This is a genomic window from Flavobacterium sp. ACN2, from assembly GCF_002303885.1.
GTDB lineage: Bacteria > Bacteroidota > Bacteroidia > Flavobacteriales > Flavobacteriaceae > Flavobacterium.
This window is the reverse complement of the sequence record NZ_MRCM01000023.1, coordinates 1-57,671: the sequence shown is the minus strand read 5'-3', so window position 1 is coordinate 57,671 and position 57,671 is coordinate 1. Positions and strand designations below refer to the sequence as shown.

The 57,671-nt window shown below is 34.5% G+C and carries 47 protein-coding genes (1 of these 47 running past the window's edge); 13 read left to right on the top strand and 34 right to left on the bottom strand.

Annotation, left to right across the window (positions count from 1 at the left end):
• A protein-coding gene (locus tag BSF41_RS22025) for a DUF6377 domain-containing protein (RefSeq protein ID WP_095931635.1) crosses the window boundary here: on the bottom strand, positions 1-1,049 show its 5' portion. Its footprint begins 550 nt before the window's first position; 1,049 of the gene's 1,599 nt are visible here — the first part of the coding sequence; the start codon lies at positions 1,047-1,049; its stop codon lies beyond the left edge, outside the window.
• Between the two features lie 482 nt (positions 1,050-1,531).
• On the opposite strand from BSF41_RS22025, the gene BSF41_RS22020 reads away from it, so the two are divergent.
• From BSF41_RS22020 to BSF41_RS21995, 6 genes are all read left to right on the top strand, one after another.
• Positions 1,532-2,053 (top strand): DUF5004 domain-containing protein, encoded by a 522-nt coding sequence (locus BSF41_RS22020; protein ID WP_095931634.1) that lies wholly within the window; start codon positions 1,532-1,534, stop codon positions 2,051-2,053.
• A gap of 8 nt (positions 2,054-2,061) precedes the next feature.
• Positions 2,062-3,144 (top strand): hypothetical protein, encoded by a 1,083-nt coding sequence (locus BSF41_RS22015; RefSeq protein ID WP_095931633.1) that lies wholly within the window; start codon positions 2,062-2,064, stop codon positions 3,142-3,144.
• A 28-nt stretch (positions 3,145-3,172) separates the two neighbouring features.
• On the top strand, positions 3,173-6,187 hold the full coding sequence (locus BSF41_RS22010) for a TonB-dependent receptor (protein WP_253251874.1): 3,015 nt from the start codon (positions 3,173-3,175) through the stop codon (positions 6,185-6,187).
• Positions 6,188-6,215: 28 nt separating this feature from the next.
• Positions 6,216-7,727: a RagB/SusD family nutrient uptake outer membrane protein gene (locus BSF41_RS22005; RefSeq protein ID WP_095931631.1), complete on the top strand. Its 1,512-nt coding sequence runs from the start codon at positions 6,216-6,218 to the stop codon at positions 7,725-7,727.
• A gap of 264 nt (positions 7,728-7,991) precedes the next feature.
• Positions 7,992-9,236: a glycoside hydrolase family 71/99-like protein gene (locus BSF41_RS22000; RefSeq protein ID WP_095931630.1), complete on the top strand. Its 1,245-nt coding sequence runs from the start codon at positions 7,992-7,994 to the stop codon at positions 9,234-9,236.
• A 25-nt stretch (positions 9,237-9,261) separates the two neighbouring features.
• The gene (locus tag BSF41_RS21995) at positions 9,262-11,280 is read left to right on the top strand and encodes a glycoside hydrolase family 97 protein (protein ID WP_095931629.1); all 2,019 of its coding nucleotides are present in this window, start codon (positions 9,262-9,264) and stop codon (positions 11,278-11,280) included.
• A gap of 533 nt (positions 11,281-11,813) precedes the next feature.
• Here the strand turns inward: BSF41_RS21995 and BSF41_RS21990 are convergent.
• Positions 11,814-12,725 (bottom strand): hypothetical protein, encoded by a 912-nt coding sequence (locus BSF41_RS21990; RefSeq protein ID WP_095931665.1) that lies wholly within the window; start codon positions 12,723-12,725, stop codon positions 11,814-11,816.
• A gap of 174 nt (positions 12,726-12,899) precedes the next feature.
• On the opposite strand from BSF41_RS21990, the gene BSF41_RS21985 reads away from it, so the two are divergent.
• The 3 genes from BSF41_RS21985 to BSF41_RS21975 all read left to right on the top strand — a co-directional run bounded on the left by BSF41_RS21985 (position 12,900) and on the right by BSF41_RS21975 (position 16,541).
• Positions 12,900-13,376, top strand: coding sequence for a MarR family winged helix-turn-helix transcriptional regulator (locus tag BSF41_RS21985; protein ID WP_095931628.1), 477 nt, complete (start codon positions 12,900-12,902; stop codon positions 13,374-13,376).
• A gap of 60 nt (positions 13,377-13,436) precedes the next feature.
• Positions 13,437-14,858 (top strand): MATE family efflux transporter, encoded by a 1,422-nt coding sequence (locus BSF41_RS21980; RefSeq protein ID WP_095931627.1) that lies wholly within the window; start codon positions 13,437-13,439, stop codon positions 14,856-14,858.
• A gap of 516 nt (positions 14,859-15,374) precedes the next feature.
• Complete coding sequence (locus BSF41_RS21975; RefSeq protein WP_095931626.1) at positions 15,375-16,541, top strand: hypothetical protein; 1,167 nt, start codon at positions 15,375-15,377, stop codon at positions 16,539-16,541.
• A 237-nt stretch (positions 16,542-16,778) separates the two neighbouring features.
• On the opposite strand, the gene BSF41_RS21970 is transcribed toward BSF41_RS21975, so the two are convergent.
• Both BSF41_RS21970 and BSF41_RS21965 read right to left on the bottom strand, forming a co-directional pair.
• Positions 16,779-17,213, bottom strand: coding sequence for a DUF6526 family protein (locus BSF41_RS21970; protein ID WP_095931625.1), 435 nt, complete (start codon positions 17,211-17,213; stop codon positions 16,779-16,781).
• 300 nt (positions 17,214-17,513) lie between these two features.
• Positions 17,514-17,999 (bottom strand): DNA-deoxyinosine glycosylase, encoded by a 486-nt coding sequence (locus tag BSF41_RS21965; RefSeq protein WP_095931624.1) that lies wholly within the window; start codon positions 17,997-17,999, stop codon positions 17,514-17,516.
• Between the two features lie 161 nt (positions 18,000-18,160).
• Between BSF41_RS21965 and BSF41_RS21960 the strand changes: the two genes are divergently transcribed.
• Entirely contained in the window at positions 18,161-19,186 is a 1,026-nt protein-coding gene (locus tag BSF41_RS21960; RefSeq protein ID WP_095931623.1) for an AraC family transcriptional regulator, read from the top strand.
• A gap of 471 nt (positions 19,187-19,657) precedes the next feature.
• Positions 19,658-20,611, top strand: a complete 954-nt coding sequence (locus BSF41_RS21955; RefSeq protein WP_095931622.1) for a bifunctional helix-turn-helix transcriptional regulator/GNAT family N-acetyltransferase — start codon at positions 19,658-19,660, stop codon at positions 20,609-20,611.
• A gap of 78 nt (positions 20,612-20,689) precedes the next feature.
• Here the strand turns inward: BSF41_RS21955 and BSF41_RS21950 are convergent, their stop codons facing one another.
• From BSF41_RS21950 to BSF41_RS21915, 8 genes are all read right to left on the bottom strand, one after another.
• Complete coding sequence (locus BSF41_RS21950) at positions 20,690-21,889, bottom strand: FAD-binding oxidoreductase (protein WP_095931621.1); 1,200 nt, start codon at positions 21,887-21,889, stop codon at positions 20,690-20,692.
• Positions 21,886-22,401, bottom strand: coding sequence for a low affinity iron permease family protein (locus tag BSF41_RS21945; protein ID WP_095931620.1), 516 nt, complete (start codon positions 22,399-22,401; stop codon positions 21,886-21,888). Before BSF41_RS21945 ends, BSF41_RS21950 begins: the two co-directional genes overlap by 4 nt.
• A gap of 2 nt (positions 22,402-22,403) precedes the next feature.
• Positions 22,404-25,223, bottom strand: a complete 2,820-nt coding sequence (locus BSF41_RS21940) for an AsmA family protein (protein WP_095931619.1) — start codon at positions 25,221-25,223, stop codon at positions 22,404-22,406.
• A 191-nt stretch (positions 25,224-25,414) separates the two neighbouring features.
• Positions 25,415-26,251 carry an MlaD family protein gene (locus BSF41_RS21935; RefSeq protein ID WP_095931618.1) on the bottom strand — a complete coding sequence of 279 codons (837 nt, stop codon included), beginning with the start codon at positions 26,249-26,251 and terminating at the stop codon, positions 25,415-25,417.
• Between the two features lie 23 nt (positions 26,252-26,274).
• Positions 26,275-27,051, bottom strand: a complete 777-nt coding sequence (locus tag BSF41_RS21930; RefSeq protein ID WP_371611641.1) for an ABC transporter ATP-binding protein — start codon at positions 27,049-27,051, stop codon at positions 26,275-26,277.
• A 4-nt stretch (positions 27,052-27,055) separates the two neighbouring features.
• Entirely contained in the window at positions 27,056-27,814 is a 759-nt protein-coding gene (locus tag BSF41_RS21925) for an ABC transporter permease (RefSeq protein WP_095931616.1), read from the bottom strand.
• A 265-nt stretch (positions 27,815-28,079) separates the two neighbouring features.
• The gene (locus BSF41_RS21920; protein WP_095931615.1) at positions 28,080-30,350 is read right to left on the bottom strand and encodes a glycosyltransferase; all 2,271 of its coding nucleotides are present in this window, start codon (positions 30,348-30,350) and stop codon (positions 28,080-28,082) included.
• The gene (locus BSF41_RS21915) at positions 30,331-31,386 is read right to left on the bottom strand and encodes a pesticidal protein Cry7Aa (RefSeq protein ID WP_371611640.1); all 1,056 of its coding nucleotides are present in this window, start codon (positions 31,384-31,386) and stop codon (positions 30,331-30,333) included. Before BSF41_RS21915 ends, BSF41_RS21920 begins: the two co-directional genes overlap by 20 nt.
• Positions 31,387-31,659: 273 nt before the next feature.
• Between BSF41_RS21915 and BSF41_RS21910 the strand changes: the two genes are divergently transcribed.
• The gene (locus tag BSF41_RS21910) at positions 31,660-31,821 is read left to right on the top strand and encodes a DUF1328 family protein (RefSeq protein WP_008467744.1); all 162 of its coding nucleotides are present in this window, start codon (positions 31,660-31,662) and stop codon (positions 31,819-31,821) included.
• 83 nt (positions 31,822-31,904) lie between these two features.
• Here the strand turns inward: BSF41_RS21910 and BSF41_RS21905 are convergent, their stop codons facing one another.
• The 12 genes from BSF41_RS21905 to BSF41_RS21850 all read right to left on the bottom strand — a co-directional run bounded on the left by BSF41_RS21905 (position 31,905) and on the right by BSF41_RS21850 (position 45,279).
• Positions 31,905-32,372: a DUF1440 domain-containing protein gene (locus BSF41_RS21905; RefSeq protein WP_095931613.1), complete on the bottom strand. Its 468-nt coding sequence runs from the start codon at positions 32,370-32,372 to the stop codon at positions 31,905-31,907.
• A 26-nt stretch (positions 32,373-32,398) separates the two neighbouring features.
• A complete protein-coding gene (locus BSF41_RS21900) occupies positions 32,399-32,908 on the bottom strand; it encodes a DinB family protein (protein ID WP_095931612.1) in 510 nt (169 codons plus the stop codon).
• A 181-nt stretch (positions 32,909-33,089) separates the two neighbouring features.
• On the bottom strand, positions 33,090-33,299 hold the full coding sequence (locus tag BSF41_RS21895; protein ID WP_095931611.1) for a hypothetical protein: 210 nt from the start codon (positions 33,297-33,299) through the stop codon (positions 33,090-33,092).
• A gap of 13 nt (positions 33,300-33,312) precedes the next feature.
• On the bottom strand, positions 33,313-33,693 hold the full coding sequence (locus tag BSF41_RS21890; protein WP_095931610.1) for a DoxX family protein: 381 nt from the start codon (positions 33,691-33,693) through the stop codon (positions 33,313-33,315).
• 515 nt (positions 33,694-34,208) lie between these two features.
• A complete protein-coding gene (locus tag BSF41_RS21885) occupies positions 34,209-34,940 on the bottom strand; it encodes a GNAT family N-acetyltransferase (RefSeq protein ID WP_095931609.1) in 732 nt (243 codons plus the stop codon).
• Positions 34,941-35,014: 74 nt separating this feature from the next.
• A complete protein-coding gene (locus tag BSF41_RS21880) occupies positions 35,015-35,620 on the bottom strand; it encodes a Crp/Fnr family transcriptional regulator (RefSeq protein WP_095931664.1) in 606 nt (201 codons plus the stop codon).
• Between the two features lie 211 nt (positions 35,621-35,831).
• Positions 35,832-36,293 (bottom strand): hypothetical protein, encoded by a 462-nt coding sequence (locus tag BSF41_RS21875; protein WP_095931608.1) that lies wholly within the window; start codon positions 36,291-36,293, stop codon positions 35,832-35,834.
• 396 nt (positions 36,294-36,689) lie between these two features.
• On the bottom strand, positions 36,690-38,039 hold the full coding sequence (locus BSF41_RS21870) for a hypothetical protein (RefSeq protein ID WP_095931607.1): 1,350 nt from the start codon (positions 38,037-38,039) through the stop codon (positions 36,690-36,692).
• A 252-nt stretch (positions 38,040-38,291) separates the two neighbouring features.
• The gene (locus BSF41_RS21865; protein ID WP_095931606.1) at positions 38,292-39,710 is read right to left on the bottom strand and encodes a TolC family protein; all 1,419 of its coding nucleotides are present in this window, start codon (positions 39,708-39,710) and stop codon (positions 38,292-38,294) included.
• 332 nt (positions 39,711-40,042) lie between these two features.
• Positions 40,043-43,207: an efflux RND transporter permease subunit gene (locus tag BSF41_RS21860; protein WP_095931605.1), complete on the bottom strand. Its 3,165-nt coding sequence runs from the start codon at positions 43,205-43,207 to the stop codon at positions 40,043-40,045.
• A gap of 12 nt (positions 43,208-43,219) precedes the next feature.
• Positions 43,220-44,437: an efflux RND transporter periplasmic adaptor subunit gene (locus BSF41_RS21855; RefSeq protein ID WP_095931604.1), complete on the bottom strand. Its 1,218-nt coding sequence runs from the start codon at positions 44,435-44,437 to the stop codon at positions 43,220-43,222.
• Between the two features lie 248 nt (positions 44,438-44,685).
• Complete coding sequence (locus BSF41_RS21850; RefSeq protein ID WP_068842436.1) at positions 44,686-45,279, bottom strand: TetR/AcrR family transcriptional regulator; 594 nt, start codon at positions 45,277-45,279, stop codon at positions 44,686-44,688.
• Positions 45,280-45,951: 672 nt separating this feature from the next.
• Between BSF41_RS21850 and BSF41_RS21845 the strand changes: the two genes are divergently transcribed.
• Complete coding sequence (locus BSF41_RS21845) at positions 45,952-46,386, top strand: cupin domain-containing protein (protein ID WP_095931603.1); 435 nt, start codon at positions 45,952-45,954, stop codon at positions 46,384-46,386.
• A gap of 83 nt (positions 46,387-46,469) precedes the next feature.
• Here the strand turns inward: BSF41_RS21845 and BSF41_RS21840 are convergent, their stop codons facing one another.
• The 10 genes from BSF41_RS21840 to BSF41_RS21795 form a co-directional block, all read right to left on the bottom strand.
• A complete protein-coding gene (locus BSF41_RS21840; protein WP_095931602.1) occupies positions 46,470-46,814 on the bottom strand; it encodes a dimethylsulfonioproprionate lyase family protein in 345 nt (114 codons plus the stop codon).
• Positions 46,815-46,834: 20 nt separating this feature from the next.
• Complete coding sequence (locus BSF41_RS21835) at positions 46,835-47,257, bottom strand: DoxX family protein (RefSeq protein WP_095931601.1); 423 nt, start codon at positions 47,255-47,257, stop codon at positions 46,835-46,837.
• A gap of 310 nt (positions 47,258-47,567) precedes the next feature.
• A complete protein-coding gene (locus tag BSF41_RS21830; RefSeq protein WP_095931600.1) occupies positions 47,568-48,362 on the bottom strand; it encodes an AraC family transcriptional regulator in 795 nt (264 codons plus the stop codon).
• 73 nt (positions 48,363-48,435) lie between these two features.
• Entirely contained in the window at positions 48,436-48,771 is a 336-nt protein-coding gene (locus tag BSF41_RS21825) for a hypothetical protein (protein ID WP_141248179.1), read from the bottom strand.
• A gap of 267 nt (positions 48,772-49,038) precedes the next feature.
• A complete protein-coding gene (locus tag BSF41_RS21820) occupies positions 49,039-49,479 on the bottom strand; it encodes a hypothetical protein (RefSeq protein ID WP_095931598.1) in 441 nt (146 codons plus the stop codon).
• A 199-nt stretch (positions 49,480-49,678) separates the two neighbouring features.
• Positions 49,679-52,783, bottom strand: coding sequence for an efflux RND transporter permease subunit (locus BSF41_RS21815; RefSeq protein WP_095931597.1), 3,105 nt, complete (start codon positions 52,781-52,783; stop codon positions 49,679-49,681).
• Between the two features lie 33 nt (positions 52,784-52,816).
• The gene (locus BSF41_RS21810) at positions 52,817-53,905 is read right to left on the bottom strand and encodes an efflux RND transporter periplasmic adaptor subunit (protein WP_095931596.1); all 1,089 of its coding nucleotides are present in this window, start codon (positions 53,903-53,905) and stop codon (positions 52,817-52,819) included.
• Positions 53,906-53,930: 25 nt separating this feature from the next.
• Positions 53,931-55,217 (bottom strand): TolC family protein, encoded by a 1,287-nt coding sequence (locus BSF41_RS21805; protein ID WP_141248178.1) that lies wholly within the window; start codon positions 55,215-55,217, stop codon positions 53,931-53,933.
• 97 nt (positions 55,218-55,314) lie between these two features.
• Complete coding sequence (locus tag BSF41_RS21800) at positions 55,315-56,673, bottom strand: HAMP domain-containing sensor histidine kinase (protein WP_095931594.1); 1,359 nt, start codon at positions 56,671-56,673, stop codon at positions 55,315-55,317.
• Entirely contained in the window at positions 56,670-57,347 is a 678-nt protein-coding gene (locus tag BSF41_RS21795) for a response regulator transcription factor (RefSeq protein WP_095931593.1), read from the bottom strand. The genes BSF41_RS21800 and BSF41_RS21795 overlap by 4 nt, the downstream gene beginning before the upstream one ends.
• Between the last annotated feature and the right edge of the window lie 324 nt (positions 57,348-57,671).

Sequence of the window (57,671 nt, the reverse complement as noted above, 5' to 3'; positions counted from 1 at the left end):
AAAATGATGCCTAGGAAAACGAAAATAATAACCGTAAGGATCGTCAAGAGAATAATAATCTTCTCCAGTTTATCATTTTTATCCTTTACATTATTCAGCTGTGCTTTTTCTATAATTGGGAGAATCGACGAAATCTCAATCTTTCGATGTCTTGCATTATAAAATGTTGCATCATCCATGGCGATGTTGATGTATTCGTTTGCTTTATCCAAATAGCCCATTTTAAAAAGTTCATTGGCCAAATTTCGAAGCGCAACGGTTTCTTTCGTAGCATTTTTTACATCGGCAATTGCGGCAAGAGCTAAATATTGAATCGCTTTTTTGGTATAACCCCGTTCCGAAAAGATATATCCAAGACTCGAAGTGGCGATTCCGTAATAATCAGGAGGCAGATTGTAGTTGTTGATCCAGTAGCTGAAAGCAAATTCGGCCCCGCGCCAGTCTTGCTGTTTCAATCGTTTTAAACTTTCTGCAGCCCAATATTCGTTGGTATTGGTTCCAATTAATTCTAAAGCTTTCTTTAAAAAATGATTTCCTTGCTGAACATAATGAATATTAAAGCGCTGATCACGGTTATAATCGGCTAAATCATAATAAGCACGAGCTTTAATGTTATAATATTCAAATTTGTTTCGTTGATCCAGTTTAGTGTCATCAATAACATTTAGCGTGTCAATCGCTTCTTTAAAAAGCCCAGAAGATAAAAGCACAAAACCTTCCTTGATTCGGCTTTTAGATAAATACTTCGGATCTTTTAGGATTTTGGCTTTGATTTTAGATTGCTCTAAATAGTAGTAAGCAGAGTCATATTTAAAAGATTTGTATTCATCAAACAAAGACATATAACAATTGTACAATTCTTCATTATTCTGACTAAGCGTAAATTTAGATACATTTTTCTTTAAAGCTTCTATTTTTCGATATTTCTGTTTCAGGTAAATCTCTTTTTTCAAGAGTACCTGATCTAATTCTTCTAAATAAGGATTCGTCTCTTTCGCAGTAAGAGAAAAACCTGCAAGGAAGAAAAGCAGCATCAATATTCTTTGCATGATTTGGTTTTGGTTTAGGGAAAAGTGGATTGATAGATATAGTGAATTAATTCGATTTAAAATTAAGAATAAGTTTGAGATTAAGCTAAACCTGTTTTTCAAGAATCTTGTAAAATGTTTAATAACATAGCTTTAAAAGGTGATTTTCGGAGTGAAAATGAGCTGCAAATGTTAAAAACAGGTAATTTATTTGCAATTATACAATAAAAACTGGTTATATATGTACATAGTGAAAAAAATATGCTTATTATTTTACATATTGTCATTTTTACCATATAAAAACGGCTTATTTTTATCTCAACAGCGTCTTGATTTTTTACTCTTGTAAAAATATATAAAATATTGATTATTAGTAATTTAATGTTTTTTGTGTTTGAATTTTATCTTGATTTTTTTCAGATTTTTTTTTTAGGATTTATTTAACGTCTAGTTTCGCTGTATCCTTTTGAAGGGGATAACAAACTAACGAAAACCAAAAATTTATGAAATGTAAAAGTCTTTATTGGCTAGCTTTTATGATGTGTTTATTTGCTATCGGATGCGATAACACAGATGACGGAAGCTACGTAGAACCGATTACCCTTTATGAAAAAGTAAATGGAAATTGGGGATTAACAAATCTGAAAATGGTTGATGAAGTTGCGAAAGCAAATAAGATCGAACCAAACGAAGAAAACTTGAGCACTTATTTCAACTACGAAGATTTTAAAATCAAATTTAACGTAGATGGAAATAACAATCCTACAAGTTACGAAGTAACTGGAGATGTTCCTCCATTATTTGCTCCTAAGGGGTATTGGGCACTTAGCTCAGCGTTTCAATCTACTACTGGTGTTGGAACAAAAATCTATCTGTACAGCGACGCACAGAAAACGCAAAAAACAGATGAACTTAGATTGATTTCAGTTCCAGGTAAAAGCAAAGAAATGCAGATTCAATTGGCGCATTCTTCTGGTGGTGTAGATTTCGTGTCTTATGTGTTTAAATTAAATGCTATTAATTAAAAAGTAATATGAAAAAGTTTATATATACAATTTTACTTGCCTTGTTGATGGCTCCTAATTTTATTCAGGCACAAGAAGCTGCTGGAGCCGTAGGTCCAATATCATCATTTCCTGTTGTTTACAAATATGATGAAAAAGTTACATGGTACTTTGATATGTCGGCATCAACATTTGCTGAAACAGAAGATTTATATATCTGGATCTGGTCTCCATCTGAACCAGATGCTGGACACTGGGAAAACTCATCAGATTTTGCAAAACTGAAATATGAAGGAAATAGAATCTGGAGTTTTACGCTAACTCCAACACTTTATTTTTCTAAAACTCCAGAAGAAATAGCGAAGAGTGATGGATTCTGGTTTCGTTTGAAAAACAAAAATGGATCTAAACAAAGTGATGTTGCCAATGTGGCTTATATTGATTTTTCATCTTTCTATACTTCAGGTGAATTATTTAGATCATATCCATCAAAACCATTAATTGATAAACCAGTAAGTATTGTTTTTAATGCAAATCTTAATCCGGCATTTGCTGGAACTCCAAGTGTACATATGCATGGTGGTTTGAATGACTGGACTATTCAGCAAATGTACGAAGCTGCAAAACCAGAAATTGCCGAAAAAACAAAATTAAAAGATTTAGGTAACGGTTTTTATAAAATGGATTTTGTTCCTAAGCAGTATTTCAATGCTCCAGATGATTTTGTAATGGAAAAGATAAATTTTCTGATGGTAGCAGAGAATTGGACAGCAAATTCTGGAGATCAGGTTATTTACGCAGGAGAATTTGTTCCGCCGCCACCGCCAAGTTTTGCTTTCTTTCCATCGCAAATCAGTCAAAAAGATTTTCTTGGAATGTCAAGAAAAAATAACGAGGCAGGTGTAAACAAATTAATCTACACGATTACAGCTGGTACAAAAACAATTTCGGGTGAGTTTACTGGAGGAACTGCAGAAATTAAAGGTTTTGTCAATCTGGTTTCAGAACTTAATGGAGTTCCGAGCTTAAGCGAAATTCATGTTTTGGTAAAAGACAATAAAGACAAAACGATTTCGGATACGACCATTCCGCTAAAAACTTTAGATAAATAATCACTATTAAATTAAAACACCAATTCTAATGAATAGTAAAAATACAAAAAGCGTCCTGCATCAAATGTGGACTGCTAAGGCAGCGGTATTGATGATTTTTATGCTTTTTCTTACTGCAAATTCTTTCGCGCAGACGAAAAAGATATCAGGAACTGTTTATGACAATACAGGGAATGTATTGCCAGGAGCTTCTATCATTGAAGTAGGAACTAAAAACGGAACTACAACAGATTTTGATGGTAAATTTAGCCTGAATGTAGCCGTAGGAAGTGCAATCGAAGTTTCGTTTATCGGCTCGACAACACAAAAAGTTCAGATTACAGCCAATACTTCTAATTACGAAGTGCGCCTGCAAAATGACGGATATGCATTGGCAGAAGTACAAGTAGTTTCTGTAGGTTACGGAAAAGTGAAAAAATCTGATTTGACTGGAGCAATTTCTACAGTTGGAGCAGATGAATTGCTAAAAGGAACTATTGGTTCTACAGAGCAGGTTTTGCAAGGAAAAGTGGCAGGATTAAGCATTATTCGTCCTTCTGGAGATCCAGCTGCAGCTTCTACAATTCGTCTTCGTGGAGGAACTTCTTTAACAGCAAGTAACAGTCCGTTAATTGTGGTAGATGGTATTGCGGGAGTTGATATTAACGTAGTTCAACCTTCAGATATCAAATCGGTTGATGTTCTTAAAGATGCTTCGGCAACAGCAATTTACGGTTCTCGTGGAGCAAACGGAGTAATCATGATTACTACAAAATCTGGAACAAAAGGTGTTTCTGTTGTTTATAACGGACAAACGGGTATCGGTTATGTCAATAATAACTTAGATCTTCTTTCGGCAGATCAGTGGAGAGGATATGTACGCCAGAATCAAATTGCAGATGGAGTAGATTATGGTGGAAGTACAAACTGGCAAAAAGCAATCGAGCAGACTTCGATTTCTCAATCGCACACGTTAAGCATTAATTCTGGTAAAGCAGACAGCGGTTTTAGAACTTCACTTTCGTACTTAAATAATGAAGGAGTTATTAAAAAATCTGGATTAGAAAGATTAAGCGGTAATGTTAGCGCTTACCAATTTCTTGGAGACAATAAAGAGGTGAAATTTGATATGGGATTATTTGCAAACATTGACAAATGGCACCCAATAGATTACAGAATTTTCGAAAGAGCTTATAACTTAAATCCAACGATTCCTGTTTACGACTCAGAAGGAAATTTCAGTGCAGTAGTAGGAAATATTTATCAGAATCCGGTTGAGATTTTAACAAACAGAACTTTTGATAATGAAAGACACAGACTTTTAGGGTACTTTAAAACAGATGTGAAATTCTTGAATGACTTTACTGCTACAGCAAATATTTCGCTAGAGCACAATGCAGTAAAAGCGGGTACTTACAAACCATCTTATGCGGTTATGGAAGGACAGACAGAAGGCGGTTTTGCACAAAGAACTTATGCAGAATATACAAATGCGCAAGGAGAACTTTATGTAAATTACAGCAAAGTTATAGACAAACATAACATTGGCGCTTTGGCTGGATATTCTTATCTAGAAAATATCTATCAAGGTTTTGGAGCACAAAGAGGTGGTTTTGTTACAGATGCATTTAGTTACAATAATTTAGGTGCAGGTTACAACTATCGTTTAACCGACGTGTATTCATACAAAGGAAAATCGAACCTAGTGTCTTTTTATGCTCGTGCTAATTACGGTTACGATGGTAAATATTTATTGACAGCGACCGTAAGACGTGATGGATCAAGCCGTTTTGGAGAAAACAATAAGTGGGGAACTTTCCCATCTGCTTCTGCAGCTTGGAGAATTTCTAACGAAGAATTTATGGAATCTTCAAAAGGTTGGTTAGACAACTTAAAATTGAGAGTTGGTTATGGAGTTACAGGAAATCAAGATGGAATTGGAGAGTATAAATCACTTTCTATTTTAGGAGTTGGAAGCGACAGTTATTACGATCCAGTTACTAAAACTTGGAGTTTGGCTTATTCTCCAAAACAAAACCCAAATCCTGATTTGAAATGGGAATCTACAGAGCAAATTAACGTTGGTTTTGATTTCGGACTTTTCAATAGAATTACAGGATCTTTTGAATATTATTCTAAAAAAACAAAAGATTTATTATACACTTACGAAGTGCCTCAGCCACCTTATTTAGTAGGAACAATGTTGGCTAACGTGGGCGAAATGTCAAACAAAGGGGTAGAGTTAACTTTGAATGCAGATATCATTAAAGGGGATAAATTCAACTGGAATGCTAATTTGACACTTGGACATAACGTTCAGAAAATTGAAAAACTTTCTAACCCAACGTATAAAACAGACGTGATCTACAGCGGATCTCTTCATGGTTTGGCAGGTATGTCTGGACAGTATTCTCAAATTATTGCAGAAGGATATCCAGTTGGAACTTTCTGGGGATTCAAAAATGCTGGTTTAGATGCCGATGGGAAAATTCAATACTACAATGCTGCTAATGAAGTAGTCGCTGAAAGTGCTTTGGTTGATGCTGATAAAAGAGATCTAGGAAATATTCAGCCAGATTTAACTTTAGGTATCGGAATGAATTTTACTTACGGAAACTTTGATCTTGGATTTTCTGGATACGGAATGTTTGGACAAAAAGCATTAAATGCGACAAACATGATGTTAAACGATCCGAACAGATTGCCAGCTTTTAATGTGCCAGATTCTTTCTTGAGTAGCGGTATTACTTCGTCTCCAAAATATTCTGATTACTGGATCGAAGATGCTTCTTTCTTCAGACTTCAGACATTGACTTTTGGTTATACTTTACCATTGAAATACAAAAAATCTAAATTTAGAATGTATGTAATGGGCGAAAACTTATTTGTAATCACAGGCTACAAAGGTGTAGATCCAGAGATTGGTTTAAATGCTCAGGACGGAATTAATCAGACTGGAGTAATGGATCAAACTGGTTTGGCAGCTCCTGGAATTGACAGATACAATAATTATCCTCGACCAACTACAATTTCTGTTGGATTAAATTTTACGCTGAATAACTAAGCGAATTGATAACCATAAAATATTAACAATGAAAATCAAAATAACAGCAGCAATACTTTTAAGCATGCTTTTTACGGTATCCTGTACTGATTTGGACGAACAGTTGTATGATCAGGTAGAAGATGGAAATTTCGGTAATACAACCAAAGAGATTGATGCGCTGGTAGGTGGAGCTTATTCTTCGTTAAGAGGGTTCTCTGATGCAATCTCAAATAATTTTCCAACTTGTGAGTATGTTTTCTTTTTGAATGAAGTAGTTTCAGATGAAGCAACAATTCCGACAAGAGGAACAAACTGGTACGATGGCGGACAATATCAAGACGCGCAAAAGCATACTTGGAAATCGGACAATAGAATGATTCTTTCGGCTTGGCGTTACAATTATACTGGAATTGCTAAGATTAATGCAATCATTTATCAAATCGATAAATCATCTCTTAGTGATAAATCAAAAGAGCCAATTTATGCAGAATTAAAAGCGCTTAGAGCCTATTACTACTACAATCTTTTAGATTTATTCGGAAATGTGCCAATTGTAACCGATTTTGAAGATACAGCTCTTCCAACCAATTCAACACGAAAAGAGGTTTATGATTTTGTTGAAAAAGAATTGACAGACGCTATTCCGCATTTAAATCCAAATGCGGTGTATTCTAAAATGACTAGAAATGTTGCGTATTCTATTTTGGCTAGATTATATCTTAATTCAGAAGCGTTTATCGGTCAGCCACGTTGGCAAGATTGTATCAATATGTGCCAAAAGGTTACTGGATACAGTTTAACACCAGATTTCTTTTCGAATTTCGTGACAGAAAATCAGACTTCGACAGAAATTATTTTCGCTATTCCTTACGATTCAAAAGCTGGAACAGTTGGAAACTACATGAACTCAATGTCTTGTCATTATAATCAAAAATTAGCTATTTCTGCCATTCCAAACAACTATCCTTGGAGTGCAAACGGAATGTGCGCACAGCCTGGAGTTTATTCTGCATTTGCAGACACAGACAAGAGAAAAAAATGTATGCTAGAAGGCGATCAGATCAATCTTGCAACAGGAACTGTAATTATGATGGATAATGGAGAGCCGCTTACTTATACAGAGAACCTAACAAGTCTGGAAGATGCAAAAGAAAATGAAGGAGTTCGTTTACATAAATACGAAATGAAAGCAGGAGAGCAATGGGAGCGTGATCACGATTTTGTATTAATTCGTTATGCAGAAATCTTAATGATGCAAGCAGAATGTTACGTTCGTTTAGGTTCGCCAGATTTAGCACGACCATTTGTACAGCAAGTAGCATCTCGTGCAGGTGAAGAATTGCCAGCAACCATTGACCTTGCATTTATAAATCAAGAATTGTTGAAAGAATTTACATTCGAAGGAAGAAGAAGAACAGACAATATTCGTTTTGGAACATTCTTCGAACCATGGTGGTCAAAAGGTACAACAGAGAAATACAGAGCAATTTTTCCAATTCCAAGTACTGTTTTAACCACAAACAAAAACCTTAAACAAAATCCTGGGTATCCAAATTAGGTTACTAGAATGTCAGTCTTCCATGTTGGTTAGTCGTGGAAGGCTGACATGTTTTTAAACATTGCATTAAATAGATCTACAGTGCTTAAAATATATTTAACACATAGAAACATAGATTTTTATGTGTAAAAAGAAGGAAGAAAGAAACTAGTTTCTCACACATAGCTATGTGTTTTTCTGTGAGTGAAGCGCCTTTTTCTAAGTTTCGAAAGCTATGTTTCTATGTGTTTAAATTATTAAGTATAAATAAAATAGTATCTCAATATGAAAAGATATATCACATCGTTGGTTTTTGGTTTGATGAGCATTGCGATGGTTGCCAGTTGCAGCAGCGATGACAAAGGCTCAGACAAACCTGTAGAACCAGAGAAAACAGACCCTGTTGCGATTGAGAAAACCAACAGCACTAAAATTTATATGCATTACATGCCGTGGTTTGAAACCAACGAAAGTAGTGCCGATAAAAAATGGGGATATCATTGGACAATGGCCAATAAAAATCCGAACAACGTAGGAGCAAACGGAAAAAGAGAAATTGCATCGTACTATTATCCGCTGATTGGACCGTATCACTCAGGCGATAAAAATGTGATCGAAAATCATTTATTGTTGATGAAATATTCAGGAATTGATGGAATTCTTATTGATTGGTACGGCACTTACGATGTTAACGATTATGGAATGATCAAAGAGAATACAGATCAATTAATCGAAATGCTTGATAAAGTAGGTTTAGAATATGCTATTGTATACGAAGACCGATTTTTGACCAATGTGGTTAATGCAGGAAAAGCAATTTCGGTAACCGGTGCAGCAAAAACAGATTTGGCTTATGTAGAAAAGAATTATTTTTCGGATGCCAATTATATCAAGATCAATGGTAAACCGCTGTTAATGAATTTTGGACCAATTGTGCTACAGACCCCCGCTGAATGGACAAACGTCTTTAATACTTTAACAGCAAAACCCACTTTCTTGACACTTTGGGACCACTCTTCAATGGCAGGAGAAAATGCTTCTGGCGAATATGCGTGGGTATACAAAGACAATAGTTACTTAACTAATTTTTACACCAATACCAAACCAAAATTGGGTGTAGCAATGGGTAGCGCTTATCCTGGTTTTAAAGATTTTTACGCTCAAGGCGGAGGCGGAGCAGCGATTGGATGGACGATTGAACATAACAATGGAGCAACATTGGATGAAACTCTTGCCTTAGCTAAAAATGCCAATGTAAATTATCTGCAGCTGATTACATGGAATGATTTCGGAGAAGGAACCATGATTGAACCAACAGTTGAATTTGGATATTCTTTCATTGAAAAAATCAAAGCTTTTGCTGGAGTAAAAAATACAGAAAGCGTATTTCCAGAGATCAGCAAATTGTATGATTTACGCGTACAGAAAAAAGGAAATGTCGAAGCCCAGAAAAAACTCGATCAGGTGTTTAATTATTTTGTTTCTATGCAGCCTGCAAAAGCAAAACAAACATTAAGCGAAATAAAATAGAGCTGTAATTAATACAATTTAAATAATGAAAAACAGAAAATATAGATACTGTCTAATAGCTTTTGCCACAATGCTCGTTATGGCTTGCAGTATTAAAAAAACGTATAAAATCAGTTCTCCTGAAAAGATCTCTGAATTAACTTTTGAATTAACGCCTTCTGGACAGCCTCAATATAGTTTTTCTTCTAACGGAAAATCGGTTATTGAGCCTTCTCTTATGGGATTTGAATTTCAGGGTTTAGCTAAAATGACAGATGGATTTGAAGTTGTTTCGACCGAAGAAAAATCGGCAGATGAAACTTGGGAACAGCCTTGGGGCGAATTCAAAAAAGTTAGAGATCATCATAACGAACTGATTGTTCACTTAAAAGAAGCAAAAGGCGAGGAGCGTTTGGTCGATATTATTTTTAGAGTTTTTGATGATGGAGTAGGATTTCGTTATGAATTTCCAAAACAGCCTCATTTAGGAAAAGTGAAAATCTCTAACGAAGTAACACAATTTACTTTTAAAGATAATAATGAAGTTTGGTGGATTCCAGTTCACCGCGAAAACAGTTATTACGAAAGCGAATACCGTAAAACGTTAATGAGTAAAACTGATACCATCAATACTCCAGCAACTTTTGAAACCAAAGACAAATTATATGTCGCTATTCACGAAGCGAACCTAACAGATTTTGCTTCAATGACGCTTTTAAAAACCACAGACAAGCAATATAAAAGTGATTTGGTGCCGTGGGCAGATGGTGTAAAAGTATACGCAGAAACACCTTTTAAAACACCTTGGAGAACTATTGTGGTTGGGGAAAATCCTGGACAAGTAGCAACTTCGACCATTATGCTAAATCTAAATGAGCCTTCAAAAATTGAAGATTTATCTTGGATCACACCTTCAAAATACATTGGAATCTGGTGGGGAATGCACTTAGAAAAATATACTTGGGGACAAGGCCCAAAACACGGTGCAACAACCAAAAACACAAAAGAATATATTGATTTTGCTGCGAAAAATGGTTTTGACGGAGTTTTGGTTGAAGGATGGAATGAAGGTTGGGATGGTGATTGGACTGCAGATGGTTCTGCATTTAGTTTTGTAAAAGCGTATCCAGACTTTAATTTGGAAGAAATTACCAAATACGCGGCTGTAAAAAATGTTCGTTTAATTGGACATCACGAAACGGCTGGTGCTACTAAAAACTATGAGAACCAGTTAGAAGAGGCTTTCAAACTGTATCAAAAAATGGGAGTGAATTCGGTAAAAACGGGTTATGTAAATAAATATTTGGATAAAAAAGAATGGCATGACAGCCAGTACGGAGCACGTCATTACAGAAAAGTAATCGAAACGGCGGCTAAATATCATATCATGATCGATAACCACGAACCAATGAAAGGAACGGGGTTACAGCGTACGTATCCAAACTTTATGTCACAAGAAGGCGGACGCGGGCAAGAATATAATGCATGGTCTGTAGATGGAGGAAATACGCCAGAGCATTTAACAACTTTGCCTTTTACCAGAATGCTTTCTGGACCGTTTGATTACACACCAGGGAATTTCAATTTTGATTATAAAACACCTTCTGGAGCAAAAGTGCAAACCACTTTGGCCAATCAATTGGCCTTGTACGTGATTATTTTCAGTCCGTTGCAAATGGCATCTGATTTACCTGAAAACTATGAAGGAAAACCAGAATTTCAATTCGTAAAAGATGTGCCATGCACTTGGTCGGATACTAAAGTTTTAGATTCTAAAATTGGAGAATACACTACAATTGCCCGTAAAGATTGGGACGAGAAAAACTGGTATTTGGGTTCGATTACAAATAGAAATGCAAGAGACTTAAAAGTAACGCTTTCGTTTTTAGACAAAAACAAAGAATACGAAGCAGAAATTTATGCAGATGGAGAAGGGGCAAATTATAAAACCAATCCATATCCAGTTACAATCTCTAAACAAAAAGTAAACAACAAAACTGTTTTAAATATCAAATTGGCAGCTGGAGGAGGAACAGCAGTAAAATTCACTCCAATCGAAAAATAGTTTTTTAAGATTCTAAGTTTCTAAGATGCTGAGATTCTAAGTTTATAAAGTTTTATTTTGAGTTAAGTTAAGTAAGTTTAAGTTTGGTAATAAACCCGATAGCTGGAGAGTTATCGGGTTTATTTTTTTGTTTCTAGTTTCTAGTTTCAAGTTTCAGGTTTGATAAGCTTTGAGTATAATTTTTAACGCAGAGAGCGCAAAGATTTTCGCAAAGTTCGCAGAGTTTTTTTGAGGTGGGTTTTTGAGAATGCAAAGTTCGCAAAGCTTTTTGATGAAATTTTAATCTCGCAAAGACGCAAAGTCGCAAAGAATATAAAAAACTTTGCGACTTTGCGTCTTTGCGAGAATATTTCGTTCAGCTAAAAAAAACTTTGCGCTCTTTGCGGTAAAATTATGTTCATAGCTTTTTTCCACAAAGCTTTGAAATAAAAACTTTGCGAACTTTGCGTAATCCTTAGCGCTCTTTGCGGTTAAAAAAACTTAGAACCTTAGCACCTTAGCACCTTAGAATCTTAGCATCTGAGAGAGAACCTTTATCTAGTAACTTTAACATGCTTACCGAAAGTGTAAACCGCTGTAAGCGTTGGCCCGTTATATCCCCATTTTAAGAAACCATTTAATCGGTCTTGAACCGTATCTATTCTAAAGTTCAAGCCAGTATAACCTGCAGTAAGACTAAAGTTATCTACAACATTATATAAAACCGATAAATTGTAGCTTATGATTCGGCCATCGGTTTCATCAATTTTTACGGCAAGATAATTTACGTTGGCATATAAACCCCAGCGTTTTCCAAGAACAAATTCACCCCAAATTCCAACATCTGGCAGTGGCGCAGTAAAATCAAAAGTATCACGATATTCGACACTTTGCGTATTAGCTTCTAATTTTAATCCTAAATCTGCGAAAAGAACATGCGCCCCAATCAATAGACCAGCTTGATATTTAGGTTTAGATAAAATAGCATACCCATAAGCAATTCTAGCAATCTGTACATTAAAAGTACCTTGAACCCTTCCGTCCAATGGGTAAGTATGATCTCCGAAATTAATATCTCTTTGCAGTGTTTTTGTTGCAGTTCTGTCTAATACAAAATATTCAAAACCTAATCGAGATCTTTTGGATATGCGCCAATCAAATGTTCCTAAAAAGGATACAGTCGATTTAGAAAATCCTAAATCATTTTCAAGATCAATCTCAGTTCCTATATTTCCGTTGTTGCCTTCAACTTTAACTTGAGTATTATTTACAGGAAAAAAAGCGCCAGCAGTAACTTTAAAACGTCTATTGTGCCAGGGCAGATCATCTAAAGAACTATCTTGAAAATCGTCTTTTTCAGTTTTAAAAGTTGTTAAGCTATCCTCTTTACTGGCTTCAGCAACAGTTTGAGCGTTTAACGGAATCCAAAGGAGCATCATTACCAAAAAAATAAATAATTGTTTCATCAGATTAATTTTTAAGTTTTTATTAGGCAATATTTAACATTTAAAGTTAGTAAAAATAATCGTTCATTTTTCTTTTTTTAGCCGAATTATTTTAGTGAATGAATTGTATATCAGTAAAATAAGGATTTGTTTTAAAAATAGTTGACATGTCAATCTTTTTTGTAATTTTGCATCATGGAAAAAAAACATGCCGATAAAGAAAGTTTTTCAAATTTTTGGAAAGAAGAAATATCAGATAGTTTCTTCTTTCAGATTCATCGTATCAAACGCGCAATTTTCAGGCGTACCAATGCGTTAATGAATGAAGCTGGAATTACCTTACAGCTAGAACAGTTGCCATTGTTGATGATTTTGCATCATAAAAGTCTTTCGCAGAGAGAATTGTCAGATAAAACAATGCGAGACAAATCATCTATTTTAAGAAGTATATCAGCACTTGAAAAAAAGAATCTTGTTGAGGTTGTAAAAGATAAAATAGACAAACGTAAAAATATTGTAAGTCTTACTGATGAAGGAATTTCGTTAGCAAAAAGCATTCGCTCGCTGATGAAAAGGGCAGAAGAAGAAGTAATGTCTGTTTTTTCTCCAAAAGAAAGAATTGAAGCGTTGAATGCGGTACGATCTTATGCAGACAAGCTAGAAACTCTTTAATTTTTTTTGAACTTTAAAAGTTGATATGTCAACTGATTTTTGAATAATTATTTTGAATAAATGAAAAAAAATGAATTATTAGAAGGGCCAATCCTTTCTTCATTATTAAAATTAGCCGTTCCGATTATGATTGCTAATTTATTGCAAGCAGCATATCAGTTGGTAGATGCTTTTTGGGTTGGGCGTCTGGGCGGTGATGCCGTTGCGGCGGTCTCGATAAGCACGCCTGTAATATTTTTAACCATTGCTTTAGGAACTGGATTGGCTATTGCTGGTTCTATTTTAATTGCGCAATATTTTGGAGCAGGAAATCAGAAAATGGTCAACCACGTCGCAGCACAGACTTTATCGATGGTGATTATTGTATCTGTTTTCTTGTCTATTATAGGCTATATTTTGAGTCCGTATTTTTTATATCTGTTGAAGGTAGAGCCTGCAGTTTACGTAGATGCTTTAGGTTTTATGCGAGTGGCTTTTGTGGGGCTTGTTTTTAGTTTCGGATTTATGATTTTCCAATCGATTATGCGTGGAGTTGGGCGTGTAACACTTCCTGTTTATATTGTTTTAGGAACTGTTATATTGAACTTTGCCTTAGATCCGCTGTTTATTTACGGATGGAAATTTATTCCAGCTTTAGGCGTAAAAGGGGCGGCTTTGGCAACTTTATTTACACAGCTTTTGGCTATTATAATTGGATTTGCAATTTTGTTTAGAGGAAAACACGGAATCCATCTCCGCATTGCCGATTTTAAACCTGATTATAAACATATCAAAAGAGCGTTTGAAATTGGTTTTCCGTCTTCAATTGAGCAGTCAATGCGTGCTTTAGGAATGATGGCAATCACATTTTTGATTGTTCGTTTTGGTACATTGACAGTTGCTTCTTATGGTGCGGGTTCCAACTTGATTCAGCTCATTCTAATTCCAGCTTTGGGTTTGTCAATGGCGATTGCAACTCTTGTTGGGCAAAATATTGGAGCTGGAAATGTTGATCGTGCAGCTGAAATTTCAAAATTAGGAGCTTATCTGGGTTTCGGATTATTGACTGGTCTCGGAATCATTGCTTTTATTTTTGCGCCGTATTTAATCGCCTTTTTTGTTCCGAATGATCAAGCCGTTATTGAAGGTGGAACAAAGTTATTGAGAATTACTTGTCTCTCTTGGGGATTTTTAGGCATACAGCTTTGTTTAACTGGTGTTTTTCGAGCTGTTGGAAACACAAAATTGCCTATGATTCTAACTTTGGTTTCGCAATGGGTAATCCAGTTTCCGCTGGCTTTTATTTTGTCTCATAATACTTCTTTAGGTAAAATTGGAATCTGGTGGGCTTTCCCGATTGCTTCTGTTGTAACGGCTTTAATTACTGTTGTCATATATGCAAAAGGCGATTGGAAGAAAGAAAGACTTACGGGCAAAACCAATAAACTGATTGATAAAGTGGAAAGCGAAATAGTGAAGGAAGGGTTTGATATTTCGAAATAAAAGGGACTAAGGTTCTGAGATACTAAGTTTCTAAGGTTTTTTTTAGCGAAATCAAATTCAGTGATACTGTAGAGATGCACTGCAGTGCATCTAACCAAAGATTGGCAGATTACGGATATGCTGTGTTTTAGACGCACTGCATTGCGTCTCTACGGAAAACCTTTGTCTCTTTGCAACTTTGTCCCTTTGCAACTTGTCCCTTTGTAACCAAAAATTGGCTGAAATTCATTGCCGATTGGGCTAATTAAATGGCTAAATGTTTCGGAAAGTTGTTTTGAAACCGTGATTGCGTGAGGGATGGGAATAAGCTGCCGAAGCAGCATGGACAGCCCGACAGCATTATAAAAAAAGGGCGAATAGGCGTTGCTATTATTTGCCCTTTTTTTATAATGGTGGCACGCCCAGATTATTTTACTTTTTAATTTTGTAAATATATTTTTATGAAAGGCAAGATAAATTTTAAGTATATTAGAACCTTAGTATCTTAGCATCTCAGAACCTTAGCACCTTTTAAAAATGACCAAAAATCTAAAACGTTATTTCATAAAATCAGTTATTATATTAGCCTTAATTCATTTTGCTTACTTTTTATACGGTTATTTTACTTTTAAAGGACTAAAGAATATTAACATCTACACCGAATTTTACCGATTCAAGTTTTACGATGACATTTCAATTTCGCACTTTTTTGTAAGTGGTTTGTTTTTGCTTTTCTTTTTGTTTTTTCTGATTCGAAATCATTCTGGAGAAGGCTATAGAGGAGGGAATCTGTTTAAAATCGCGGGTTGTTTGCTTTTTATTTCATTTCTGACTTTTTCGTTTTTTATTAGCTATAGTTTCGGAATGAATGCTAAACTGAAATCAGAATTGTCTGAAAAGGATTTTAATAATGACAAAAAACTGATCAATGTCTTAAATCCGTTTTTATACGCATACACTTCCTATAGTTCTGAGAAACTATTTAATTATGAGAATATTTTATACCCAAAACCGTATCCCGTAATTAAGGAAGATGATACAATTGTACCTGGTGAATTTCCGATTATAGAAACCAATTATTATAGCATTGACACCATAAAAGCTTTAACGAGTACTTTTGATAAAACGAAAAGTAAGGCGGATAGTATTTTTGATATTATCGGTTTTGATAAAGAAGAATTGCACAAAAGAGTGATCTCAAAAAGAATTGTGGGAGATAGCACAGAAATTATTTTTAAGAGTGTTTCCGTGCATCCAGAACATGATGAGGATATTTGTATTTTCTTAGAAAATAAGTCTCTATTTAATCCTGTAAAAGGAGATTCTGTAGATAAGCAAAAATATAAAGTAGCTGTAGATCGCTATAAATTGCTATACAATGCTAAGAAAGATTCATTAACGTATACTTTTCAAAGATTAGATACGCTTTTAAGAAAATACAATATAGAAACAAATTTGATTCCGAAGTTGCTGACTCAAGATGTATACCACTACAGAGATAATAAAGATGAACCGCTTAATGGAATTAGAAATAATTTTGATAGAAAAGCTTTAGCAGAAAAATTTAAAACTTTAAATAAGTTGTTTTACGAGCCAAATTATTTGCATCCCAATATCGCTGCAATCTATTTTGCTGTAATTGTTGCAGTTGGCGTATTGCTGTTTCTGTTTTATCTTATTTTCAATAAAAAGAGAGTTCAATAACAATTTCAAAAATCAATGTCAATAGCAAAATTCAATGGCAAAAATCAATGTCAATGTCAAAATTCAATAATTAATTTTAAAAATTAAAAATTGATATTGTTATTGAACTTTGCTATTGTTATTGCTATTGATTTTTGACATTGTTATTGCTATTGAACTTTGCTATTGCTATTGAACTTTGCTATTGCTATTGATTTTTGACATTGTAATTGCCATTGAATTTTGCCATTGATATTGCTAAACTCTATGATAATCTGCTTTCCAGTGCACAATTGCTTTTTTGATTGCATCGCCTGTTAAGCTGTTTTTTAAAGTATCTTCAACAAGCGGAACCAATTCGTTATCTGGCGCAAAGCGTAAAGCAAAAATCTGATCGTCTGTAAGTTTGTATTCAAATTCTTCAAATCTTTTGCCTGTTAGAGTAAAATAGCGGTAGCGCATTTCTAAACGTACAATTCTGTTTTGCAGTGTTAAAGCATAATGCTGGCGCAGCATATAAGCGAGTGCAAAAAGAAATACAAAAGCCACGCTGATAAATGCCCATATTAAATGATCTTCTGTCGTAAAGGCCAAATAAATACTGGCAATCAAGAACAAAATTAAAATGGGATAATATATAAAATGATGCGGAGTATAAAACCGTATATGATTATAATATGTCTGGATTTTCATGTTTTTATCTTTTAATGGTAGCCTATAAAAACAAAACTACTCTATATTTCTATAGAGTAGCTTTTTCCCAAAAATAAACTAACATAACCAATGTTCTCTTTATAGACTAAACTTTTTACAGTTTGCTTTGTCAATTTTAATAAGAAGAAAGCCTTTCCATTTCGTTCATTAAATCTTCACTATGGCTTATTTTTCTTTGATGTAAAATTAGATCGAGAGTAGATGATTTTTGTTATACTTTAAACAGAAAAAGTTACATGATTTCAATATTTGCATTTTAATTGTATAAAATGCAGGTCTTTATAATAAGGATTTAATGATGTTCCATTCGTATAATTTATCTTGAAAAGTCTTGCCAGCATTGGCTGGACTAGTTGATGGAAGTGTGAATGTTTTGTATTCTTTTGTTAAGTGAACATATTTTTTAAAAAACGCAGCTGCTTTTTGTCCGTTAAAAAGAATACTTTCTATTTGAGGATGTGTTGCCAAAAAATCTTCAAAGTCATTTGCTATTTCATTTTTGATGGCACTGTCCAAACTCCCAATTCGATTACAAAATTGTAAGACATCCCAAAGCGCAATATTGTTTTTGATTAATAAGTTTTTTCGCATTTCGTAATCAGTAGAAAACTCTTCTCCTAGAATCTGAAACATAAACTTCCAAAAGTTATTCTGATTATGACCATAATACTGATTTAGTTCTAAAGATTTTGTTCCAGGCATCGTGCCTAAAATGAGAATTTTAGAAGTTGGAGAACTAATAGGGGCAAAGGAAAAACTTTTCATGCTGGAATAAATAGATATGTTAAAATAAACATTTATAAGGAATTATAAAACAAAACCGAAAAATTATATAACATTTTTGGCGTGTCTTTAAACGAACTTTGAATTTCAGATTTCTAGAAAATAATCTGTTTGGCAAATTATAATTTTAAATCCGGCAAACCATGAAAATAGTTACTATAAATACAGAAAAAACTCAAAATATATTTGATGAACTTCAGACTAGTTTTGGCGGAAAAGTGAATTTTGATTTAGACGAATATGCACTTAAAGTAGAAAATAGTTTTGCAGAAGGTTCTATTATTGGAGCTTCCTTTAATGATAATATCTCCTACGTTCAGTTTGATATGACATTTTCTGCAGATGTGAGATTGGATTTTTTAAATGTAAAATCATCGCCTATTTATTTTGCTTATTGTTCTAAAGGAAACCTTTCGCACAGTTTTGGATTAAATGGTGAGGAACGAAAATTAAAAACTTTTCAAACCGCAATTGTAACCTCTAAACAAAACCAGGATAATGTTCTCTTTTTTGAAAAAGGTAAAAAGACAAAGCTCACATTAATTATTGTTGGTACTCAGATTGATACTGCAAGTCAAACTCATTCTTTGAATCAGCAGGTAAAAGATACTTTTTTTGAAAATAACCAAGTAACAGATTTCTTTTATATTGGTTCGTATAATTTGCAGATTGCAGAAAAAATAGAGCAGCTTAATTCCATCACACAAAAAGGAATTGTGAGAAATTTGCTAAAAGAAGGCATCATGAGAATTATTTTGGCAATGGAAATCCAACAACATTCAGATGATTTGCACGCTTTTGCAAATGAATCAAACGGATTGACATTAAGAGAAATGGAAGAAATTAAAGAGCTTTCAGAATTTATAAAAACAAGTCCAGAAGAGGCATTTTCTATTAAGGCCTTAAGTAAAAGATCTGGTTTGTCTCCAAATAAACTTCAAGAGGGTTTCAAAATGATTCATAATCGTACAGTAAACGATTACATCACACACATGCGTGTTCTAAAAGCCGAAATTCTAATTAGAACATCTGATTTAAATATTTCAGAAATTGTATACTGCATTGGTTTCACCAGCAGAAGCTATTTCTCTAAAATATTCAAACAAAAATTCAACTGCAGCCCAAAAGAATATAAGTTTAATTTGAATTCTTTAGCTATAACGGCCTAGCGGCCGTAGGTGCTAAGGTTCTGAGATGCTAAGATTCTAAGTTTTTTTTTGAGAAAACTTATGTTTTATATTCTTAACAACTTAGCCTCTCAAAAAAAATACTGTCGTTAGCTTAAAAGCATAATATATTTAAGTTGCTAAGATTCTAAGCTATTTTTAAGGAAAACTTAGAACCTCAGAATCTTAGCAACTTAGCCTCTCAAAAAAATACTGTCGTTAGCTAAAAAGCATAATATATTTTAAGCTGCTAAGATTCTAAGGTTATTATCGGAAAAAGTTAGAAACTCAGAATCTTAGCAACTTAACCTTTCAAAAAAATACTGTCGCTAGCTCTAAAGCACAATATATACACGCTAAGGTTCTAAGATTCTATAGTTTTCAAAAAAAAACTTAGAATCTTAGAACCTTAGTTTTTAGTATCTAAAAAAAAACATACATTTGAATAACTAGTTATATAATTAATTATTTGTTATGGAATTTTTTGATAAAGTTGGAAAAGCGGCATTAGGAAGCCGTTTGCGTTTAATGACTGCTGTTGTTACAGATGATGCTGCGAAAATATATGAATTGTATGGGGTTGAATTTGTACCGAAATGGTTTCCTGTATTTTATACCTTGGCAGAAGAACGCGAAATTACCATTACTGAAATTGCTAATGAAATTGGACATTCTCAGCCTTCTGTCAGCAAAATTATTCAGGAAATGATTGGTGCTGGGTTGATTGAAGAAAGCGCAAAAACAGAGGATAAGCGCAAGAATAATGTCGCACTTACTGAAAAAGGAATTTTGATTTCGAAGAAAATCAAACAGCAACTAGAAGATATTGATGTTGCAATTGAAGGAATAATTGCAGAAAGCAAACACAATCTGTGGGCTGCTTTGGAAGAATGGGAGTTTTTACTGGAGCAAAAATCTTTAATTAAGAGAGTTAGCGAACAAAAGAAAAAGAGAGAAAGCAAAGACGTAAAAATTGTAGAGTATAAATCAGAATATCAGGAAGCCTTTAGAGCATTAAATGTAGAGTGGATTTCAACTTATTTCGAAATGGAAGAAGCTGATTATAAAGCGCTCGATAATCCTGAAGACTATATTCTAAAAAAAGGAGGAAAAATTCTTGTGGCGCTATATGAAAATGAACCTGTTGGTGTATGCGCTTTAATTAAAATGAATAATTCTGAATATGATTTTGAGATGGCAAAGATGGCGGTTTCTCCAAAAGCACAAGGAAAAAGCATTGGCTGGCTTTTAGGTATAGCTATCGCAGAAAAAGCGAAAGAACTGGGAGCAAAAAAAATATATTTAGAAAGCAACACCATCTTAAAACCCGCAATAAATCTCTATTATAAATTGGGTTTCGAAAAAGTATTTGGTCTGGAAACGCCTTATAAACGTTGTAATATTCAGATGGAGTTAGTGCTTAGTTAAGTTGCTAAGGTTCTAAGATGCTAAAACTCTAAGAAAAAAACTTAGCAACTTAGTATCTTAGAACCTTAGCATCTTTTTTTATCTTCCAAATCGATAATAATCTAAATCTGTATTCTTTTTGTTATTAAGTGAATCCAAGATCGAATTCATTCCAATGACGCTAAAAGTGATTCCGTTACCTCCGAAACCCAGAATGTAATGTTCGTTTTTTCTCGGATTAGGTTTTCCGAAATAGGGAAGACCGTCTTTGGTTTCTCCAAAAGTGCCTGCCCAGGAATAATCAATTTTAAAATTTAAATCAGGAAATCTTTTAAAGAATTGTTTTAAAAGATAGGTTTCTTTTTTAGGAAGCAATTTATCTCGTTTCGCTGCGTCTTTAAAATCCTCATCACCGCCGCCCATTATGATGCGATTATCATCTGTTGTTCTAATGTAATGATAAGGAGAGGCTGTATCCCAAAAAATCGTGTTTTTAAAATTCTCTGGAAGATCGGACTGACTTTCAGAGGTGATAACATAAGTGCTTTTTAAATCAACCACTTTTTCTTTTAGCGTTTCTGTGCTTTCGTAACCTGTGCAATGTATAATATGATCTGCAGTGATAGAAAATTTAGTGTCAGTGGTTGCAATAATTTTGCCTTTTTGATGCTGAATAGAAGCAATATTAGTTCGGTCAAAAATTTGCATTCCTTTTTCATGGCAATGAAATAGAAGATCGGTTGCCAATTTAAACGGATCCATAACAGCAGCAGTTTTAGATTCTACGCCAGCAATTGCATTCAATCCCATTTTTTGCAATTCGGATCTGCTTAACCAGCTGATTTCGAAACCATGCTGTTTTCTAGCTTTAAATTCATTTTTTAAATAAGGAACATCTTTTTTTAGAGTTGTAAAATAGACGCTTTTTTTAAACTCAAAACCACAATCGCATCCCACAGTATCAATGATATTTCGAAGGTCGAAAATGGCTTTTTTTCCATTTTGATAGCTGTCTATGGCACATCTAGCGCCGCGAAGTTTTATGAGCTGATGCAACGGAACATCAATTTCGTATTGTAATAAGGCTGTACTGCCAGAAGTGCTTCCGCCGCAGACGTCCCTGCGGTCTACAAGAACAATTTTTTTTCCTTCGTTTAATAATTTATAAGCTGTTAAAGCTCCTGTTATGCCTCCACCAATAATCAAAATGTCGGTGTGGATATCAGAATCTATGGAAGGATAACTTTGTTTTATGGCATTTTTTAATGGCCAATACGTTTCAGTAGAGCTCAATTTCATTTTTTGGTTATTTTTTTAGAGGTGTTTTTGGTAGTCTTTTTAATAGTATCTGGTTTACTTTTTTTTTCTTTTTTGCGACTATGAACTTCTTCTGCTTCGGCAATAGAATGCGATGTTCTAATCGTTTTATCTTTTTTTGCCAACTGGCTTAAATGATGGTAATATTTCTGAATAATCTTCATCTCTTCCTCGGTCATATTTTCGACATCAACAAGGCTATTACTCGATAAATCATTGGATGCCACTAGCTCGTTTAATTTTAACTGAATGGCAAGAGAATCTTTATTTTGTGCTTTTTGAATCAAAAAAACCATTAGAAAAGTGATAATCGTTGTACCGGTATTAATTACCAATTGCCAAGTTTCAGAATAGTCGAAAATTGGCCCTGAAATAGCCCAACCAATAACAAGAAAAAGAGCTCCAATAAAAGCTGGTGTGCTTCCAGCGGCTTTAGAAACTTTTGAAGCAAACTTCTCGAATGAACTGTTTTTATGCTGAGATTTTGAATTCATTTCTATTTTGTTTTGGATTTGCTAACTTTTTCTTTTCGAATTACCTTATTGTTTTTTTCATCGTAAACAGCCGGATTAATTTCTTGTCCTGTTTTGCTGAATATTTTAATTTTTGGAGCGTCGTGTGTTCCAGTAATTACAATTGGAAAACCTATAATTCCGAAAAGCGGAAGTCCTAAACGCATTCTTAAATCCAGAAGTCCATCAAAGCTTGTAGTTCCTTTAATAGTTGGCCTAAAACTAGCTACGCTAAAGGTAAATGGCTCAATATTTATAAGATTCTTATCTATAGTCGATTTGATTTCAATTCCTTTCATGTCAGGATTGTTCAAACCATTTTGTCCTGTTTTAGAACTAATTCCGTCAAAAAGTTTCAGACCCTTAATTTGAACATCACGTAAATTAATGGTTCCTCCGCCGTGCATAGATTCATAAATAGGTCCCATATTTCCGTTTAAATCTCCTTTTATTTTATAGTCAACAGAGATTATTCCGTGTGCTTTTTCAGCGGCGGTAACCATATCATGAAACATCGGGATTTCTTTGTAAGCTCGCTGAACATCAAAGTCTTTTGCTGTAAAATGAGCATCAAAATGTGCAGAGGTCGGAGACTCGTCTTTATACAATGCATTAATCCCTAAAACACAGTCAATGATATTAAAGGTAACATTTTCTAAGTAAAATCCTTCTTTTTTTACACCTATTTTTCCATTCAGTTTGTTAAATATCAATTTATTGTATTCTATTTTGTCTGCATTTGCATTTAAAGTGACATTTAGGTTTTCTGGAATAATGACCACGCCGCTCATTTTCGGATGATCTTCTTTAGCATATTCGACTTCTAGGTTTCGGTCTTTATTTTCGCCTTCTTCAAGCGCCATAAATTCATCTACATTAATCAGTTTTGATTTTAAGTTGAAATTGCCGCTCAAAGTCCCTTTTGATTCTAAGAAATAATTGATGGTATTGAGCAGATAACCGTTAATATCAAAATCTGATTTTCCGTACGAAGCATTGAATTTTTCAAACCACATTTTTTCATTCTGAAAACGAAAATTCCCTTGTTTGATATAGAAAGCTTTTGGAAACAATTCTGAAGTTGCTTTTATGTTTTTTAGCAGCAATGTTCCTCTATTATCCAGTTTATCGTACTGACCCGTTGTAGCGTAGCTTTGTTTTCCTTTTAAGGAAAGATCTGCTTTGGCGTAGCCTGTTAAATCCAAACCTTTTTGGGAGAAAACCTGATAGATTCTGCCTACATTCAGTTCGCCTTTAATTTTGGCATTATAAGCCAAATCGCTAAAATCGGATAAAGTGGCATTGACATAAACCGGATTTCCTTCAAAAACAAAAGAAAAAGGCGCGACTGCAACAATCAAATCCTGATAGGTTCCCGCTTTGTTCAGCATATTGGCTATAAAAGTGATGTTGGTAATAGGATTGGGATAATATTTTGTTTTAAGCCAGCCGTTTCGCAAAGAAATGCCTCCGATCGTTTTAGGAAATAATTTTTTAGAGGTGCTAAAAACGCCTCGAGCCTTAATATCGGTTTTCAAGATTCCTTTCAAATCCATATTTTCCAATCCCAATGCAGCATCAACAACAGCAAGGTCTAAAGCGCCCTTCACGCTCGCATTAATCGACATTTCGCTTAAACCTTTGCTGTGCAGATAGGCATTAAAATAATCTTTTTCGCCCACTTTAAATTTTAATGTTCTCAAATTAACCAGCAATTGTTCGGTATCTAAAGATGGAAGCATAGCATTTAGATCCATTTGAAAATCGGTTAAGGGAACTGGAGCATTTTTATAATTTACTGAGCCTTCATTAATTTTTAAATTGAAAGCTAAGTTTGGTTTTTGTTTTTTCTGAACGTTATAATCTCCTTTAAAAGTCAGCATTAAATCGCTTCGTCCTGAAATCTCTGTTCTTTCAAGCCATGTTAAATATTCGGGTGGCATTACAGACAATAAATCTTTTACCGTTGTATTCTCTGAAGCCGCTTTAATATTGATTTTATAGCCATCTCTTAAAATGGAAAAAAGACCAGTAAACTTTAAAGGGAGTTTATTGATATGAAGTTCATTTTTTTGTAAAATAAAAGTAAGTGCATGTGTATTGATTCGGGTAATTAAATCGGCGCTGACTTTTTTCTTTCTTAAGTAGCCAGTTCGATCATAATAGAAATCCAGTTCGTCAATTTTAGCATCGGTTGCCAAGTCAAAAATATCTTCGCTCAAATTTCCTTTTCCAATATAATTAAAGCCTTTTGCATCAACTAGAATCTTTGCCGAACGGTCGTTATATTTTACGTGGCAGTTTTGTAAATCGATGCGTTCCAATCGTATTGCTGTTCCTTCTTCTGGAGCATTAGGATCTTCTTTTTTGTTTCTATCTTCTGGCGCTACATAAATATTGTAATTGGCCTGACCTTTTTGGTTGACCATTACATTTATTAAAGCATCTGAAACATAGAGTTTGTTGATTTTAACTTCATTATCAAAAAGCAGTCTTTTAATATCAATTCCAAATGCAACCTGATCGGCTCTTAATAAAGTATCATTGCTGAAAGGTTTAGAACCCGTTAAAGATAAATCGTCTAGCGAAACAGTCAATGATGGAAAATGCGTGAAAAAGGAAAGTTTAGATTTTGTAAATTCCAATTTGGTATCCAGACGTTCGTTCGCAATTTTCTTCACTTCCGAAGCAATTTTTCCAGGAAAAAGCAGCGGAATAATAAACAGCAAAAACAAAATTACCGCAATCGTAATTCCAGTAATTTTTAAAACTTTTAAGGCGGTATGTTTGAATTGACTTGGCATATAGTTTTGATTGTGAATTGTGAATTGTGAAATACTGGATTTTGAATTTTTCTTAATGCTTGTCTTCCTGAGCGAAGTCGAAGAATCACATCCTTAATTTATTAAGTGTGTTTTACATTGCGTGTTCTTCGACTTCGCTCAGAAAGACATAAAAATGAGAACTGGAATTTGGCATTTTAAAAATTTGGAATTTAATTTTTAGTTTCTGCCTTTTTAGCCTCTTCCTGCTTTTGCTTTTCTTCTTTCTCTTTTTGTTCTTTTTCTTTAGCAGCTTTTTCTTCTTTCTCTTTTTTAGCTTCTTCTTGCTTTTCTTTCTTTTCCTCTTGCTTCTCTTTTCTTTCTTCTTGCTTCTCCTTTTTCTCTTTTTCTTTTTTCTTGAAATAGCCTCTAAAAAGGAAATTGCTTTTTGCCGCTTCCATATTTTCACTGAAACCTTTTGTACCTGTTTCTAGATTAGAAAGCGTATTCGAAACGCTGTTGGCCATTTTATCATCTTTAACCAATCTTGCCAAGGCGCCGTTTCCGTTGTTCATGCTGTGGCTAAAAATGGCTATTTCGTCTGAAATCACGCCAATATTGTCTACGCTTTTCTTCACGCTTTTCATAATATCGTGCATTTCAATTCCGTCAACAGAAGCAATCTGCCCGTTATCTTCAATCTCTTTTTGAGATTTAGCGCCTGGAGAAATAGTCAGAACTTTATCGCCCATTAAACCATCTGAACCAATACTGGCCGTGGCATCCGTTTTAATGAATTTTCGAACTTCTTCTTTCATGACCAAAACAACTCTTACGGTCGAGTCATTTTTTAACTGAATTTGTTCTACTGTTCCAACATTAATCCCAGAAAAGCGAACATTATTTCCGACTTCTAAACCGCTTACAGTTTTAAACTGAGAGCTAATATGAAAGGTTGAACCAAAAAGATTTTGCTGTTTTCCGATAAAATATACGGCCATTATAAAAAGCAGTAAACCTATCGTTACAAACATTCCTAATTTCCAAGTATATCCAGATTCCTTTTCCATGATTTCTATTATTTTATTTTGCTTTATTCAAAAAATGAGCGTACCCATTCGTCTTCGTCTTTTTCTAATTCTTCGTATGTTCCTTCGGCATGAATTACACCTTCTTTTAAAACTACAATTCGATCGGCTGTCATTTTTGCACAAGCCATATCGTGCGTAATAATGATGGAAGAAGTTTTTTGTTTGTGTTTAATATCCAGGATCAATTCGCTTATTTCTCTTGAAGTTATCGTGTCCAAACCCGTTGTGGGTTCGTCGTACAAAATAATCTCTGGTTTTAAGATTAGCGTGCGCGCCAGACCAATTCTTTTTTTCATACCGCCCGAAAGTTCAGAGGGCATTTTGTCAACGGCATCGGCAAGTCCTACACTTTCTAATGCTTCCATTACTTCATTATCGACTTCTTCTTGGCTTAAATCGCGTTTGTGTTTGGTCAAGGTAAAAGCGAGATTTTCTCTAACGGACATCGAATCGTAAAGTGCCCCGCTTTGGAACAAAAATCCGATTCGGACTCTAATTTCATTCAGCTCGCTTTTTGAAATATTCAGAACGTTTTCATCAAAAACTTTAATTTCGCCTTTGTCTGGTTCAATCAATCCAACGATACATTTTATTGTGACTGATTTTCCAGAGCCTGAACGTCCTAAAACCACCAAATCTTCGCCTTTATTCAAAGTGAGATTTACGCCTTTTAAAACGGCATTATCTTTTCCAAAAGTTTTATGAAGATCTTTAATCTCGATAATCGGAGTTTTATCTTTCTCTTTTGTTTTGGGTTCTTTATGTAGTTTTTCTTTCATCATTTTAAAAGAATAAGTCGGTTATTTGTACAGCAACCATATCTATAATAAAAATGCTCAACGACGCTGTTACAACAGCAGAATTGGCAGCCTGACCCACACTTTCTGTTCCGTTAGAAGCATTAAAACCTTTATAACAGCCAATCATTCCTATAAAAAATCCAAAGAAGAAAGTTTTAATAGTGGCTGGAAACAGATCTAGAAATTCTAAGGATTGAATGATCTGGGTTAAAAATCTATAGAAGTTGACATCGCCATGAATGTTAATGCCTACATAACCGCCAATGATTCCGACAGCATCAGCAAAAAACACTAACAGTGGCACCATTAAAGTACAGGCTAGCACTCTTGTTACCACTAAATAGTTGTACGGATTAACGGCTGAAACTTCCATAGCATCAATCTGTTCTGTTACTTTCATTGATCCTAGTTCGGCTCCAATTCCAGATGAAATTTTTCCGGCACAAATCAATGCAGTAATTACGGGTGCAATTTCTCTTATCAGCGAAAGCGCCACCATTCCAGGAAGCCAAGATTCTGCACCAAATTTTACCAACGTCGGACGCGATTGCAGGGTAAGTACCAGTCCCATTATAAAACCGGTAATTGCGACCAATGGTAGAGATTTATATCCTATAACATAACATTGTTTTAGAAACTCCTTGGTCTCATATGGCGGAATAAAAACCTCCTTAAAAAACCTTTTAGCGAATAAGGTGGTCTCTCCAATTTCGGCGAATGTATTTTTAATTGCAAGGATCAAAATGTTTTGGTTTTAAGGTGAATGATGTGAAATGAAAATCAATTATTTAACAGTTTTTTCAAATCATTAAATTATACAGGAAAGTTAGCTCAATACTTGTTAAAATATATTACACAACTTTTCATCAGCCTTATATAATTTTCATAAGCTCACAATAATTAAAACACTTTGACGTTAGTGTCCGCAAACAAAAAATCCCTTTTAATAAGAAAGGGATTTTCAGGGTTTAAAAAGTGAAGTATTTGGTTAGCTTCAATATTTTTTCTTATAAATTTATAGCAATGCCACTTCGAGATTTTTGTAACGGAATAACACGCGATTGTGACATGGCTAGTTTTTCCATTAGTAATCTTGCGGTTAAGTAACAAACGGTAGATTCTGCACCTTGGTTTAAGTTTACATTGTGTTTCTCTAGTCCGTCATAACCGCCGCCGCTTACAGGATTATACATAATCTGATTTAAATGATTTTTACCTAAAAACCAATTAAAGGCCGCTTTCATTTTCTTTTTATATTCTGGTGTTTTAAAGGCATTATAAAATGCATTTAAAGTTTGAATTGTATAAGTAACATCAATTGGCTGTTCACCGTATTGATCTGGCTCTGAACCTTTATGATGCCAACTTTGGTTAGAAATGGCTTTAAAGTTTCCGTCGATAAAGGTTTTAGAAATCAAAAAGTCTAATGAATCCAAGGCTACTTTTTTATACACCGGTTTATTGGTAATTAAATAAGCATACAGCATTGATTCTGGTAGAGTTCCGTTTCCGTAAGTCAGATAATTTTCAAACCATTGCCAATCTTCTGTTGCGGTGTCTTCATAGTTGGCCAAAAGTTTAGCATTCAGTTTATTGATGATTGCGGCAACGTATAAATTAGGAACTGTAGTATGGTACAGATACAAACCTTTTGTTGCAAAACCAATAGAACGTGGCGACTGAATAGTTTCAGTCCATTTTAAAGAGTTCAATAAACATTTTGTTGCTTTTTTGGTAATAGCTTCAGGAAGAATGTCTGACATAGAGACAACGGTTCCCAGCGCCCAAATAGCTCTTGCATTTGAGTCTTCTAAATTTACTTCGGCATTTTGTTCTACATGTTCGCGGTTTTCCTGATCAACATAATTGATAAAGTCTCCTTTTGGTTTTTGACAGCGTTGAATAAAATCTAAATAAATTAAAATATAAGCTAGATCGTCTTTATCTTGGGTTTGTTTGTAATGCATACAGAACGCAATTAGAGCTCTTGCATTATCATCTAAAGTATATCCTGAATCTAAATCTGGAATAGAAATTTTACTGAACTGAATAATTCCTAATTCTGTAGTTAGTTTTTTGATATGTTTTAACTGAATAGGAGGATAGCTATATTTTATTTCTGACGGATTTTTGATCAGGTTTTTATACGTATTCATATGAGTTATTGCAGCATTTTCCCAAGAAGAAGCGCGCATTTTAGTAAAAGAATTGATGCCCATTTCGTGTCTCAAATTCTCATCTCCAATCAATTTAATTGCCGCCTCGGCAAATTGATCGACATTTCCAATATCAACTAAAATACCAGAATCTGGAGTTAATACTTCTTTGGTATGCGGAATTTTAGAAGCCACAATCGGACATGCACAGCTCATGGCATAGGCAAACGTGCCGCTTACTGCCTGATTCGGGTCTTTGGATGTAAACATATAAATATCTGTTGCTTGTAGATATTCTAAAAGCGCATCTGTATCTAAATATTGATTGACAAAACGAACATTATCGTGAAGGTTCAATTCTTTTACTAATCCTTCTAATTTGTCTCTATAAGTATCGACACCATCTTTTATTAAATTGGGGTGTGTTTTTCCAATTATCAGATATAAAGCATTTGGAGCCTTTTCGATAATTTTTGGTAGAGCCTGTAAGCCTGTTTCTATATTTTTACCTTCACCCAAAAGGCCGAAAGTTGAAAGTACTAATCTGTCCTGAATATTTAATTTTTCTTTTGCCTTTTCTGGAGTTTCATATATTACAATATGGGTTCCGTGGGGTACGCAAGTAATTATTTCTTCATCAATTTCATAGTCTTTAATTAGAATTTCTTTAGATTTATTAGTCATTACAAAAACCGAATTGCTGTAGCTCAACAATAGCTTTACGAATGTTCTCAATTCGTCATTTGGGTTCGGAATAACACTGTGAAAGGTATAAGTAACAGGGGCTTTAATAACATTTAAAAAATTTAAAAGATCATCTCCGTAATTTCCTGAAAACAAACCAAATTCGTGCTGAATATGAACTAGTTTCACAGCTTCATCCTTATTGATTTCTTCTGCTACTTTAGCATATTCTGTTTTATTTTTTGTGTTTAAGGTATATGCCTGTGTCGGATGCTCCTTTGGTTCATTAACCAGTTCGCAAATTTCACATTTTATAGATTTACCGTAAACATCTGTAATTCCTTTTATGGTATCTTGTGTATAAGTTGCTATGCCGCATTGCGTTGGCGGAAAAGTAGATAAAAAAACTATTTTTGATTTATTTGATATTGTCTTCATGAGAATTCTTTTTTAGCTCGGTTAATAACTCGTTCAGGTTCAAGGAGGCTACCGCAATCTTATCATCGGCAGCGCCATAATAAATATATAGTTGGTCGTCAAAAATGGCTGTTCCTGTGGGGAAAACCACATAATTGACATAACCATGTCTTTCATAATATTCAGAAGGAGTAATAATGGGTTTTGGCAGTCGTGCTATAACTTTTGAAGGATCTTCTAAATCCAGTAAAACAGCGGCGGCATGATAAACCAATCCTTTTTCTCTTCTTTCGGCAGCATGATAAATTAAAAGCCAGCCATCTGCTGTTTCTATTGGCGGGGCTCCTGGACCAATATGACTTGTTTCGTGATCATATTTAGGTTCCATTACAATGTAATCTGGAAGATTTTTTAAATAGTTTTTCCAAAAATCTTCTGCTAATTCTGATTTCTTTTCGAACGAAAAAATCTGAATAGATGGAAATATGCGATGCAAGGCAACAAATTTTCCATTGAATTTTTTCGGAAAAAGAACTACATTTTTATCCCAAACAAACAGATTCTCTTTAATAGTTTCTGTCAGCGGATAATTTCTTTCGGTATTAAAAGCCAAAATCTTAGCAATGCTCGGATTCTGTAAATGCTTACGAATCAAATTTGTAAATTCGTGAAGCATGAATTTTGGCGATATAATTCCTTTCTTTTTAAAAACTTTTAAATCTTTTGAAACTGCCAATGCAGCACAGGCGTTAATTCCGTCATAAGTGACATAAGTCATGTAAAACCTATCGTCAATTTTGGTAATTCTCGGATCTTCGACACCATGAATTTCATAAATATATTCTGGAACAAAAATGGGCTGTGTATTTCTTTCGACTAATGTGGTTGGGCCTTCAAAACGGCAGTAACCAATGGTCGAAAAGTTTCCTCTTTTTGCAGCTCTGTAAAACATGTGAACAGTATTTTCGTCTTGATAAATCGCAGGGTTTAAAACACCTAATTCTTCAAAAGTTCGATCTGTTTTTTCTAAAATGACACCATGTTTTTTAGCTTCCATCACTATGGTTAAAAATTTTATCTAAAATTACTTTAGTATAGAAGCGGCAATTAATCCAATCGATCAAAAAATTAACTCAAAAGCATAAACATGGTAATTCTGTAAGGCTTGCAAATAATAGTGAAAGTGCTGTGTACTCTGGCTTTAGTTTAATTTTATAGGGATAACAATTAAGCGTATAGAGTTAATAAGATTTGTAGGAATAAAAGAACTTTGAAATACACAAAAAAGGCTTATAAAACAGTCATATTAAGAACTTAAAAAATCAATACTATGTTACGTTGGACAGTTATATTTATTATTCTTGCTATTATAGCTGGAATTTTTGGTTTTGGTGGTATTGCTGCCGGAGCCGCAAGCATTGCAAAAGTTTTATTCTTCATTTTTTTAGTCCTGTTTATCATTTCATTAATTACAGGAAGAAGAAAGGTTTAATTTTCTTTATAAAGGTTCAGAGTAGCAAGGTTCAAAGTTTTTGACTTTTGCACCTTTGAGCCTTTGTCACTTTGTACCTTTTTCTAATACCATTTAGCGTAATATTTTCTCGTTATAAAAGCAATCGGAATCCCGACACAGCAAATTACAATAAGAATAGAAAGCAAAAGCGGAAAATCTAAATTTTTCTCGGGTAAAACAGGAAAGACAATGGGCAGAACAACAAGATTCATGATTACCCAAATAAAGAACCCGTATGAGACTCCCGACAATAATGTATTTATTTTAAAAAATGGGATGTAAGGGAAAATCTTAAAATAAAACCAAGCAAAAATAAAAGCAATTAAGAAATGAAGTCCCAAGCCCACAAAAGTCATTTCTGTCCCTGCTGTGTACGCTTCTTTTTTAAAAATACCGCTTGCAATAGACTGTAAAATTTTTTCTGCTGTTGTTTTATGTAATATTCCTGCATAAATCAAAATAGCGGCAGTGATGTCTAATGTTCCTGCAACTAAACCAGATGAAACAATGGTTCTAACTTTTGATCTCATAAAAATAGTTTTAGTTAAATACTGCTCTATTGTTTTTTAATGTATTCGTAAATCGATTTTAACTGATGTGTATGTCTCTGCGTATGTACAATGGCAAAACGAAGCCATTCGTAAATTGTGAAATGTTCAAATCCAGGTATTTTAGCGTCCAGACAAGTAAGCGTTAAATCGTATGTTTCTGCCGCTTCAAACAAATCATTTTGTATTTTTTTGATAGAAGCTAACAAAGTGCCTTTTTCATATTCTATATCTGGGGGCTTTATATTTTCGGGTGATTGGTATTTGGTAGCGAAGTCTAAAAATATAGCATCTAGAGCTTTTACGTTTTCATCAGGTTCTCTAGTTGTTTTTTCTGTTTTTCCTGCAAAAAGCATAGTCAGACCAGAGCAGGCCAGAATAATATGCTGTGTGGTTTGACCAGCAGTCCAGCTCCCTTCAAACGGAACAATATTGATTTCTTCTTTTGAAAAAGAGGAAACTAAATCATGCAATTTAGTGTAGGTTTCCAGTATGGTATTTTGAATAGCGCTCTTCATTTTTTTTAATTTTAGAAATAGAGAATTCGACAGTTCATGTTTACCGATTGGTTTATTATAAAACCTCAGTACATTATCTGTGAAATTTAATTTATAGAATTAGGGAAACTGGTACTCCTTCAAATATACAATAAAAAATATTAAAATACTATAAATCAAGTATTTGAGAAGTGTTAATTTTTTAAGGAAGGGCTTCGCAGAAGTAACCGTGTGAATTTAAAATATCGATAATTTTTGTATTCGAAAAATCGGATGCATGAATACGGAGGATTTTGTCGCAATCTTCTAAATCGAAGTTGATCGAGCTGTCTGGATAATGCTCAAGAAGCTTCTCAATGATGATCAAACATTGAGCAGCTTCTTGAACATTTGTTTTAAAAACTTCAATCATAAAGTTTTGGTTGTTAGAGTGCTATGTTTTTATAACGATGTATTCTATGATATGTTACATACGATACAATTAAAACGGCAAAAACGATTAGAGGGAAGAATCCTTGAAAACCGATTCCATCTACTGCAAAATGACTTATCGAAGCAAAAATAAAATCGAAAGCAAATCCTGCATAAGCCCATTCTTTTATACGTCCCGGAACTTGTGGAATAATTAAAGCTAAAACTCCGAGAATTTTAAATACAACTAATGCATTTCCAAAATACTCTGGATATCCTAGATGTTTGATTCCTTCCTTGGCCAATTCAGTTTGAGAGGTTAAAGCTGGCATAACGCCTTCAAATAAAAAGATTAAAATAGTAGTAGTCCAAAAAATAATTTTTGTTGTCTTCATTGGGTATTTGTTTTAAATGGTTATTAGTTAATGTATTACAAATGTACTATTCTTATTTTTTCATGAAATACCTATTTATGACTATTTTGGGGGCATTTGGGACAAGATTTTGATTTTAGATTTTAGAATGTAGATTTTAGAATGTAGATTTTAGATTTTAGAGTATAGAATATAGAATATAGAATATAGAATATGGATTTTAGATTGAAAATAGTTCTCGCAAAGGCGCAAAGTTGTAAAGGTTTTAAGTGTCTTCCTGAGCGAAGTCGAAGGATCGCATGCTGAATCTATTTAGTGTGCTTAACTGTACGAGTGCTTTGACTTCGCCCAGCATGACATTAAACATGAAGAATTATAATTAAAAAACCTTTGCCAAAGTTTCAATGAAAATAACTCTCGCAAAGACGCGAAGTCGCAAAGAAAAATAACTTAAAAAAGTAAACTTTGCGACTTCGCGTCTTTGCGAAAGAATTAATTTGCTGATAAATTGGAATTTGGATTTTAAAATTTGGAATTTAACTCAGTTGGTAATTCGTAATAGTAAACAAATCCTCAAAACCTAATCTGGTATAAATGCCTTTTCCTAAAGCAGAAGCTTGTAGTTGTGCATATTTACAATTGGCATCAATAGCTTCGTTGATGGCGAATTTCATGATTTCTTCTGCAAAACCTCTTTTGCGCATTTCTGGAATAACACCAACGCCGTGAATACCCATTGTTTTTCCTGTTTGAAAAAGTGTTAGTGTTCCAATCGCTTTTCCTTCAAAATGAACCAAATAAAATTTGACATTTTCATAATTATGAACCAGTGTTTCCTTGCTAATGACATAACTAAAAGATAGCGGATAAATATCTGACCAGGTTTTGGCATCTTCTTCATTTAGAACTCTTTTGAAAGTAAGCTTACTTTGAAGCGGAAATTTTTGACCTAATTTTAAAGCCATTGCCACAAGATGAATACGGATATTAAAGCCGTTTTTTTCAAAAAATGATTTTGAATTGCTGCCAAAAATATCCCAGTATGGAATAACCAAACCAGGATTTTTCTCCATGATTTCCATAATCTGCGTAAAGCTTTCTTCGGTAATATCTTCTCGAAACCATAATCTATTGGGCCAGCCTGAATTTTTTATTTGACTGAATTGGAACGGATCATTTTTATGATAGGAAAGGAGAGGAGTTGCAACAGTTTTCCAAAGTGTGGTAAGATTGTCAATATTATCTTTGATGAGATCTTTATTTTTCATTTTTTTTGGATATCGAATTAAATCTAAAACAAAGATAAAACGAGCTTTCCTGAAAAACCTTTACATATGTTGATTTACAAATCTTTTTCTAGACTTTTTCTAATTCGGCTTAACTGCGTTGGAGTAATGCCTAAATGCGATGCAATGTGCAATAGCGGAACACGATCTGCCATGTCAGGATGTTTTTCAAGAAGTGTGATATATCTTTCTGTGGCATTTTGCATAACGAGTGCGACTTCTCTTTGTTCTTTTTCGATAATCCAATGCCTTTCTAAGTGAGCGATATAGAAGTTTTTAAGATCGTCATTTTCGTTAATATACTCAATGTATTTTTTATAATTGATATTGATTACAATGGAATCTTCTAAAGCTTCGATAGTAAAATTGGAAGGTGTTTGAAGCATCAATGAAACTTTAGAACCCGCAAGATAATTTTCAAGAAAAAGGTTTTTGTTATAGAAATTTCCTTCTTCATCGGTTATAAAAGTTCGCAAAACTCCTTTTGCAATAAAATGAAGATTTTTAGCAATTTCTCCATTTCGTAATAGTGTTTCTCCTTTTTTAAGTGTTTGAAAACTGGTGATACTTTCAATTAGTTTCCAAGATTTTTCGGAAATAGGATAATAGCTTTCAATAGTCTGTTTTAGATTATTGAGGTATATTTCTTTATTGAAAGTCATAGAGTGTTTTGGTTTTGCCACTATCCTGATGGCTATCGGGATAAAGCCACAAAGTTTATTGCCACGAATTTCACAAATTTTCGCGAATTATTTTATAATTAGAAAAAAAAAGAAATTCGTGAAAATTTGTGAAATTCGTGGCAAAATAAAAAAACCGCTAAAAAACAAAAAGCTTTATAGCGGTTTCTCAAAATAATAGTAAATATCTGCATTAATCTGCATAATGATAAATACTTCTTTTAACAGTATTATCTATTTTTTCTAACGTTACTTCGGTTACGCCACCTGCATAGTTCATTGTAATCGCAACTTTGTCTTTAGTGATTTCATAATCAATAGACATTAATCCATCTTTATTTACTTCAATAGATTTTTTTTCTGTTGGAAGAGAGGTTAAATAGTACTCTGACTCATCTACTTCTTTGTTTTTAATGATATTTTGATAAACCTGGTTAATATCTGTATCTTTTACAATACATTCTCTTCCAGATCCCATTTCAACTTCTATATCCTTACAGTCTCCATCTTCTGGACTTTCCTCTTTTATTTCTTTTTTGGCTACGGTAACAGTATCAGCTGGGGTTTTAGCTGATTCTGATTCTTGCTCTGAACTGTTTTGTTTGCAATTTGTAAATAGTAAAGCCAAAAGCGCAAAAAATGCTATTTTCTTCATTAGTTTAAATTTGTTTAATTAATAGTTTTTACCACGAAGGCGCTAAAACACTAAGTTTTCTTTTTCAAAAGTAAGAAAATAAGTTAAGATTTATTGTTTTTTTGAGAAAGAGAAATCGCACGAAATCAGGCAAGAGAATTTAATTGCTGTTTAGAGCTTCTAGAGAAGATTTATCGTTTCTAGTGATTACTTTTTGTATCCTTCAACTGCATTCAAAAGCACATAAAATAAGATAAAAAATCCGCCTGACTTACAATTTCGAAAACATTGTGACTGCAAGAAACTTTAAAAAAACTTTGAGCCCTAGCGTCTTCGCCGCAAATTTGAAAAAACAAAAAACAAAAAACGCCATGAACCCCAAAGGTCTCACAGCGTTTAAAAGTTTTATCAGAGGTATTATTCGTAAAAGGTATAATCTACCTTGATGGTTTTGGTTTCGTTATCTTCTGTAAAAATATAAGTGTCGACTAAATTAAAGTCGTTTAAATGTAAAGTTCCTAAAAGTTTATAATCATCATTTTGATCGGAACGTTTTGCTTTGGAGTAATATTTTTCGAAAGTTGTGTCGTTCTTTTTTTCTATTTTGAATTTTATGAATTGAGACATTTCCTTGTCCTCATACGTAGTGTAGGTGTAAATTAACGGAAATTTGTTATTTGCAGTGCTACAGTTATTCGTCCAGACAACATTATTTATATAATGAGAGATACAATTATTTTCAATTTTTTCTTCACCATAACTATTCATGTATGAAAACTTATCATCAATCATTAAAATATATCTTTTTTCTAAAATTTTACCATTTTCAAGCCAGAAAATATATGTAGGGTTTACTTCGCTAATATTCTCTGAAATAATCATTTTATTGTCAATGTACGTAATGTTTCTAATTAGGTTTTCTCCATCTATGATTTTTGTAAGTAATCCATCGTTGTAGATAAAAGTTCTTATATTACTTACTTTTCCTTCATCATAGGAGGAAATTGAGGTTGGTAATCCTTCTTTATTAAAATTGATACTTTTTAGAGGGATTCGCACTCCTTTCTTTTCAAGAAAATAAGAATTCATTGTTTTTAATTTTGTAGTTCCCAGCTGAGAAACAGGCAAATTGTCTGTTTCAATATCTATAAAGGACAATAATTCACTGTTTAGCCAATGCTTCATGACTTCCTTGGATTTTGATGTAATCTCGTTTTTGCTTTGTAATGAAGCCACTTCTTTTTTGTACTTTCTGGCATTAACAACGTATGAAGATTCTTTTTTAGATTTTAGCTGTTCCGCTACGAATTCGGTAGCCATTCTTGTGCCTTCTCTAACTTTCACTTTCTCATCTGTTTTTCCACTCCAATAGGCCAATGCTTGAAAAGATTTACCTTCGGCGGTAATGTCTAGTCTTTGCTTGTTCTCGAAAAGAACATATGTATATTTATTGATATTTATGAATTCAAGATTTTCCTTGGGAAAATTAAGTTTTAGTTCTTCTTTTTCAGTATTGTCATCGTTGCTTGCATATTCTGTACTTCTTTGTGAGTATTCATTTACATCGACTAAAAAAATATATTGTTTCCCTTTTTGTATGTATAAGGTATCTGGTATTATTTTTTCGGTTTCTGCTACCATTTCGGGAGTAACGATCAAGTCTGGAGTTGCAGTAGCTTTAGATGTTGTTTTTTTTTTAATCTTTTTTTGAGAATATCCCTGAAATGATAGTGTAATAATAAGAAGTAAGCTTAATAAAATTTTCATTTTTAATAAGTTGAATGTTATTTTTGTTTATAATTTCTTACAAATGTAATTCTTTTTAAAAAGAAAAAAACAATCATTTTACTATATTTTATTAGTATTTACTAATTTATGAAAGATTTGCTTTTGTAAAATTTTGCAAAAAGCATTTCTTAGTTTATATTTTTTGACAAAACAAAAAACGCCATGAAACCCAGAGGTTTCACAGCGTTTTCATCTCAAAAAATAAATAATTAACGGGTAATGTAACAGGTATTATTTCCAGCCTCCGCCTAGAGCGCGGTACAAATCTGTATTGGCTGTAAGTTGTTGTCTTTTGATATCAGCAAGTTCTAATTCGCTTTGTAATAAATTGGCCTGCGCAGTTAAAACTTCAAGATATTCTGCCATACCGTTTTTAAATAAAAGGTTAGCATTTTTAATCGCTTGCTGTAATGTTTTTACTTTTTCTTTTAAGAAAGTTTCCTGCTGTTGTAATTTCTCCACTTTAACTAAAGCATCCGAAACTTCGCTTACAGCAACCAAAACCGATTGTCTAAAACTTAAAACAGCTTTTTCTCTTTCCGCGACAGCGATATTATATTGTGTTCTCACTCTTTTGTTATTTAAAAGAGGTTGAGTTAACCCGCCTGCAACCGTTCCGAATAATGAAGCCGGAATATTGAACCAATTGCTCGTTTCAAAAGAGTTTAAGCCGCCTTGAGCCGTAATTCTGAGAGCTGGGTATAAATCCGCTTTCGTGATACCGACATTTGCATTAGCCGCTTTAAGAGCCAATTCGGCACTTTTTACATCAGGTCTTCTGCTTACTAAAGCAGATGGAACTCCGATTGCTGTATTGTGTTTTACTTCAATTGCACTTAATTGAATAGATCTTTCTTTAGAATTTGGAAAAGAACCCGTTAAAACACTCAAAGCGTTTTCCTGAATCGCAATATTTTGTTCCAATAACGGAATCAATTGCGCTGAGTTTAATTTTTGTGCTTCCGATTGTTGAATCGCCAAAGTGGTTACCTGACCCGCATCGTATTTTAATTTGATAATATTCGTTGTGCTATCATTTAAACGAAGGTTTTGTCTGGCAATATCCAATTGTGCATCTAGCATTAAAAGATTATAATATCCTCTAGAAACATTAGCGACAATATTGGTCTGCAATGCTTTTTTTACTTCTTCAGATTGAAGATATCCTGCGTAAGCCCCTTTCTTTTGGTTTCTGATCTTTCCCCAAATATCAGCTTCCCAAGAAAGAGAAGCTCCAGCAGAATAGTCGTCAATATGTTTAGCTCCAATTGCCTGATTTAAGTTTAATCCCGTAAAACTATTGTCAGACGGATTGCTTGTACTTGCGTTTACAAATAAGTTAACCTGAGGTACATTTCCCCATTTTGACTGTGTAAAACGGTATTGCGCAATTTCGATGTTCTTTTCGGCAATCTGAAGGTCGTTGTTTCTCGCAACGGCACTGTCAATTAATTTTATAATATCTTTTTCTGTAAAGAAATTTTTCCACTCCACATCGGCAATACTTGTTGTATCACTCGAAACCGATGCATTCCTGAAATTCTCAGGAAATGCATCTTTTGGAGTTTCAATATCCTTTGAGACTTTACAGGATATTAAAGTCGTGATCAGAATGGCGAAGGTCACGATTTTGGTTATATGATTTTTCATTAGTGTTTTTTATTAAAATTCCTTTAACCCGATTGGGTGTAATTTTTTGAAACACATAGAGACATAGTTCTTTGTAGATTTAAAAAGGCGTTTCACTTGCTTAAATACACATAGTTCTATGTGTGGAAACTAGTTTCTTCTAATCTCTTTTTTCGACACAATTCCGATAGCTATCGGGACTATGTTTCTATGTGTTTAATTTTTTCCTCAACAGATTATATCTCTGTACAAGTATCTTTTCTAGTTTCTAGATCTCTTGAGATTCTGTACGATATATATCCGATGCCAAATATGATGGCGACAAGAATGGTTGTTATATAATTTTCCATTTATTATTTTTCTTCGTTATGAATTACAGCGATTGGTTTCCCGCTCACTTTTTCTTGTAAATGCTGGAAGATGATGAATAAAACAGGAATAATAAATAATCCTAGAATTACTCCCGAAAGCATCCCTCCAGCTGCCCCAATACTGATGGAGTGGTTACCTTGTGCAGATGGGCCTTTGGCACTCATCATTGGAACTAAACCTACCACAAAAGCAAGAGACGTCATGATAATTGGTCGCAAACGTAATTTTGCTGCCATGATTGAAGCTGCTACTAAACCTTGTCCTGATCTTCTTCGCTGCGCCGCAAATTCCACAATCAAGATGGCATTTTTGGCGAGAAGCCCGATCAGCATGACAAGAGCAACTTGTACGTAAATATTGTTTTCAATTCCAGTTAGACCAATAGCAACGAATACTCCAAAAATACCTGCAGGGATCGATAAGATAACGGCTAGAGGAAGGATATAACTCTCATACTGTGCAGCAAGTAAGAAATAAATGAATATCAAACACAGTAAGAAAATTGTAGCCGATTGCCCTCCGGAAGAAATCTCCTCACGAGTCTGGCCCGAGAATTCAAACCCGTAACCTGCAGGTAATTGTTGTGCTGCTACTTCTTCAATTGCTTTAATGGCGTCTCCAGAACTAAATCCAGGTTTCGGAATCGCATTAATAGAAATTGAGTTAAATAAATTGTATCTAGAAGCGGTTTCTGAACCATAAATACGAGTTAGTTTAACTAATGTATTTATTGGCACCATTTCGCCCGTTTTGTTTTTTACAAAAACTTTGTCAATTGCTGTTGGATCTGCTCTGTCTTCGATATCGGCCTGAACAACAACTCGGTAATATTTACCAAATCGGTTAAAATCTGAAGCTTGTGCGCTACCAAAGTAAGCTTGCATCGTTTGTAAAATGTCTTTTACATTAACACCCAATTGATTCGCTTTTTCGTCGTTAACTTCCAATTGCAATTGTGGATAATCTGCTTTGAAAGAGGTAAAGGCAACTGCAATTTCCGGACGTTTCATTAATTCGCCGATAAAGTTTTGAGAAATACCGCTGAATTTATCCAGTTTTCCTCCTGTTTTATCCTGAAGAACTAAATCTAAAGCCTCAACGTTACTAAATCCAGGAACAGTTGGGAAACTGAATACGAAGAAACTTCCGCCAGAAATAGCGCCCAGTTTACCACGAACCTGATTCATGATTTCGTCAATGTTTTTTACTTCTCCACGTTCTTCGTTTGGTTTAAGCAATACGAAAACTACTGCAGATGATGGACTTGTAGAGTTTGTCAATAAGTTGAAACCTGAAATTGCGGTTACAAATCGTGAAGCGTCTAATGCTTTTAAAGTATTCTCAGCTTCAGTCATTACTTTTTGAGTTCCGTCCAATGATGTTCCAGATGGCGTATTTACTGCAATCGCAATAAATCCTTGATCTTCTGTTGGAATAAACCCTTGAGGAGTTGTTTTTACCATTACCACTGTTGCCAATGTAATTAAAGCCAATCCGCCTAAACTCAACCATTTTCTTCTGATTAAGAATTTAAGTCCGCCTGTGTAACGGTTTGTTAACGATTCAAAACTGCTGTTGAAAGCGCTAAAGAATTTCTCTTTAAATCCTTTTTTCACATAAGGCGCGTCGTGATCGTGAGCTCCGTGATTATCTTTTAAGAATAATGCGGCAAGCGCGGGGCTCAATGTTAAAGCATTTACAGCCGAAATTACAATTGCAATCGCCATCGTAAAAGCAAACTGACGATAGAAAACTCCTGTTGAGCCTTCCATAAAACCAACCGGCAGGAATACAGCAGCCATTACCAGCGTAATCGAGATAATAGCACCCGTTATTTCGTGCATTGCTTCATGGGTTGCGATTTTTGGAGACAAACGTTTGTGCTCCATTTTCGCATGCACCGCTTCGACTACCACAATGGCATCATCGACCACAATACCAATCGCCAGAATTAATGCGAAAAGTGTTAAAAGGTTGATCGAAAATCCGAATAACTGCATGAAGAAGAACGTTCCTAAAATTGCTACAGGTACAGCAATGGCCGGGATTAATGTTGATCTAAAATCTTGCAAGAAGATAAATACCACAATAAATACCAGTATAAAAGCTTCTATTAATGTATGCTCAACCTGTTCGATAGATTGGTCAAGAGATACTTTTGTACTATAGAAAATATTGTGTTTGATGCCTTTTGGAAAATCTTTAGAAGCCTTTTCCATCATTTTGTTAATGGCAATCTGAATATCATTTGAGTTAGATCCAGCTAACTGAATAACCCCAATTACAATTCCTTTTTTACCATTTAAACGAGTTAAACTATTGTAAGAGTACGCACCCAATTCAACTCTCGCTACATCTTTTAAGCGAAGTACTGAGCCATCTGCATTAGAACGTATAGCAATATTTTCATAATCTTCTGGTTTAGTTAATTTCCCTTTATATTTAATAACGTATTCAAAAACTTCTTTGCTTCGCTCTCCAAATTTCCCTGGAGCCGCTTCCAAACTTTTGTCTTGAATAGCACCCATAACCTCACTTGGAGTTACTTTATAAGTTGACATTTGTGTTGGATTCAACCAAACACGCATAGAGTAATCTTTTACACCACCAAAAATACTGGCAGAACCTACACCTGGAATACGTTTTAATTCCGGAATAATATTAATCTGCGCATAATTGGCCACAAACGTCTGATCGTATTTTGCTTCATCATCAGTGTACATACCAATTGCCATGATGAAACTGTTTTGCTGTTTCGCTGTCACAATACCTTGCTGTACAACCTCTGCAGGAAGCTGGCTTGTTGCCTGCGCAACACGGTTTTGTACGTTTACCGCAGCTTGATCGGCATCTGTACCCAGTTTAAAGAAAACTGTAATAGCCAAAGTACCGTCGTTACTGGCTGTAGAACTCATGTAGGTCATGTTTTCTACACCATTTATAGATTCTTCAATAGAAGGTGCCACAGAACGTAAAACCGTTTCTGCGTTGGCTCCTGGATATACCGCCGTTACCAAAACCGATGGTGGCGCAATATCAGGAAACTGTTGTAAAGGCAGTTTAGTTAAACCCAATACTCCCAGAATCACCAATAAAATGGAAATTACAGTTGCCAGTACAGGTCTTTGTATAAATATTTTGAACATTATTTCTTCTGATTATTTTTTGTTAGTTACTTCGGCAACTTTAGTTGATTTTTCAGGCTGAATCGCTTGCCCGTCCTGAAGTTTGTCAATACCGCTTAACACGATTTGGTCGCCGGTTTTTACACCTTCTTTAATTAAATAATTGGTACCGCTTTTACCCACAACAATGATTGGCATTTTAGTCACTTTGTTGTCTTTGCCTACAGTGAAAACAAATACTTTGTCTTGCATTTCAACTGTAGCTGATTGCGGTACTAAAATCGCATCGTCATGGTTTAATCCTAAACGGATTCTTCCTGTGTTTCCAGAACGTAACGTTCCGTTTGCATTTGGGAAAGTCGCTCTAATTGTGATGGCTCCTGTAGTTTTATCAAACTGACCGTCAACCATATCTATTTTTCCTGTTTGAGGATAAGCGTTGTTATCAGCTAAAATCAAAGTAACTGGAGGTAATTTTTTGATTTTATCTCCAAGAGAACTTCCTTTATATTGCTCTTTAAAGTTGATGAAATCAGTTTCACCCAAAGAGAAATAAGCAAATACTTCGTGAACGTCTGATAAAGTTGTTAAAGCCTCAACATCAGAAGCAGAAACTAAACTTCCTTGTTTTTTAGGCAGTCTTCCTATGTAGCCGCTTACAGGAGCAGTTACGTTGGTATATCCTAAATTGATTTTAGCAGAACCTACCATTGCTTTTGCCTGTTCGATATTGGCAGCAGCAATTTTTTGTGAAGCTTTAGCTGTTTTTAACTGATAATCAGAAACTACTTTGTTCTGAACTAGCGGAGTCAATTTGTCAACTTCTAAATTAGCGTTGATTAAAGCCGCTTCCGCTGCATGAAGACTTGCTAAAGCATTGTTTAACTGCTCGCGAAACGGACGCTCATTGATTTTAAATAAAGTTTGTCCTTTACTTACATAAGCACCTTCGTCAACAAAAATTCTGTCTAGGTTTCCGCTTACTTGTGGACGAATCTCAACATCAACAGTTCCTTGTATAGAAGCAGGATATTCAGCATCAGTAGTGGTATTGGCACTTGTGATTGCTAAAACTGGTAAAACCGGTGGAGGTGGAGCAGTAGGTGCTTGATTTTTGTCGCCACAGCTGCTTAATACTAAGGCCAGAATAAAACTGGTTATAATTACATTTTTCATTTTCATAGTGGTTTTAATTGGTTGAACATTTTCTCGGATTAATTCTTTGGGCATTCTGGCATTCTCGGGATTCATATTTAATTGAATTAAATTATCTAACGTTGTTAAGTAAAAGTGCACAAATTTCCATACAGTAAGCCTTTCCAATTCTATTTCGAATCAGTATTAAATTATCTAACGATGTTAAGTAAAAGTCTAAAAAAAGAGCTTTTGTTACCTTTATTAAATTTTCTAACAGTGTTAAGCGAAAGTTATAAAAAAAAGGATTTTATATTATCCCGTTTAAATTATTTTACACTGTTAAGTAAAATTGGAATTTTTTTTTATTGTATAGATTTTATGATACCACCAATGGCATCCTTCAAAATCTGAGCATTTATTGTTTCTAAAATATCGCTTTTATTAATGATGTTGATGGCGATTAAACCATGAATAACAGAAAAGAAAGTAAAATATTTTTGTTTAATGATATCTTGACTCGGATTGCTGTCTTTCATTACTTCAGCAATAACCTGAGTGAATAATTTGTAAGGTCCCTCTTGAGCCGAACATCGCTGTGCGCAGCAAGTCATTTGAACACCAAACATCAGTTGATACATTTCAGTATTAGTAAAAGCGAAGTCCCAGTAAGTCATCCACATGGCTTCTAATTGATCTTCGGGTTTTTCAAACTTATCAATTGCAATTTGCAATTCTTTTGTCAGTTTGATAAAGCCTTTGCCAGTCAGTTCTTCTAAAATTGCTTCTTTATTTGAGAAATATTCATAAATAATAGGAGCAGTATATTCGATTCTGTCAGCAATTTTACGCATACTCAAACCATTCCAGCCTTCTTCTTTTACGATATCATAAGCAGCGCCAAGGATATTGTTCCTTGTCTCTTCTTTTTGTCTTAAAATTCGATCTTTGCTAGCCATTGTATTCAAGTATTAAATCGTTTAACACTGTTAGGCAAATGTATGGCGGATTTTTGAATTTCAAAATATTTTTATCATAATATTTTCTTATCGTACAATAAGCATTTTTAAGAATCTTTACAAAGTCCTTATTTTATTGGGATTTTGGTTGGAATATTTTTTTTAAGGAGCAGATCTTTTTCGGTTTTCAAGACCATTTGTCCCGCTCTACATTATATTTTTTGTGGTGAACCCCACCACAAAAAGATGCCATTTCGATCGGGGCTAGGAGAGAACATGTATTTTTCATTAGAACTTTGACAAAGTTGACAAAAACGATTTTCTTCCCATAAAATTCCGGAGGAATGAAATATTTATAGATTGTTGGATACGTGGTTTAAAAAAAGCTCCAGCGGAGCGACATATTAATTATTGTAAATCCAAAAAATGTTTAGCCCTACTGGGGCTCTTGTGAAATGGGAATCATTATTTCTGTAAACATTTTATCCCTCTGGGACTTTTGTAGAATCCGATTTTAGCGTTCAGTTTGTCAGGCTGAGCGAAGTCGAAGCCCCGCTCCTTATAATCGCCAATCTTTGTCCATATGCACGTGTGATCCTTCGTTCCTCAGGATGACAAAAAGATAAAAGCAACTGTCTGTATTCAATTTTTTCGTAACATTACAACAAAAAAATGAAAACGCTAACTATCCTAAAAACCACAATTGCAGTTTTATTTTTCCAGCAGATTTTTTCTCAGGAAATCAAAAAAGAAAGCACAGTACCACAATACACAATAGAAAACTGTGTCAATCATTTTGATATAAACAAAGCCACTAAAACGAAGGTTGGTTATCAATATTGGTTTGCTAATAAAGATTTTACTCAGGAAAATACTTTGAAAATGAGCATTGTTGAACCAGGAAAATCGACGCACGCGCCACATCATCATCCTGAAGAAGAATTTTTCTATGTCTTAGAAGGAACTGCCGAATTCTTTTTGGACGGAAAAACCTTTACAGCTGGTCCAAACACCAGTTTCTATTGTCCGCCAAATGCTGAGCACGGAATTAGTAATGCAGGGAAAACAGATTTGAAATATTTGGTCATTAAAAAGGATTTGAGGTAAAAAATCTTTTGTAATATCTTTTAACAGCTGCGCAAATGTCTCTGACTTTACGCAGCTGTTCGGGAGGCTATTGAATATTTTATTTACTTCAATACCACAACTTCTTCAGGAATCATAAACAAAAGCGTACAGCCAGTTCTAGAAAACACAGAATGCGTGCTTCCTGGTGGCATGTACAAATAATCGCCAGCTTTTAATTCGTCTTTTCCAGAGCGTACTTCGCCTTCTAGAACATAAATTTCCTCGCCAGCGGGATGCACGTGATTTGGGTACGACGCGCCAGGCTCAAATTTTAAAAGAAAAGTAGGTGGACGGTTAGTAGCTACATCAAAGCGCAATACTTTAGCATAAATTCCGTCTGTTTTTACACCTTCTTCTTGAAGTGGTTTCCACTCTAATTCATTGCTTTTTGTGATTTTAGTTTCCATATATATTCAAATTTAATTAGTTAATTTTTCAAAAGATATTCATCCAAACTCCATCGGTATTTGTCGGTGGTTGCTAAGAGAAAAGCGCCCATAGAAAAGACAAATACAGAATAATCAAGAGGATCTTTTATTCCGAAAGAATAAGTCATTGCCAGCGCAAATAGAAAAGTTAAGACAGAAGCGCCAAGAGCAGTTTTTCTAGTCTGATATCCAATCAGCAATAAAACAGCAAATAAAGTCTCTAGAAAAGTGCTGATAATTGCAATTGACAGAATAAAACTTTTAGGTAAAAAAGAATTTACTTCTTCGGCGTAAGCCAGAAAATTTTCCCATCCCGAAGATTGTTTTCCAAGCAAACTCAACCGACTCGAAACCGCAGACAAAAATCCAATTGCCATTGCGATTCGTAAAAGCAAAATGGCATAATCCTGATATCTTTTCATAAACTATTTTATTAGTAATTAATCAGATACAAAGATCAGGCAGCAGCTCTTTTTAAAGAATAGAGAATCTTGGAAAAAGCATGTAATTATGCTTTAAGTCAAAAAGTCTTTTGACTACTATAACGCACTATTTGTCATTTCGACGAAGGAGAAATCTTCGCAAGTGGCTCCGACTCTAAAAGCCAATCTTTGTGGAGCTTCTCACGAAGATTTCTCCTTCGTCGAAATGACATAAAAATGAGAAAAAACTTTGCGACTCTGCGACTCTGCGAGCAATTTTCGCAACGAAAGGAAAAAGCTTGGAAGATGGCTACACTTGCACTACTTTCTCCTTATAAGATTTAGGAGAAATATTTGTGTGTTTTTTAAAGAAGTTTGAAAAATAGAAAGGATCATTAAAACCTAAAGCATAAGCGGTTTCTTTTACCGATAATTTCTCATAAGTAAACAAACGTTTTGCCTCAGAAATTATCAGTCCAAAAATGATATTTTGTGCAGTTTTATTGCAATGCAGTTTAGAGAGTTCGTTTAGTTTGGCTTCGGTTGTGCCGATTAAATTGGCGATTTCATTTACCGAAAGATTTTTATCAAAATTCCCTCGAATAGCTTCCAGAAAATGAAGAAACAAAGCGTCTGGTTTGTAGATTTCTTCTCCCAATTTTATTTTAGAACGGTTGATTTCGATTAAAATCAATTGAATTCTAGAATGAATAGAGATGAGGTATTGATACGGTTTTTGGGCAATTTCCTGCTGAATAAGCTGTAAAGCATCGACAACCAATTTGTCGTCATCTACTTTTATCACTTCATTCATTGCAAAATGGCAGAACAAACTGTTGTGGAAAATGAGCTCGATGTCGTTATCATTTTTGCAGAAAAAATCATAGGTAAATTCGAGAACAAATCCGGTTGCGTTGCTGCTGTTTTTTATGAAATGAATTTGACCAGACGTTATCGTTAAGACCGAATTTTTTGTGATTAGATATTCGTTTTCATCTACCGAAAGCGCTATTTCGCCAGATGTACAAAAAAGAAGGACATATTTTAATACACGCCGAGGATGTTTTAAATCTTCTGCCTGTTCAAACGTCTTTATATCAATCATTTATTTTTTATTTAATCGCAATCCCGATAGCTAAAATAGTATTTTGAGAATTTATTTTACTTCTTTCGTAATATCAATCTGCGTGCCTTTCAAAATAATTAGAAGCCATTTCTACAATTGTCTCTTTTGTGGTAAAACTGTATTGTACTCCGTGATTAAGTGTATAGGAATCTCCAAGCTCTGGATGATGTTGTGTTCCATCTATATGAAATGAATCTAGAACTGACAGCCAGAGATTACGCTGCTGGTCTCTAAAATAGAATTGGTCTCTATCTGAAACGACTAAGATTGTCCCATTGTCATTGTCGAGAATCGAAGTATTGTTGCTGTCCTCATAGTCCCCCATAATAGTAATATTGGTGTTGTATTTTTTGGACGTTAACTCTGTGATTTTTTTTGTTAGTGGCATAAGAGTTGGAATTTGATTTGTCTTTGAAACAGTAAAATTAAAATTACACATTTTACTAATAGTATTCTAAAAAGTTTTTTTAAAAGTTAAAAGTTTTGAATAAAAAGAGTAGTTTTCAAAAAAAGCAAATAAAAAGGACAGCGACCAATGAGGTGCTGTCCTTGAGTAAATTGCAAAAAAAAATAGAATGTGATATTTCTAAGAATGTGTAAAGTAATTTGTAATCTGCCAAAAAGAAAACATAATAAAAGTCATTCGTTTACAACATCATCTTTCATAATCTCTTTGCTGACAATTTTGTCTATTAATATGAATAATAATAGGATTTCTGCCGTCTAAATCTCTTTTTCCTCGACCTGATAAACCAATGGTTATTGTATCTGGCTTTTTAGATTTTATTTCTTGCGGACTTACATACGTATACATTCCATATCCATGTCCAGAAACAATCCAGCCTTCTGTATTTTTTAAATCTGTGACATCAAAATCTTCTGATCGTTCTGTGTAAACGGGACCAAACTCTTTTATCAATTTTAGTGCTTTATGCTCTAAATTGGAAATTTCATCTGCATGTTCAAAAATGATATACGTTCCGTTTTTAAACAAAACCCAATCCTGAAATTTCGGATTGATACTAAGTCTGACATGATGCAGTAACTCCGTTTCTGTTATTTCGCCAGCTTCTTTATGGTCAGATTTCTGTTTCATAAAAAGAAAATTTAAAAAAGAATACTATGGTTTTAAATCACTTAATTGATGTTTTGTAAAATGTGTTTTTGAAATAATGCGCCCTTAAAAGTTTTAATTGTATCATTTTAGGGTATTTTTACGATTCGTTGTATTTCAATAAAAGCACCTTATAAACCAAATGTCTAAAGGTGCTTTTTCAATTTATATAGAAGTAAGATTAAGATGCTGTGTTGCTTGGATCTTTTTTGCGGTAAAACCAGTAGAATACTTGCGGTAAAACGGTAAGCGATAAAATCATACACGTTATTAATCCGCCCACAATCATGATGGCTAGTGGTTTTTGCACTTCAGAACCCATTCCGGTGGATAACGCAGCAGGCAATAATCCTAAAGATCCCATAAGGGCAATCATCACAATAGGACGAATTCTGCTGTGAATTCCTTCTGAAATCGCGTCTCTTAAATGCATTCCATTTCGCATATTTTCCCTAATCATTCCAATGAGGACAATACTGTCGATCGCGCTCACTCCAAAGAGAATAATAAAACCAATTCCCGCCGAGATTCCGAAAACAGTTCCCGTTACCCAAAGCGACAGGAATCCGCCAATAAAAGCATAAGGCATTGCAGTTACAGCAATCATGGTGTCTTTGAAATTACCAAAGTTGAAATACAGCAGGCATAAAATTAAAACCAAAACTACAGGAATGATCATTGCCAATTGTTTGGTTGCTCTTTCTTTACTTTCAAATTCTCCTGCCCATTTCATGACATTTTCCTTAGGAAGTTTGACTTCGGCAGCTACTTTTTTCTGCGCTTCTTCAATTGTACTTCCCAAATCTCGTCCTTCAATACTAAAACCTACGGCGATGTAACGGCTGTTTCCTTCACGATAAATAAAGGTTGGACCTGTTTTATAATCTACCGTTGCAATTTCTTTTAAAGGCACTTTTTTACCATTTAAGGTCGGAATAAGAATGCCTTCAATTTTTTCTTTAGAATCACGATATTCTTTTTCAAAACGTAATGTGATATCAAATATCTTTTCGTCGTCATAAAATTTGGTTGCTGCTTGTCCGCCAATTGTCATTCTAATTACGGCTTGCGCATCGGCAGTGGTAACTGCGTAACGCGCCATTTTTTCGTCGTCAAGCTGAATTCTTAACTCGGGCAATCCAATGTTTTTGTAGACATTAATATCTTCAATTCCTTTTACGTCTTTAATCGAGTTGGCGACTTTTGCAGCCATTTCTTCCAATTGAAAAAGATCACTTCCAAAAATCTTAATCGCGAGCGGACTTTTAACTCCTGCAACATATTCTTCCACATTATCCTGAATTGGCTGACTGAAACCAAAGGCAATTCCAGGATATACATCGAGTACTTTTTTGATTTCGGCTATTAATTCTTCTTTAGAAATATCGTGTTTCCATTCGTCTTTATGTTTTAATTCGATATGGAATTCGATATTAAAAAATCCCGTCGGGTCTGTTCCGTCGTTTGGTCTTCCGGTTTGCGTCAATATAAATTTAACTTCTTCAAACTTTCTGATTTTTGCTTTCATTTCCTTAGTCAATCGAACCGATTCATCAAGATTGATACTATTTGGCAATGTCGCTCTTACATAAATAGCACCTTCATTCAGTTTCGGAATAAATTCTGATCCGTAAAAAGCAAACTTAGCACAGCAAACTGCTAATAAAGCTAAAAAGGCATAGAAAGTAGCTTTACGATGTTTGGTACTCCATTGAAACAGTTTAAAAAGGTTTTCTCTAAAGAAACGTGAAATCATATTTTCTTTCTCGACAATGTTTTTGGTCAGCATGACTTTACACATGGCAGGAACGTAGGTAAGCGATAAAAGCAATGATCCTAATAGCGCATAACTTAACGTAAAGGCTAGGGGAGAGAACATTTTTCCTTCTACTTTCGTGAAAGAGAAAATAGGCATCAAAGCCACAATCAAAATGATTAAGGCAAAGAAAATATACGTGGCAACACTGCCGACACTTTTCTTGATTAATCCCATTTTGCTCATGCTGTTAAAGCGTTCCATACCCACTTTATGTGCTTTCTTTTCGAGCGAGACAAAGACTTGTTCGACAATAACGAGCGTTCCTTCGAGCAGTAATCCAAAATCCAGAGCTCCCATCGAAATTAAATTCGCAGGAAGTCCCTGAATTCTCAACATAACAATGGCAAACAAAAACGAAAGCGGAATTACAGAAGCTACAATCAACGAAGTTCTCCAGTTGTAAAGGAAAATAAACACGATTAACGATACCAGTAAAATACCCTCAACAAGGTTTTTAGTAACCGTTTTTACAGTTGTATTAACCAATTCGGTACGATCGATAAACGGAACTATTTTTACATTATCAGGTAAAACTCTTTCGTTCAGTTCAGTCAAACGTTCTTTAAGTCTTTTAATCACTTCGCCCGGATTTTCTCCACGAAGCATCACCACAATTCCTTCAACTACATCATCATTTTCATCTAAACCGACTTGTCCTAATCTTGGTTTTGCTGAGATCGAAACTTCGGCTACGTGTTTTACTAAAACGGGAGCTCCGCCTTTGGTTTCAATTAAAATATTGCCAATATCTTCGACTTTATTGATTAATCCAACTCCACGAACAACATAAGCCTGATCGCCACGCTGAATAACATCTCCGCCCACATTGATATTACTTTTCGAAACGGCTTCGTAAACATCTAAAGCCGAAAGATTGTAATTTTCTAACTGTGTTGGATTAATTTTGATTTCGAACATTTTTTCTTCACCACCAAAACTTACCACATCGGCAACTCCGGGAACGGCAACCAATTCTCTCTCAATAACCCAATCCTGAATGGCCTGAATTTCTTTTATAGGCAAATCACTTTTAATAACATATCTAAAGATCTCGCCCGTTGCTCCAGAAGGCGGATCAATCTCTGCATCGGCTCCTTCGGGAAGATCAAGTCCGCTCATACGGTTTGAGGCGTATTGCTGTGCGTAGAAATCCTCAACGCCATCATCAAATAATACCGTTACAACCGATAAACCGAAAAGCGAAATAGAACGGACTTCGGCTTTTTTCGGAATCGTATTCATTTGTTTGGAAATCGGAAGTGTGATGAATTTCTCCACTTCTTCGGCACTTCTTCCCGGCCATTGTGTAATAATTCTTGCCCTTGTATTGGTTACATCGGGAAAGGCTTCAATTGGTGTGTGAATATAACTCACGATACCGGCGACTAGTAATATGGCTGTCAGGAAAAAAACGATGAGCGAGTTTTTTAGCGAGAAAGCAACTAATCCTTGTACAAATTTTTTCATGTCTTGTATTGTATTTATCCGTTTAGAGGATAATTAGTTTTTTAATCTTTCGTGAATCAAAAGCTGATTTTTGGTAATGATCATTTCGCCTTCTTTAATTCCGTCTTTAAAATAAACCCAATTGTTGTTTTTAACTACCGGATTAATTTCTCTGGTTTCGATTGTGCAATCGTCTTTATAAATTAAAATATGATCACGGTTGTTGTCAAAAATCACGGCTTTTGCAGGAACAGCTTCTAGCATTTCGCCACCCAGACTTTTATCGATAATAATATCAGCAGTCATTCCAGGTTTTAGTTTCAGGTTTTTGTTTTCCATTACAATTCTCGCTTTCAAAACATGTTCGTCGGCATCAAAAACTTTGGACATCATTTTTATTTTTCCTTTAAAAATTTCTCCTGGATATGCTGGTGTTGTGACATCTACAGGCATATTTTCGGATACATTTTTTAAGTTACTCGTATACACATTTACCATAACCCAGATTTCTTTTAAATCAGAAATGGTGAAAAGAGGTTCGCTTCCGTCTGTAATCTGCATTCCTGGACTTATGTTTTTGTCTACTATATAACCTTCTGTCGGCGCTTTAATTAGAAAAACAGATCTTTCGCTACTAGCGCTAAACATAGCCAAATTGGCTTTTACATTTTCAAGGGAAGATTTTAAAACATCCAGTTCGCTTTGGGCTTGCAGTAAATCTTTTTGTGACGAAATTCCATCTTCAAACATTGATTTTGCAGCTTGTAAATTGCGTTGTGCCACAGTGATTTGCGATTGAAGCGATTTGCTTTCAGATTGCATGCTGTTTAATTCGGTACTTTTTATCTCGGCCAAAACTTGTCCTTTTCGAACGTAATCGCCTAATGAAAAAGTAGTTTTGGTTATAATTCCTTCCACAAGACTGTTAAACTGAACAACGTGATCGCCGTTGTACGTAATGTTTCCTGTAAGGTTTATAGATTCGCTCACAGAACGTTTTTGAATTGGTTCGATGGTGATTTTTTCTTTTAAATCTTTATCGATGCAAAACTTTTCTTCTTTCGTTTCTTTAACTTCTTCTTTTTTGCCACATCCGTAAACGAGCATTAGTCCCAATATTGGGAGTACAATATATTTCTTCATTTGTTTTTGTTTTTGAAAATTAGATTTAGTTGATTTCCTGACCTGAGATATAGCGCAGTTCTTCCAGATTTTTATTCAGGTCCATTTTAGAATTCAGCAATATCGATTTGTTGTCTAAATAAGCATCAACAAAATCAAGATATTCAAGCATGCTGGTATTTTTTTGAAGGAAGTTTTTGCGATACGCTTCCAGAAGTTTATCCAAATCGCGTTCATAATCGGCTTCAACGCTGTCGTATAATTTTTTGGTCACCAATAAATCCTCATAAGATTGTAGTACTTCAGATTGTATACTGATGGTTTTTTCCTCAGCCAATAATTTCCCTTGATCAATAGCTAGTTTTGCTGCTTTTATATTTCCCTGATTTCGATTAAAAAACGGAAGATCAAGAGAGAAACCAACTCCCACAAAATCATTCATTAAACTCGCTCCACGGTCATAACTTACACCAAGCGTAACATCTGGCGTTCGCATTGCTTTTTCATATTTGTACTTGTTGTCGTTATACTCATTTCCGAGTTTAAGCACTTTCATATCAGGTCGGTTTTCTACAGCCGAAGCCATTAGATTGCCTAAGTTTATGTTTTCGATATTTTTGTTATCAGGAACAAAACCTTCATCGGTAAGTTTGATATAGTTTGTGGCAGGAAGATTCATTAAAACTTTAAGTTCTTTCTGCAACGAATTATTTTCCTTTTGCAAATCGGCTATTTCTTTTAAGAATTGAAGTTCAGTTGCTTTTAGCCTGAAGTATTCGCCTTTACCCACATTGCCTTGTTTGACCTGATTTCCGTAAGCTTTGAGTAAAGTCTGCATAGAAGAAAGCTGTTTTTTATAAATCGCTTCTTGTGCTTGATTGTATTGCAATTCGGTAAGATTGCTTCTGAATTCGATTTTCAGATTACGTAAAAAAGTTTTGAAATATTCTTTGGCGATGTCAACACCCACTTTTTCCATCGCAATCATCTTTTTACGTTTTCCGGCTGTTTGAATCAGTTGTTCCAGTTCTGCATTGACTTGTGAAGTTCTTCCGAAATTTCCCCATAACGGAGGCAATTGCTGTGCAGTAGCATTGTTCCAAAGATTGATTTCGCCCACAGTTAGCGTAGGATTAGGCCATAATTTTGCCTGAATCACTTGTGCATCGGCAATATCGATGTTCAGTTTTTCGGAAATAAGAGAAATATTCTTTTCCAAAAACAAAGCCTCGGCCTGTGTTCTGGACAGCACAATTGTATCGTTTATGGCAGCAATCTGCGCCATACCTTTGTGCGATACAATAACGAGTAAGGTTAAAAGTAAACGTTTCAAATTAAGTAGTTTTAATGATGTCGCAAAGTTATTGGCGACATATTAGCCCTTAATTTGAGGTGTGTTATAAGACGGTTAGAGCAACATTAGAAAACGATTAGAGTCGCGGAAATAGTAGTGTTACCGTTGTTCCATGGTCTTTTTTGGATGCAATATTAAAATCGATATTGTTTTGTTTGAAGATAATATTGGCCAGCGAAAGTCCGACACCGCTTCCTTTTACATCTTTTACGTTTTTGCCTCTGTAAAAGGTTTGTTTAATGAAAGTTAAGTCGTCTTCGCTAATTCCAGTTCCGCGGTCTTCAATAACAATTTTAAGCTGATTATTCTGTTCTAGCAGACTTATTTTGATAGGATTTCCGTTAGAATATTTTACGGCATTTTCTATAATGTTGTATAAAGCGATTTTGATTTCGTTGCTGTTTCCTTTTATCGAAAGCAGTTTGTCATTTGCCACTTCCAAAACGATTTGTATCGGAGCATTTTTTAAATCGTAAATAGCGGGCAATTGATCGTTAATATCCCAAACCAATTCATCAACTCTGAAAATTTCGTTGAGTTCTGTATTGTTTCGCAAGCCCGAAAGCATCATCAAAGTATTCATGGTATCTTCGATCTGATAGACATTTTCTAATACTTTTTCAGACATTTCTTTGTATTCGGCGCTTGATCTGTCTTTTTGGGCAAACACTTCTAAATTTCCAGAAATAGCCGTTAAAGGCGTTTTAAATTCATGCGAAACATAATTGATAAAGTTTTTCTGAATGATAAAAGTATCTGATAAACGCGTAAACAAATTGTTGTACGTTTCTACCAACTCCTGAATATCATCTTTGGAATTTGGAGAAACAATCTGGCGGTCGAGAGACGAAGCCTGAATTTCGTTTACCTGATCGATAATGTTTTTTATCGGACTGTAAGCGAGATTAGAAAGCACACGACTTACAATATAAATGGTAATTAAACCGATGATTAAAACCATTATCATAATGATTTGCAATCTGTCGGTCATGGTTTTAAATTCAACGTCATTTTTCTTTACGAAAACCACAAAATCTCCTTGGTTGTCATGGTAATAACTTCCGAAATAAAAATGATGTTTGGATTTGAAACTAAGCTTTCTGTTTTTCCGAATATAATCTAGTCTTTCGGCATTGATATTGTTGTCGATCGTTTTGTCGCCGTATACAATCTGATTTTTATTGTCGTATACACGCGTAATGATTTCCAGCGAATTTTCCCTGAATTGCTGACCAATTAACAAATGCTGATTTTCGGGCAGTTCGTCTTTTTCGAGATAGAAAATCCCCGTCAGTAAACATGTTTTTTGAAGTTCGTTATATACAATCTTTTCCGAATAGCTGTAGAAAGAAAAATACGTGATAAAGGAAGCAATGACAAAGACAACGCTAAACGTAAGAGATGATATTAGGGTAAATCTATTGCGTATTTTCATGACTCTTCTTTAAGCATATATCCTGTTCCTTTTATGGTATGGATAAATTTATGGTTTTGCTCAATTTTGTTTCGTAAATAAGAAATATAAACATCGACAACATTGGTGTTGTTATCGTAATTAATGCCCCATACAGCGTTTAATATTTGCGTTCTCGGAATTACTTTGTTTCTGTTTTCTAATAAATACAACAGCAGTTTATATTCTCTTGGTGATAAATCGATTAGTTTATGGTTTTCTGTAACCTTATGTTCCGCTGGATTTATAGTCAAACTTCCCAGAGTATATAAGGTTTCTTCTTTGTCATAATTAAATTTTGTTCTTCGCGTAAGCGCATTAACTCTCGAAATTAATTCCTTAAAATGAAACGGTTTTACCAAATAATCATCGGCACCAGAATCTAATGCATTTACTTTATCGTCGGTATCGCTCAAAGCACTTAACATTAAAACTGGCGTATGATTTTTTTTGAAACGCATTAGTTTCACCAACTGAATCCCGTCAATTCCTGGAAGCATAATATCCATTAAAATAATATCCCAAATATCCTGCTGAATGAGGTCTCTGGCAATCTCGCCCGTTTCGGCAAGATGCACCGTAAAGTTGTTTTCCTCCAAACCTTTTACTATAAATTCGCTAATGCGTTTATCATCTTCAATGAGTAAAACATTCATAAATGGTATATTATAATGGTTGCTGTTTTGACTAAAACGGAAATGCTTTAATCTTCTGATAAGTTGTTTTCAAAAAATAAGGATTATCAAAAATAGCAATTATTTTTTTTGAACCATATAAGGTCATATAAGTTATTGAAGTTTTTTATTGTAAACGCATTATTTGTCATTTCGACCGAAGGGAGAAATCACACTCGTTTGTTGACAAAGATTGGAGATACTTTGCGGAGTTTCTATTGTGATTTCTCCTTACGTCGAAATGACAAAAACACGGTATAAAATACTAAACCAAATCGACATCAATCTTATATATGACTCTTACAC

Excerpts from the sequence above, each read along its gene's own strand:
- BSF41_RS21810 (WP_095931596.1), bottom strand. The coding sequence starts at position 53,905 with ATGAAGAAATATATTGTACTCCCAATATTGGGACTAATGCTCGTTTAC.
- BSF41_RS21875 (WP_095931608.1), bottom strand. The coding sequence starts at position 36,293 with ATGAAGAAAATAGCATTTTTTGCGCTTTTGGCTTTACTATTTACAAAT.
- BSF41_RS21830 (WP_095931600.1), bottom strand. The coding sequence starts at position 48,362 with ATGATTGATATAAAGACGTTTGAACAGGCAGAAGATTTAAAACATCCT.
- BSF41_RS21945 (WP_095931620.1), bottom strand. The coding sequence starts at position 22,401 with ATGAATTCAAAATCTCAGCATAAAAACAGTTCATTCGAGAAGTTTGCT.
- BSF41_RS21850 (WP_068842436.1), bottom strand. The coding sequence starts at position 45,279 with ATGGCTAGCAAAGATCGAATTTTAAGACAAAAAGAAGAGACAAGGAAC.
- BSF41_RS21855 (WP_095931604.1), bottom strand. The coding sequence starts at position 44,437 with ATGAATCCCGAGAATGCCAGAATGCCCAAAGAATTAATCCGAGAAAAT.
- BSF41_RS21950 (WP_095931621.1), bottom strand. The coding sequence starts at position 21,889 with ATGAAATTGAGCTCTACTGAAACGTATTGGCCATTAAAAAATGCCATA.
- BSF41_RS21965 (WP_095931624.1), bottom strand. The coding sequence starts at position 17,999 with ATGAAAAGTTTTTCCTTTGCCCCTATTAGTTCTCCAACTTCTAAAATT.
- BSF41_RS21815 (WP_095931597.1), bottom strand. The coding sequence starts at position 52,783 with ATGAAAAAATTTGTACAAGGATTAGTTGCTTTCTCGCTAAAAAACTCG.
- BSF41_RS21910 (WP_008467744.1), top strand. The coding sequence starts at position 31,660 with ATGTTACGTTGGACAGTTATATTTATTATTCTTGCTATTATAGCTGGA.
- BSF41_RS22010 (WP_253251874.1), top strand. The coding sequence starts at position 3,173 with ATGAATAGTAAAAATACAAAAAGCGTCCTGCATCAAATGTGGACTGCT.
- BSF41_RS21940 (WP_095931619.1), bottom strand. The coding sequence starts at position 25,223 with ATGCCAAGTCAATTCAAACATACCGCCTTAAAAGTTTTAAAAATTACT.
- BSF41_RS21795 (WP_095931593.1), bottom strand. The coding sequence starts at position 57,347 with ATGAATGTTTTACTCATTGAAGATGATAAACGCATTAGCGAATTTATA.
- BSF41_RS21880 (WP_095931664.1), bottom strand. The coding sequence starts at position 35,620 with ATGACTTTCAATAAAGAAATATACCTCAATAATCTAAAACAGACTATT.
- BSF41_RS21845 (WP_095931603.1), top strand. The coding sequence starts at position 45,952 with ATGAAAACGCTAACTATCCTAAAAACCACAATTGCAGTTTTATTTTTC.
- BSF41_RS21865 (WP_095931606.1), bottom strand. The coding sequence starts at position 39,710 with ATGAAAAATCATATAACCAAAATCGTGACCTTCGCCATTCTGATCACG.
- BSF41_RS21820 (WP_095931598.1), bottom strand. The coding sequence starts at position 49,479 with ATGAAACAGAAATCTGACCATAAAGAAGCTGGCGAAATAACAGAAACG.
- BSF41_RS22020 (WP_095931634.1), top strand. The coding sequence starts at position 1,532 with ATGAAATGTAAAAGTCTTTATTGGCTAGCTTTTATGATGTGTTTATTT.
- BSF41_RS21985 (WP_095931628.1), top strand. The coding sequence starts at position 12,900 with ATGGAAAAAAAACATGCCGATAAAGAAAGTTTTTCAAATTTTTGGAAA.
- BSF41_RS21840 (WP_095931602.1), bottom strand. The coding sequence starts at position 46,814 with ATGGAAACTAAAATCACAAAAAGCAATGAATTAGAGTGGAAACCACTT.
- BSF41_RS22005 (WP_095931631.1), top strand. The coding sequence starts at position 6,216 with ATGAAAATCAAAATAACAGCAGCAATACTTTTAAGCATGCTTTTTACG.
- BSF41_RS21930 (WP_371611641.1), bottom strand. The coding sequence starts at position 27,051 with ATGAAAGAAAAACTACATAAAGAACCCAAAACAAAAGAGAAAGATAAA.
- BSF41_RS21900 (WP_095931612.1), bottom strand. The coding sequence starts at position 32,908 with ATGAAGAGCGCTATTCAAAATACCATACTGGAAACCTACACTAAATTG.
- BSF41_RS21955 (WP_095931622.1), top strand. The coding sequence starts at position 19,658 with ATGGAATTTTTTGATAAAGTTGGAAAAGCGGCATTAGGAAGCCGTTTG.
- BSF41_RS21975 (WP_095931626.1), top strand. The coding sequence starts at position 15,375 with ATGACCAAAAATCTAAAACGTTATTTCATAAAATCAGTTATTATATTA.
- BSF41_RS21800 (WP_095931594.1), bottom strand. The coding sequence starts at position 56,673 with ATGAAAATACGCAATAGATTTACCCTAATATCATCTCTTACGTTTAGC.
- BSF41_RS21920 (WP_095931615.1), bottom strand. The coding sequence starts at position 30,350 with ATGAAGACAATATCAAATAAATCAAAAATAGTTTTTTTATCTACTTTT.
- BSF41_RS21825 (WP_141248179.1), bottom strand. The coding sequence starts at position 48,771 with ATGCCACTAACAAAAAAAATCACAGAGTTAACGTCCAAAAAATACAAC.
- BSF41_RS22015 (WP_095931633.1), top strand. The coding sequence starts at position 2,062 with ATGAAAAAGTTTATATATACAATTTTACTTGCCTTGTTGATGGCTCCT.
- BSF41_RS21935 (WP_095931618.1), bottom strand. The coding sequence starts at position 26,251 with ATGGAAAAGGAATCTGGATATACTTGGAAATTAGGAATGTTTGTAACG.
- BSF41_RS21895 (WP_095931611.1), bottom strand. The coding sequence starts at position 33,299 with ATGATTGAAGTTTTTAAAACAAATGTTCAAGAAGCTGCTCAATGTTTG.
- BSF41_RS21835 (WP_095931601.1), bottom strand. The coding sequence starts at position 47,257 with ATGAAAAGATATCAGGATTATGCCATTTTGCTTTTACGAATCGCAATG.
- BSF41_RS21990 (WP_095931665.1), bottom strand. The coding sequence starts at position 12,725 with ATGAAACAATTATTTATTTTTTTGGTAATGATGCTCCTTTGGATTCCG.
- BSF41_RS21860 (WP_095931605.1), bottom strand. The coding sequence starts at position 43,207 with ATGTTCAAAATATTTATACAAAGACCTGTACTGGCAACTGTAATTTCC.
- BSF41_RS22000 (WP_095931630.1), top strand. The coding sequence starts at position 7,992 with ATGAAAAGATATATCACATCGTTGGTTTTTGGTTTGATGAGCATTGCG.
- BSF41_RS21890 (WP_095931610.1), bottom strand. The coding sequence starts at position 33,693 with ATGAAGACAACAAAAATTATTTTTTGGACTACTACTATTTTAATCTTT.
- BSF41_RS21885 (WP_095931609.1), bottom strand. The coding sequence starts at position 34,940 with ATGAAAAATAAAGATCTCATCAAAGATAATATTGACAATCTTACCACA.
- BSF41_RS21870 (WP_095931607.1), bottom strand. The coding sequence starts at position 38,039 with ATGAAAATTTTATTAAGCTTACTTCTTATTATTACACTATCATTTCAG.
- BSF41_RS21980 (WP_095931627.1), top strand. The coding sequence starts at position 13,437 with ATGAAAAAAAATGAATTATTAGAAGGGCCAATCCTTTCTTCATTATTA.
- BSF41_RS21915 (WP_371611640.1), bottom strand. The coding sequence starts at position 31,386 with ATGGAAGCTAAAAAACATGGTGTCATTTTAGAAAAAACAGATCGAACT.
- BSF41_RS21970 (WP_095931625.1), bottom strand. The coding sequence starts at position 17,213 with ATGAAAATCCAGACATATTATAATCATATACGGTTTTATACTCCGCAT.
- BSF41_RS21995 (WP_095931629.1), top strand. The coding sequence starts at position 9,262 with ATGAAAAACAGAAAATATAGATACTGTCTAATAGCTTTTGCCACAATG.
- BSF41_RS21905 (WP_095931613.1), bottom strand. The coding sequence starts at position 32,372 with ATGAGATCAAAAGTTAGAACCATTGTTTCATCTGGTTTAGTTGCAGGA.
- BSF41_RS21960 (WP_095931623.1), top strand. The coding sequence starts at position 18,161 with ATGAAAATAGTTACTATAAATACAGAAAAAACTCAAAATATATTTGAT.